Genomic DNA, 56986 nt, shown 5'->3' on the forward strand with positions numbered 1-56986 from the left:
AATTTATCTTTATCATTTTTATAGTTTTTTTAAAAAACTGACAGCGATATCTACAAAATTCTAAAATAATTCCGATCCATACAAAAAAGCCCCTTTTTATCAAATTTGATAAAAAAGGACTTTCTACAGTCTATTCCAATGTCATTCTACCTACCGTTAAAAACCAAATTAAAATCCCTTATGAAACTTAACCTAGCAAGAATTTTTACATCAAACTCTTCAATTCCACATCCGGATATTTGTCGGCAAACCAACGCATTGCAAATTGATTTTCAAACAAGAACAACGGCTGGTCAAAACGGTCTTTGGCAAGAATGTTACGGCTTGAGCTCATTTTTTCATCTAAATCTTTCGGGTCGATCCAGCGGGCAATTTTATGTCCCATTGGCGTCATGATCACTTCTGCATTGTACTCATTCAGCATCCGATATTGGAAGACTTCAAACTGCAATTGACCAACCGCACCGATAATATATTCGTCACTAAGATAGGTTTTATACAGTTGAATGGCACCTTCTTGTACTAACTGATAGATGCCCTTGTGGAAAGATTTTTGCTTCATGACATTTTTGGCTGTAACTTTCATGAAAAGCTCTGGTGTAAATGAAGGTAATTCTTCATAGGCAACTTTTAACTTTCCTTCATATAAGGTATCACCAATCTGATAATTTCCCGTATCATAAACCCCAATAATATCCCCGGCAACAGCTTGCTCGATATTTTCTCGCGTATCCGCCATGAATTGAGTGACATTACTTAATTTCATTTTTTTACCTGTCCGCTCAAGGGTCACATCCATTCCCCGTTCAAATGTTCCGGAACAGATGCGGACAAAGGCAATGCGGTCTCGGTGTGCGGGGTTCATATTGGCTTGGATCTTGAAGACGAAGCCAGATAGCTCTTGTTCGTAAGGACTGATTTCGTCACCAGCCATCGTTTTATGTCCATAAGGTGCTGGCGCATATTGTAAAAAAGTTTCCAAGAAAGTTTGCACACCAAAGTTAGTTAATGCAGAGCCAAAGAAGACAGGCGTTTGATCCCCGCGAGCGATTTTCTCTTCGTCAAAGGCATCTCCAGCTTCTTGCAGTAACTCCACTTCTTCTAACACTTGTTGGTAGACACCGTTTTGATTTAGGGGATGATCTTGAGGAATCTCGCCATTTTGATCAAAAGGAATCAACCGTTCGCCACCATGTGATTCTGGGCGGTAAATTTCAACTCGTTGGTTATGAATGTCATAGAGACCTTCAAGTCCTTTTCCCATTCCGATTGGCCAATTCATCGGGTAGGACTCGATTTGAAGCAACTCTTCCAACTCTTCTAAAAGTTCTAAAGGTTCACGACCATCACGGTCTAATTTATTGATAAAGGTAAAAATTGGGATTCCCCGTTTTTTCACGACTTGGAAAAGCTTTTTCGTTTGTGCTTCGATCCCTTTGGCGCTGTCAATAACCATCACGGCACTATCGACCGCCATCAATGTCCGATATGTATCTTCAGAGAAATCCTCATGTCCAGGCGTATCCAAGATGTTCACACGTTTTCCTTGATAATCAAATTGCATCACCGAACTAGTGACAGAAATTCCCCGTTGCTTTTCGATTTCCATCCAGTCTGATTTGGCAAAATTACCGGTTTTCTTTCCTTTAACAGTCCCTGCTTGACGAATGGCGCCACCGAACAAGAGTAATTGCTCCGTGATCGTTGTTTTCCCAGCATCCGGGTGAGAAATAATCGCAAAGGTGCGACGACTTTCAACTTGTTGTTTTAAATTTGGATTCTCCATGTTATGTAGTTACTCCATTCCTTGAAATTAGAACTCTTTGGATAGCTACCAAAGAATTTCTGACCAAATCAGTATATCATGTATCAAGAGCGGAAAAAAGAAAAATTGCAGACAAATACTCTCTAGCCTTCAGATTCAAAGGAAAGACTAGAGAGCAAACTAAGTGAAAACTCGAGTCTTTGTTGCTTCAAACGCAACAAAAGTGATTGAAACAACAAACTAGAAAGCCGGAAGCAATGTGTCGCTGTGCTCATTTTCCAAAAATTCTTTGACTTTATCGCTGGTCATCGCTTTGCGGAGGACTTTGATTTTTTCTGAGTCTTGGTTGTCTTTGCGAGCAACCAAAGAAATTGCAAATCGGTCATCAATCGTTTTTTCTAAAAACAAGGCATCGTCAGGCTTTAGACCAATTTTGGCGATGTAGGTTGGATAATTGTAGACAAGGGAAACATTGGGTTCATTGTAGGCTTCTGCAAGATTTAATAGATCCACAGACAGCCATTCAAAATTTTTAGGATTGGCTGTGATGTCTTTGATCGTTCCATTGACCCCTACGCCATCTTTTAATTCGATTAAACCTTGTTCAGCTAGAATGGCTAGTGCTCGTCCTTCATTGGAAACATCGTTTGGCAAAGCGACTTTGGTTCCATCAGGGATATCTTCAATTTTTTTGTACTCTTTTGAATAAAAACCAACTTTTGCATTATAAATTTTGTCCAGTGCCACTAGATTCGCTGATTTTTCTTCGTTATACCGCTGCATATAAGGCTCATGCTGTGCGAAGTTTGCGTCGACTTCTTTATTATTCAACAGCTCGTTGTATTGAATATTATCATTCACTTGGACCAATTCAATTTTCCAGCCATCTTCTACCGCATCGGCTGCTACTTTGACAACATCTGTCATCGGTGTCGTTTGAGAAGCGACTTTGATCACTTTATCCTCCGATTGCGACTGATTGCTCGTTCCACAAGCCCCAAGAAGTGTTGCTGCTAGTACAAATCCAAGAAATATTCCTTTTTTCATTCTTACTCCTACTTTCTTTTATCCATTTTTTTTGCTAACTTATTCCCTAATAATTGAAGGATAAAAACAGCTATGATCATCAGTATAATAGCAAAATACATGACACCATATTCATAGCGTTGATACCCATAACGAATGGCAAAATCACCGATTCCTCCTCCACCTACAATTCCCATAACAGTTGAATAGGAAACCATGCTGATAATCGTCGTAGTCAAAGACAAGATCAAACCGCTTCGTGCTTCCACCAGTAAAAATTCTTTAACATATTGATACGTCGAGACGCCTAATGAGCGTGCCAATAATCCGACATCTTCAGGAACATCCAGCAGTACCTGTTCAACTAATCGTGCGTAAACCACAATTGCCACGATGCTTAGTGGAATGCTGGCGGGGATTGGGCCAAAAGAACTGCCTAATAGAAACCGAGTGACGGGAATCATGGCGACGACAAATAATAAGTATGGAAATGATCGGACGATTGTAATCAATAAATTTAGCACTTGGTACAAAAAGGTGTTTCTGCCACCACTTTCGCGACTAATAAACAAAAGGATGCCTACTGGAAGGCCAATCAAAATAGCAGCAGAAATGGAAATACCCATCATAATCAAGGTTTCTTTCAAGGCCTGTACTAATTCCGGCGAATAGTACAAAATGCTTTCACTTAGAGTCATGATTCAAGCTCCTCTTCACGCGAGCTACATAATCTAGCGTTTCTTTTTGCATAAGATGAGGCGTATTAGGCAATTCTGCTACGATTTTCCCTTGCTCCATCACATAGACGCGCTCACAAATTTGGCGTACTGCTGATAATTCATGGCTAACAAATACGATGGCCGGATGGAATGTGCTATGAATTTTTTGCAACAATGCTAAAACATCGCCTTTTGTGTCTTCATCCAATGCACTTGTGGGTTCGTCACACAAAAGAATTTTTGGTTCTTTGACCAATGCTCGTGCAATGGCGACTCGTTGTTTCTCTCCTCCGCTTAGGGAAGCAGGATACATGGAGCCCTTGTCAGACATACCGACAAAATCTAAAAAGTCCATCACCGGTTGCTGCGATTTTCCGGCTAATTTTAACGGTAGACAAACATTTTCATACACCGTCAAATTATGGAGTAGATTAAATTGTTGGAAAATCATCGCAATATCCTGCTGAACTTTTCGCTTCATTTTCTTGGTCAATCCCCCGGTACTGACGCCATCAATCACAATTTCGCCTGCAGAAGGTGATTCAATCAGATTAAGCAGGCGCAGTAAGGTAGATTTACCAGAACCGCTTTTACCAACGATACCAACGATTTCGTTTTGAATGGTTAGTGATACCTGATCAAGGACGGTGGCTTGATAAACTTGCGAAACTTGTTTTACTTCAATCATGTACGTCACCTCACTTTCCTAGAATGTTGATTTAATTGAAAAGGAGTGACACAAATTGATCATTTGTCAGTTGATGGATGTATTTATCAACTTTCACACCTTGTAAATGATGTCGCAATGCTTCATTATAAGGAAGACCAATCAGCTCTTTTTCAAGACCATGGATGTCTTCTTCGCCAAAAAAATCCCCAGTGATTTGTGCTTCTGTGATTTTACCCTTGGAAACTGAAAAGCGCAGCTCAACGATGCCAACCTTGTCAAAACGTTTGCGCTTTGTCCATTGATAATTAGGGGCTTCACCATAAATCCATTGATCGTTAGCATAACGGCTTTGATACAACTGATCGATTGCCCGTTGGTCTTCAGCGGTTAAAACGATTTCTTTTTCATGAATTTCTTCAATATTCTCAACATTATATATATGACAGAGCAATTGATCACGAAATTCCATCGTCGACAACTGCTGATATTCCTCAGAAAGATAAGGCTTGATGTTGGTGACACTTTTACGAACGGATTTTGTTGCTTTTGAAGCAATTTTTTCTTGGGGCACGTTCAATACTTTTGTTAAAATACTTAAATCCACATCGAACATCAATGTACCGTGGGAATAACTTCGGCCATTTTTCGTATACATGGCATTGCCGGAGAATTTCTTTCCTTCAACAAATAAATCATTTCTCCCTCGAACTTCAACCCCTTTTGCCCCCATCTTTTGCAATGCTTTTAAAATCGGTTGTGTCGCACCATGGTAATCACCAAAATGAGTCGCATCTTTATCTGTGACAAAACTAAAACTCAAATTGCCTAGATCATCATAAACTGCTCCACCTCCGGAAGTTCTGCGGGTTAAAACGATGTCATTTTCTCGTAAATAGTCAAAATTTATTTCTTCATAAGCATTTTGATTTCTGCCAATTATAACACATGGTTTTTGTATGTATAACAGTAGGCACGGTTCTGAAATATCTACGTTATTCATTAAATATTCCTCCGTTGCCAGATTGATACGAATATCCTTATTTTGCATTCGATAAAATCTCATATTCCCACCTCATCGTGATTTCTGTTTGACGCATTCTAATCCTCTCGTTAATCATAAGAAAAAGCAAGAAATATGCTTAAAAACAAAAGTTTTTTTATTCCTCACCATTCTGTATCATTATTTCAAATACTGTGTTACATTATTTCTCCAACAAAAAAATGCTTGAAGCCAAAGCTTCAAGCATTTTATTAGCGACGAGGTTCGTCTTCTTCAAAATCTTTTTTGAAATAGCGTCTTTCTTCTTCAGGTTCAACGGCAGTTTCTTCAGGATCATGGAAAATAACCCGAATTTTTAATACGCGAGAACCTTCTATTTCTTCTGTGATCAATGTGACATTATCTACTTTAAAGGAGAGTTTCTCTCCTTCGTCAGGGATTACTCCTAATGCTGTGATTAAATACCCAGCCATCGTATCAACATCACTCATGTGCAAACTCATATCGAAGGCTTCATTGAAGTCGTCGATCAGCATACGTCCTTGGATGATGTACTCATGTTCAGATACTTGTTCATACAATTCTTCTACTTCATCCGACTCATCATCAATCTCACCAACGATTTCTTCTAAGAGGTCTTCCAACGTAACCAGACCAACGACACCGCCGTATTCGTCTAATAGAATAGCCATCTGGTTTTGTGTCTTTTTCAATTCATAGAGTAAGTCGTCAATAAAAACAGTTTCAGGTACAAATAATGGTTCTTGTAGGATTTGTTTGATATCTAATGTTTCAAATCCATTTTTATAGGCAAATTTCAGCAGGGTTTTGGTATGCAAAACACCTACGACTTTGTCCTTGTCCTCATTATATACTGGGATTCGAGAATAGTTTTCCGCTAAAATTTCAGTCAAAATTTCATCTACTGAATCATTGATATCGACCATAAATGCAGCAGTTCGCGGCACCATTACTTCACGAGCCACTTTAGTGTCTAAAGAAAAGATTCCTTGTAGCATTTCCAATTCATCTTCTTCAAAAACACCTTCTGTTTCTAACATATACCGCATTTCATCCCGGGTCATTTTCGTATCTTCATCATCAAAATCCATTGGTGTGATGCGAGCTAACAAACTGGTTGAAGCAGAAAGCAGCCACACAAAGGGTTTCGCGATCGTACCGATTACACGGATGACACTTGAAGTGAATTGAGCCACTTCTTCGGATTTGTTCATCGCAATTCGTTTTGGATACAATTCTCCAAATACGATCGAAACATAGGTCAAAATCGCCAATACGATGATGTTCGCCAAGCTTTTCGCTGCAGCTCCACCACCTAAGACTGGGGCTAATTCTGATGAAAGTGTATCTGCCAGTGAGGCCCCTGATAAGATGTTGACCAATGTAATCCCAACTTGGATCGTTGACAAGAAGTTGGTGGGATTGTCAATGATTTTTAATAATTTTTGTGATTTGACATTGCCTTCCTCAGCCTTTTGTTCGACACGGTTCTTATTAACTGAAACAACCGCGATTTCTGAAGCAGCCAAGAAAGCATTGATCAATGTCAAAACGATCAATAGTAAAATTTGCGCTAGTAGCGACTGACTCTCGGGGTCAGCATTCATAATAGCATTCTCTCCTTATTTTTTCATTTTCTAAAAAAAATCGTGGGTTAGACCCACGATAAAATCGTATCATAAAGCTTTTTTCTTTGCAATAAAAACCATCAGTTATCCATCTCAATCAATTTCTCTTGATTTTTCTTACTTTTATCGTCGCGAATCAAATGAACGATAAAAATCACGATGGTACGACAAATGGCATAGAAAGGTACGCCTAAGAAGATTCCTAACAGTCCGGCGATATTTCCTGCGACTAACAACACTAAAATGATGGTTAGCGGATGAATCGCCAGCGACTTGCCGATTACATTCGGGTAGATCACGTTTCCATCCAATTGTTGAACAACTAGGACAACCACACAGCAGAGCAATGCGCGAAACGGATCATCAAAGATCGTGACTAATACTGCCGGAACCAACCCTAAATATGGTCCTAAGTAAGGAATCAAGTTAGTGATCCCTGCAATGACACCAAATAAAAAGGCGTAATTAACACCTACCAACCAATAGCCGATAAAGGTAAAGGTGGCAACAAAAATACATTCAATCGCTTGTCCACTAATGTAATTAGACAATGTTTTATTCAAGTCACCCAGTAACTCGATGATTTGTTTTCGTCTTTTTTCAGGCAAAACCGACTGAATATTTGGCACAAGTTTCTCGCCATCTTTCAACATATAAAATAAGATGAATGGTACTGTAATAATGATCATCGTTGCAGAAGCAATCGTTCCTACGATGGATCCTAGGCTTGTAGATAGACCGCTCAAAAATTGCTGCAGCAATGATCCATAGGATAAATTAAGGTTTTCAAGCTGTTGCGCAAAGTCGATCTGTTTAAACATCGGATCATCTGCTAATTTAGAAATCCAGATTTCCATGTTTTTTGCAAAAGTAGGAATATTTTCTGCAAGTTGTGAAATTTGGTTAATCAGATTTGGAATCACACTCACGATTGTCAGGACTATAGCTGCTACCAATAAGAGCAAAACTAAAATCACTGCATAAATTCTTTTGATCTTGGTCGTTTTCATCAGAAAGACGACGATTGGATTTAGTAGATAATACAAAAATCCGGCAATCAAGACTGGCGCAAATAATGTTGAAAAAAATGTTCCTACCGGTGCAAATAAGAAATTGATCTTGCTTAGGACTAAAACCAGTGTTGCAAGAACTAAAATTTCTAAAGACCAGAAGAAAAGTTTTGATTGTTTGAATTTGTCGAACAAATGATTCCCTCCTTTTTTGACTATTATAGTGTATTTCCCCAAAAAAAGCTTGCGACTTTAGCCGCAAAAGACATTTTTCTTTTCAGAAAAATGGTATACTTAAAAAATAATTGAGTAAATGAATGAGGTGGTTGATTTGATGTATGTAGCACAAACCAAAGATACTTTGAGTGAGATTTATCTTGATTCACTGAAAATCCGTAATGATGTCTTCGTTAAGGAACAAGGCGTGCCCTTGAGTCTTGAGATTGACCAAGACGAAGCGAATGCGGTGCATTTTGTTCTCTATAATGAACAAAAAGAAGCAACTGCCACTTTGCGGCTACTGCCGATCGATGGTCAAACATTGAAACTGCAGCGTATGGCAGTTCCCGCTGCTCACCGTAAAAAGGGATTAGGTCGGATCTTGATTGAAGGAGCTGAAGACTTTGCTCGAAAACAAGGGTATCAAACGATTGTTTTAGGAGCACAACTTACTGCAAAAGGGTTTTATCTTTCACTGGGCTATCAGCCTGAAGGAGAAGTATTCCTAGATGCAGATATGCCTCATATCAAAATGAGTAAAAATTTGCAGGACTAAACAGTGTCACGCAAATCGGGCTGGCAGCAATATCCCCTCGATCCATCCAGTCCAAGTTACGGGGAAATGCACCAGTAAGCTATCAACGGGTTTCAATAGAAAAGCCCCTGTTGGAGTTTTTCCCAAAAAAAAGTGCCGTCATAACCAAAAGATTTTTTTCAAAAGGTCTATTCAAAGACCTTTAATTGATTGGAAGATACGAATAAGTTAAAAAAAGACTCGACTTTAAAAGTCGAGTCTTTTGCACAATGAAGTGATCCTTTACGACTACTCCTTGCTATTTCTGAGACAACTGCTTGTAGCGATCATACCAAATGTCCACATACCCCTCAGAAAATGGTCCTTTGCCATTATTGATCCAATCTACTAAAATTTTGACATTTTCTTTTAAAATAAAATCAATGTCCTGCGGATAGTGCATGATCTTACTATGAAGCTCATATTCATCCACGTCTAGTAAACGTTTCTCACCATCAGGAAATACTTTGATATCAAGGTCATAGTCGATATACTTCAATGCCTCTTCATCAAGCAAATACGGTGAAGCGAGATTACAATAATAGGAAACCCCCTTTTCTCGGATCATTGCGATTACATTAAACCAGTATTTTTTATGAAAATATACAATAGCTGGTTCACGGGTAACCCAGCGTCTTCCATCCGATTCAGTCACCAATGTATGATCATTGACGCCAATCATTGAGAATTCGCTTGTCTTTAAGACCATAGTATCCCGCCACGTTCGATGCAAATTGCCGTCATGTTTGTAGCTTTGGATGCTGACAAACTCTCCTTCTTTTGGAACTCGCATAGCAACCCTTCCCTCAGCAAGAAAACTTGCGTTTTGTTTGGGTGTTCATTACACCGATATCGTAAATATTATAGCAATAAAAGAACCCTTTGCCTAGAAATGTTTATCGACTTTATGATTTTTCTTCAATTGTTCGACTAATTTTAACTGTGGTTTTGGAAAGACGTACTGATCAAATTCCTCTGACGTAGCCCATTGACTGTGTTCTACCGAGAATTCTGCCCGTTTACGACCATAAAAAAGCAATACATGCCATTTTAAATGACTAAAGATATGGGTGATCTCTCCGAGGTGCCTTTTTTGCCAAACGACGGGAAATTCAGAGAAAATCGGAGCTGGTTCTTCTGCAACAGCATCCAATGTTAACTGTTGATCCTGCCAATAAGCCAATAATTGCGTATAGGTTGCCTGATCCACTTCCAAAAGCGGAAAATGCCACATTTTAGCTAACAATCCAGTTTCTGGACGCTGCACCAATAAAAAGCGCCCATCGTCTTCAATCGCACCAGCAATGTAATACACGTCTTTTGGTTTCGCTTTTTTTGATTTTACAGGAAAATCGGTCTGTGTTCCTTGCTGATAGGCTAAACAATAGGCTTGCAGTGGACACTCCTCGCACAATGGCGAAGTGGGGGTACAGATACTCGAGCCAAGATCCATCAAAGCTTGATTGAATTCTCCTGGCTCATCATGAGAAATAATTGTACGCATCGCTTCATCGAAGACACCACGAGAACTCGCTTTAGCTATATCTGCCTCAATACAAAACAAGCGACTAACTACACGCATCACATTACCATCGATTGCAGGTTCCGGTAACCCAAAAGCGATACTGCCGATCGCCCCGGCGGTGTAAGGACCAATTCCCTTCAAGGAACGAATATCAGCGATGGCCTGCGGCATCTTTCCATCAAATTCAGCCATGATTTGTTGAGCGGCAGCTTTTAAATTGCGGGCACGAGAGTAATAACCTAATCCTTCCCATGCCTTCAAAAGTTTTTGTTCTTCGGCATCAGCTAAATCTTTGATGGTCGGAAATTGTTCCATAAAGCGGTAATAATAGCCAATGACAGTGTCCACTCTTGTTTGCTGCAGCATGATTTCTGAGATCCAGATTGCATAAGGATCATTGGTTGCTCGCCAAGGGAGATTCCTTTTTTCATCGTGGTACCAGTTCAAAAACTTGTCTTGGAAGGAACGAATGTCCTCTTCTGACCACTTTTCCCACTGTTTATTCATCCATAACTTCCTCATCTAAAAATTGTTGGATCGCATCGATAGCGAAGCCTTTTTGGTAAAGACCTTGTTTGATTTTCATTTTTCTTTTATTCAAAGGCAACCGCTGATGTCTTCGTAACAGCCGTTGACTTTCCTTTTGCAGTGCGGCATTTTCTTCTTCGTCGTCTCTATCTGTCGGCAGTTCATCTAAAATTAATTGGATAACTGGCTGTCTAAACCCTTTTTGCATCAGATGCAATGATAATTTCTGCATCATCTCTTTGTGGCTTTTCCCTTGAAAACGACGCAGCGCTTTTTCGGCCGTATGATAGCCAACATCAAATTGCTGTTCTTGTGTATACAGCGGCATCACTTCTTGAATCACTTCTTCGGAGAGCCCTTTTTGTTTCAATTGCTGACTAATGACAGACGGTCCTTTATCTCCTAAACGGATTTGCGTTCGCAAATAGCTTTCTCCATAGGATCGGTCATCAAGCAAGTTCAGTTCTTTGAGTCGCGCCACTACTAAATGACGATCCTCTAAACTGATTTCTTTGTCTTTGAGATAGGTACGAACTTCTTTTTCGGAACGCAGTTGATAACTAATATAATTCATCGCTTGCTGTAATCCGACATCAAAACCGGAACTTTTCTTGATTTCAGCCAATTCTTCTGGCGTTATTTCTTTCCCTTTTAAAAGGCGGAAACGAACCAGAAGATCCTCAGAGACTCGCAAGGATTCGCCATTGGAACAGTCTACTTCATAAAAGGGACCTTTTCCCTTACTGATACGAGTGATCGTTATCATTTTCTTCACCTCACGAACATATATTCTAGTTTATCACATAAAAGAGGAAATTCCTTCAAAAGAGCTATAAAAAGTATGGTAAAATAGGGAGACAATTTATCAATAAGGAGCAATCATGGCAAACGTACAACTTAAAAACGGTCAAAAGCTACAACTGACGATCAAACGCTTAGGAATCAATGGAGAAGGAATCGGTTATTATAAAAAATTGATCGTCTTCGTTCCACGAGTCCTTCCCGGAGAACAAGTGATTGCAGAAGTGACCAAAGCAACTCCAAGATTTGCGGAAGCAAAAATGACCAAAATTATCAAAAAAAGCAGTGACCGCATTACCCCTCCCTGTAAATTTTACGATCGTTGCGGAGGCTGTCAACTACAGCATCTTGTATACGACAAGCAACTTGACTTTAAAAAAGACTTGCTCAAACAAGCATTAATCAAATTCAAGCCTAAAGGTTATCAGAATTATGTCTTAAAAGAGACGATCGGTATGAAAGAACCATGGCACTATCGCAACAAAGCGCAGTTTCAGCTTCGGTATGACGCCAAAGCAAAACGGATCGAAGCCGGGCTTTACGAAATGGACTCTCATCGTTTAGTGGCCATCGATGATTGCCTCGTTCAAGAAAAAGCCACCCAAGATGTGATCAATGGCCTGGTACAGTTGCTGAACAAATACCAGATCCCAATCTATGATGAAAGAAAAAACAGCGGGATTCTAAGGACTTTAATGGTTCGTGTGGGTAGAGCCACCGGGGAGGTCCAAGTGGTTTTCATTACGAATTCCATTAAACTGCCACAGAAAAATGCGTTGATTCGAGAAATCAATCAACGGATGCCCCAAGTGGTGTCCATCATGCAAAATGTCCAAAATAAAAAGACCTCGGTGATTATGGGAGATGAAACCCTTCATCTCTGGGGGAAAGAAGCGATCGAAGAACGGTTACAGGAATTGACATTTGATCTTTCTCCTCGCGCCTTCTTCCAACTGAACCCGCAACAAACAAGCGTCCTCTATGACGAAGCCATCAAAGCATTGGCTTTGTCAAAAAATGAAACTGTGGTTGATGCCTATTGTGGTGTTGGAACGATTGGTCTTAGTCTTGCAAAACATGCCAAAGAAGTCCGCGGGATGGATATCATTCCCCAAGCTATCGAGAATGCCAAAGAAAATGCCCGCCGAATCCAAGCAGACAATACCCATTATGAAACAGGAACTGCTGAAGAGTTACTTCCTAAGTGGTTTGCAGCTGGGTTTAGACCAGATGGTATTGTCGTTGATCCTCCTCGAACTGGATTAGACGATCACTTGCTGCAAGCATTGGTTGCTCAGCCACCCAAGAAAATGGTTTATATCTCCTGTAATGTTTCAACGTTGGCTCGAGACTTGGTCAAACTGGCTTCCGTCTTCAAAGTTGAGTATTTGCAGTCTGTCGATATGTTTCCACAAACTGCTCGTTGTGAAGTCGTCGTTAAATTAACGCGTATATAAAAAATAGCCCTAACAGGCTTCGTTTGCTCGAAGAGGTCTGTTAGGGTATTTTTAGGATTACTTGTTTCCGAATACTATTTAGTGATCAATGCATCGAGACTAGCTACCGCCAAACTCATTTTGGCGATCTTGTCCAATAACGCAAATCGATTGCGACGTATTGCCTCGTCATCTACCATGACCATTGTCTGATCAAAATAGGCTTCGATCAATGGTTTCAGTGACACTAAACTTTGGTAGTTTTCTTCCATCGTTTGTTGTGAAAACTTATCTTCAATGGCGATCACAGCCTCATAAAGGGCTTTTTCCGACTCGTTTTCAAACAACTCAGGATTGATTTGTTGGTGTTCAAGATCTGCTTTTTTCGCAAGATTAATGACCCGTGTCAAAGCTTCCATTGATGGTTTGAAATCAGAATCATTCAAATGGGCTCTTAGCATTTCAGCAGCTTCAAATAAAAGACTGATATCGCCTTGGCGCGAGTTGATCACCGCTTCGATCACATCGTGACGAATGTTTTTTGTTGCTAAAAATTGACGAAGACGTCCATCAACAAAATCCATGACCTGCTCTTGTCCATCACTTAACTCAATACCATAGATTGCTGGATGTTCATTGATTGCTGCACGAATTTTTTCTTGCAAGTGAGCAAATGGGAAGTACCAGCGTTTCTCCGTGATGATGCGGATGATACCATATGTTTGCCGGCGCAATGCGTAAGGATCATTTGATCCGCTTGGAATCATACCAACTGCAAAGAAAGCCATTAAACTGTCCAATTTATCAGCGATGGCCAAAACCGCACCAATGGTTGATTCCGGTAAAGCACCTTCTGCAGAAATCGGCATATAATGTTCACGAATGGCTTGAGCAACTTGTGGTGTTTCTCCCTGTAAGAGGGCATATTTTTCTCCCATCACACCTTGAAGTTCCGGAAACTCGCCAACCATATTTGTGACCAAATCAAATTTGTAGATTTCTGAAGCACGTTTCAGTTCTGTTTTTTCAGCTTCTGATAATCCGACAGTTTCGCCAATGATTTGGGCAATCGTTGCCACACGCTGCATTTTTTCATATAAGCTGCCGATTTTTTCGTGGAAAGTCACTTGCTTCAACTTTTCTACACATTGTTCGATGGTTAGCTTTTTATCTTCATTGTAAAAGAATTCAGCGTCTTCCAGACGTGCCGTCAATACTTTTTGATTCCCTTTGACAACATTATCGATTTTTACCCGATCGCCGTTTCTAGCTGAAATGAAATGAGGTAACAAAACGCCTTCCGGTGTACGCACATCAAAATAGCGCTGATGTTCCTTCATTGAAGTGACTAAAACTTCTTCAGGAACTGAAAGATATTTCTCATCAAAGTCACCGACAAAAGCAGTCGGGTATTCTACTAAGTTGTTGACTTCTTCTAAAAGGTCTTCATCAAGATCGATCCGCCAGTTGTTTTCTTTCGCAATGGTCTCAATCTGATCCACGATCAATTGGCGTCGTCTAGAAGGATCAGCAATGACAAATTGAGCATCCATTTGACTCAAATAGTCATCCGCCGTTTCAAAAGTAACTTCTTCGCCAAGGAAACGATGTCCCCGAGATTTCCGATCTGTTTTCACGTCTAGAATTGTAAATGGGACGACTTCAGCGCCAAACAATGCTACGATCCAGTGGATAGGTCGGATATATTCAAAGTCATAGTCTGCCCAATGCATCGTAACTGGGAAAGTCAGACTTGTAATGACTTCTTTTAAGCCGGTTAACACGTCAAGTGCTGGTTTACCTTGAGTATGTTTTGTAACATAAACATATTCTACGCCATTTAATTCTTTAAATGTGATCGCATCTGTGGTCAATCCTTGTCCTCGAACGAACCCTTGGGCTGCTTTTGTCCAATTGCCATCGGCATCCAACGCAATTTTCTTGGCAGGTCCTTTGACTTCTTCTTGAGAATCAGCTTGCTTTTCCGGAATCCCAGTCACATAGACAGCTAAACGTCGAGGCGTGGAATAAGCTTCGATCGAAGTAAATTGCAATGCATGATCCGTCAAAAACTCCGCCGTTTTTTGTTGCAGCTGTTTCATACTTGGCGTGACAACATGTGCGGGCATTTCCTCTAAACCGATTTCTAATAATAGGTTTTGTGCCATTTTATTTCCCTCCCGCAATCAATTTTTCCGCTTCTTCTGGCGCTAATAATGGATAACCTAGTTTTTCTCGTTCAGCGACAAATAACTTGGCAACTTGTCTTGCTAAATTACGGATACGAGCCAAATATCCAGCACGTTCGGTAACTGAAACAGCACCCCGAGCGTCTAACAGGTTGAAAGTATGGCTGCATTTTAAAATGTAATCATACGCAGGATGAACGAGGTTTTCATCGATACAGCGTTTTGCTTCTGCTTCGAATCGATCAAAATTGCTTAACAATAACTCTTGATCGCTGACTTCAAAGGAATATTTTGAATGTTCAAATTCAGGCTGACGGAAAATCTCACCGTATTTGACCCCTGCCGACCATTCCAAATCATAGACACTTTCAACTTCTTGAATATAAGAAGCCAAGCGTTCCAAGCCATAAGTGATCTCTGAAGTCACTGGTTTGCAGGCCAATCCTCCCACTTGTTGGAAGTAAGTAAATTGAGTGATCTCCATGCCGTCTAGCCAAACTTCCCATCCTAGACCGGCACAACCCATTGAAGGATTTTCCCAGTTATCTTCGACAAAACGAATATCATGTTCCAAAGGATCGATTCCCAACAAACGCAAACTTTCAAGGTATAATTCTTGGATATTTTCAGGAGAAGGTTTCATCACCACTTGAAATTGATGGTGTTGATACAAACGGTTAGGGTTTTCGCCATAACGACCATCCGCTGGACGACGAGAAGGTTCAACATAAGCGGCATTCCAAGGCTCCGGTCCAATCGCACGTAAAAAAGTATACGGACTCATGGTTCCTGCCCCTTTTTCTGTATCATACGCCTGCATCAGCATACAGCCGTTGTCAGACCAGAACTTTTGTAAAGTCAAGATCATTTCTTGAACGGTTAATTTACTCATCTTATTCTTCCTTTCTTACAACGCATTGACTACTGGGTAAAACTCAACCACATATCCTGGAATCAATTTGACTTCCACAATACAATCATCCGTTAAAACATCTGACAAATCATACAGCATTTGTTCTGGTGTGGTGGTTAATTCTTTGAGTACTTGATCATCTTCTTTAACCAAAATCTGCAATGGAATACTTGCTAAGACTTTTAATTTCTTTTCTTTGAATTCTGATGCAGCGATTGTCATATCAAATGGCATGACGGTTCCCTCCTTTTCTTGCTCATTGATTCTACCGCAAAAGGCTGCGATTTCCTTGTGAAACAAAAGAAGATAACCGGAGGCTGATTCAAAGCCTTTGTTTCTCCTCTTTTTTACGAAAATTCTGCCATTGCATTGAGAAGAATTTCATCCTCGCTTCACAACAAAAATCCCTATACCTATACTTGCGCATAGATATAGGGACGATATTCTCGCGGTTCCACCCTACTTCCGATTACTCGGCAGCTTCATTGACTTATACTCCCGGATGCCTGCGAAAAAAGGACTCAACTTGGCTTCCACTATCCCAAGTTCGCTGAATGACTCTGGCTTCTTTCTTTTTTCCGATCAACGTATTTATTTGATTATCCTTATCATAGTAGCTGTATAGGGGCTTTGTCAATCAAAAAAATACAAAAGCAATCAATTAGGGCCCAAGTCAGGCTGGTCGTGGAAAATGATCGTATCTGACACTTGACCGTCACTTTCAAAGATCACGACTTCGTTTTCTCCTTCTCGCAGATAAGGAGCCGGTACGTACAAGCGTTTTTGCGGTCCTTTCTCCCAGAACCGACCGATATTATGCCCATTGATTACTACAAATCCTTTGCCCCAGCCAGGAAGTTCCAAAAATGTATCCCCAGGCTGGTCAACTCGAAAGTTCACTTTGGAGAAACTAGGTTGACCCATTTGCCAGTTGCCGGAAAAATCGACTCGATCAAGATTATTCATTGGTAAACTGTAGATCTCCCATTCGCTTTGGAAAGCACCGTTGACGATCACCCCATCCTTGATGCCTTTATATTGATGATTCATATGGACAGAGTAATTGACCCGTCCCATATTCTCAACCAAGATCCCTAATTCATTTGATTCCGCTGTCAAGGTGAAGGTTTTCTTCTGTCCGATTTCCTGATCATATTGGATAAATTGCAGCTGATCATTGATAAACGTATGGGCACGATCTTGACAATGGATCAGTCGATAATCTTCAATCACACGAGGAGCACCAATCTGCGAACGGTAATAGACATAGCCGGTCCCTTGGTCTAATTGTTCCATCGTCAAGGGATAATTATTGTTGACTGGTTGACTGATGGCAGCTAATGTCTCAAAAAGAGAAACTCGCTGACTAACTTCCCAACTACCATAAGCCCGTTTCGTGATTTTTGTAGTCAATGGAAACTCGGGTAGCTCTGCTATTTCACCAATTATTTTTTGAAATGCCTGGTATTTAGGTGTCACATCGCCCCATTCCGTCAGCAACGCATCATAGTCATAGCTAGTCACATCAGGCGATAATTTCTCATAATAGTTGGCACCATTCATAAAGCCAAAGTTCGTGCCACCATGGAACATATAAATATTGACGGAGCCAGCTTCTAAGCAGTCCCGCAATTCATTAGCAGCGTCGGTTACCGATGTGGTATGGTGCTTGTCATCTCCCCATGCATCAAACCAGCCGATCCAAAATTCCATGACCATTAACGGTTGTTTCTTACCGTGAAATTCTCGCAGCTTCTTAAAATTCTCCTTGATACCTGAACCACAGTTAATGGTTGGCAACGCGATGTCCTTGATCGAACCGTTCTCTAACATATCCAGCCAAGGACCATCTGACGTAAATAGCGGCACTTCCACCCCATTTTTACGCATCAATGCAGCAGATTTACGCAAGTAATTCTTATCGTTGGCATAACTGCCATACTCATTTTCCACTTGCATCATCAAGATTGGTCCCCCTTGAGTGATCTGCAAATCAACTACTTGTGCAAAAAGCTGTTCAAAATAGCGGGCGATTTTTTCCATAAACGGCAGATAGTCAAAACGGATCTTCATGAAGGGATCTTTTAACAGCCAATAAGGTAGGCCCCCGAATTCCCATTCCGCACAAATATAAGGTGCTGGGCGAAGAATCACATAAAGCCCTACTTCCTGAGCAAGTTGAATAAAATGCCGCAAATCCAGCTGATCCTGAAAATCAAAGGTTCCTTCTTGCGGTTCATGCATATTCCAGGGCACATACGTTTCGACTGTATTACAACCCATCAAACGTAATTTTTCTAAGCGATCCTGCCAATATGCCGGTACGACCCGAAAATAATGAATCGAGCCAGAGATAATTTTCATGGGTTGTTCATCTAAATAAAATTCATCTTTGATCGCAAAAGAAGTCATGATTCAATTCCTTCCTTGATCACGTAGACACCGTACTGTTCTAAGATGGTATCTTCCGTCAATTGTTTACCAGACAATAGGTCTTGCTTTCCGACAAATTGTGTCGGTACCTTTTCTTCTTGTTCGCGGAAATTGATGATGAAAGAATAAACCGCATCTTCTGTATAGCGACAACTGATTTCCAAAGCAGTCTTTTCATCGATTACTGTCGAGTTGAGTTTATTGGCTGCTTCATCAAGAACCAGATCCAATAACTCTTTTTCAAGTTGGGTACCGATATAGTAAACTGATCCTGCTCCAAATTGATTTTTGGTCACTGCTGGAGAACCAGCATAAAAATTACTGGTGTATTCCGCTATTGCTTCAGCTGTTTCCAAATGGATGATTTCACTTACTAGATTGCTGTTTCCTTGAGGGCCATCCTTCAATTTAACCCCATTGGTCTGTTCGGGTGCTAGTGCATCGATTTCTTCTACCCAAACTCCCGCCAAATCTCGCAATGGTCCAGGGTATCCTCCTAAATGAACATTGTCAGATTGGTCAACGATGCCGCTCATATAAGTCGTAATCAATGTGCCCCCTTGTTTGACAAAATCTTCCAGCGCTGCTTGCATTCCTTCTTTTACCATATATAAGACTGGCGCGACTAACACCTTGTATTTACTAAAGTCTCCATCTACTGGCACAAGGTCCGTTGCGATATTTTTTTCATAGAAATAGCGATAATACTGATGGATCTGTTGCACATAGGTCAAATCCACCGTCGGACCGCTGGTATATTCCAAGGCCCAGTAATTGTCCCAGTCAAAGAGAACGCCAACCTCGGCTTTGTTCTCGCTGCCAATCACTTCACTCAAGCGGGTCAATTCTTCTCCAAGTGCTGCTGTTTCACGGAATACCCGAGTATCTTCATGTCCAACATGTTCAATCACCGCACCATGGAATTTCTCACAAGCACCAATAGAGCGGCGAAGTTGAAAGAACTGGATCGTGTCAGCACCATGGGCGATGGTCTGATAGCTTTGCGCGCGCATTTGGCCAGGTTTTTTCAATGAATTATAGGGTTGCCAGTTTTGCTGAGAAGGCGTTTGTTCCATCAACATAAAGGGGGCTTGCTTTAAGCCTCGCATCAAGTCATGGGTCATTGCAACAAAACTCCAAGGTGTATTATACGAAGGATAATTATCCCAAGAGACAAGATCCATTTCTTTTGCCCATTTGAAATAATCAAGACCTTTAAAAGTTCCCATCAAATTTGTGGTAATGGGTGTTTGACTATCAAACTGACGAATAGCGTCCCTTTCTAACTTAAAGTTTTCTAAAAGACTATCCGAATTGAACCGACGATAATCGATTGAAATTCCCGCAAATGCCGTTTTTTCAGTACCGATACCCTCAGAAAGTGCATTTGGCAGAACGATTTCATCCCATTCATAAATGGTATGTCCCCAAAATTCTAGGTTCCACGCTTTATTCAATGCGTCGATCGTTTGGTATTTATCTTTTAACCAAACGCGAAAAGCTTTCTCACAGTTTTCGCAGTAGCATTCTCCTCCATATTCATTGTTGACGTGCCAACACGTAACTTGTGGATTATCTCCATAACGCTGTGCCAATTTCCCAGCAAGCCGTTGGGCATATTTTTGATACACTAAGCTGTTAGGACAGGCATTGTGCCGCTGACCAAACTTATGATGGCGTCCTTCATAGTCTGTTCGGGCAACTTCTGGATAACGCTTGAACATCCATGCCGGTAACGCCGCCGTCGAGGTTGCTAACACAATGTCAACCCCTTCTTTACTCAGCATATCAATGATGTCGTCTAGTTCCTCAAAATAATACTCATGCTCCGAAGGCTGGATTTTGGCCCAAGAAAAGACATTAATCGTTGCACTATTGATATGGGCGTTTCTAAAAATCCGCATATCTTCTTGCCAGACTTCCTGCGGCCATTGATTAGGGTTATAATCCCCCCCAAATAAGAATCGATCAAAAACTTTTTTCATGATAGATGCTCCTTCTTCTAATTGATAGTTATTATTGTAAGGCTTTTCAAAAAAATGTAGTATAATAAGAATGCCACAATTCTATAATAATTCGAAACAAGGAGAAAGCTATGCCCATCTATTTTTATCAAAGCAATCCCCGACTACCCATCAGCATCGAAAGTATCGGGAATCAGTGGTCACAAGAAGAAGTCGTCCGACCAACTGGTTATCCCTACTACCATTGGCTCCAGACGACTGCTGGTCAAGGAACCGTTCTTTTTAATGATCAATCCTTTGTCTTAACTCCGGGAACCGGCATTTTGATTTTGCCATTCATCCCCCATCGTTACCATCCTCATGGTGACTGGCAGACGAATTTCGTGACGCTCCAAGGAGAGCTAGTGCAAGAATTACTGAAGCCATTTAGCGGAAACCGCTATTTGATTGGGCAAGATAGCCCGTTGTTTTCTTATAGCGAGTGGATCAATCAGCGAATCTGCGACGATCAAGAAAAGTCGTTAGATCCATTAAGTTCTTCCAGCAGCTGCTACCATTTTCTTTTGGCATTGATGCAGCAACAAAATGCGGATGCCAATGAAAAACATCATTTGTATCAACGCTATATCGCACCTGTACTACAAGAAATCGAAACCAACTATCCCCAACCGATAACAGTCACAGAACTAGCAGAAAAGATTTTTGTGACACCGCAGTATTTGTCGCGACTCTTTCAGCGTTTTTTAGGACAGTCCACCTCCCAATTTTTGCTGAATTATCGTTTGAATCGGGCCAAGGAGTTATTAGTAGGTGAACCTCATCTGGATATTCAAGAGGTGGCCTTTTCAGTAGGGATCCAAGACGCCAGTCACTTTACCGCACTTTTCAAAAAAAAAGTTGGCACCACTCCTAAGAAGTTTCGCCAACTTTATCGCTGATCTTTCGGTTTTAGAACGTCTTGCCATTGCCCCATTTGGTCAATGAATTTTTTGCTTTTCAGATTTAATCCTACGTATTCATCGTACAGTAGATCAATGACCTGTCGAATCCTTTGCTTGGTCTCTGGTTTTAATTTGATCGATGCAATCTGTTCATAGGAGATTTGGGCGAATAAACGAATAAAATGAATCGCTCTTGGATCTCCGTGATACCGGTGATCATCTAATGACCAATGCTTTTCACACAGCACACCATTATACTTTGATGAATAATCAAAGCGGCCTTCTGTTTGTCCGCAAACTGCACAATGGGTCCATATCGGTGAAACGCCAAATCGTTGCAACAGTTGGATCTCAAAAATATTGGTGATGATTTCTGCATCGTTGTCGGTATCCATCAACTGCAATGCTTCATGTAAAAAATGATAAAGATTTGGATCATAGACACGATCATCGATTGCTGCGTCAGCCAAATTCAATAAATAGGTCGCGTAGCCCGCGAGAAAAATATCTTCTTGAATTTTGCGAAAAGAGTGGATATCTTTGGCATTATTCAAAAAAGATAAGCCTTCTGAACGGATATTTCCAATATAAACAGCTTCCGTGTACGAGAGCAATGCTGGCGCTAAGGGATTGTTTTTGCGATGGGCGCCTTTTACATAAAACATCTGTTTTCCTGCGGATTCCGTGAATATTTTGACAAGCTTGTCTTTTTCTTTATGGTCTCGAGTAAATAACAAGATTCCTTTCGTTTCAACCAAATTCACAAACAACGCTCCTTTCTAAACAAGAAAGCTGAAGCAGCTCGATCATCTTCGCTTGCTCCAGCTTCTTTTTTATCATCAAAATTTACAGCTTTTTTAAACCGGCTTAGTAATCGTCATTCCGATAGCCGTAATCGGTCAAAAAGGTTTGTTTGTCTCGCCAGTCTTTTTGAACTTTGACCCACAATTCCAAGTATACTTTGTCATCTAACAAATGTTCGATATCTAATCGCGCTTTCGTACCGATTTGTTTCAGCATTTTACCACCTTTACCGATGATGATTCCTTTCTGACTATCCCGCTCAACGATAATCGTTGCTTGAATATGCACTTTGTCATTTTCATCCCGCTTCATTGAGTCGACAACCACAGCGACGGAATGAGGCACTTCATCTCTGGTCAATAACAAAACTTTTTCCCGCACCAATTCGGAAACAATGAAGTATTCTGGATGGTCTGTGATTTGATCTTCTGGAAAATACTGAGGTCCTTCCGGCATTTGATCAATCACTAGCTTCATCAATGTCTCGAAGTTGTTGCCTTCTGTGGCCGAAATTGGTACGATCTCAGCAAAATCCATTTGAGCCGCATAATCTTCGATGATTGCTAAAAGTTCATCTGGATGAACTTTATCGATTTTATTGATGACAAGATAGACCGGCGTTTCATTTTTACGCAGCCGTTCAATGATGAAGTCATCCCCTTTGCCCCGTTTTTGATCGGCACTGATCATAAACAATGTGACGTCCACTTCTCGCAAGGCACTATAGGCTGTTTCAACCATATAATCACCTAAACGATGTTTTGGTTTATGGATTCCTGGGGTATCAATAAAAACGATTTGGGCATCCGGTGTTGTATAAACACCTTGGATTTTGTTGCGAGTCGTTTGAGCTTTATCGCTCATGATAGCAATTTTTTGACCGACTACGCGATTAAGTAATGTTGATTTTCCAACGTTAGGACGGCCAACAATGGCTGCAAAACCTGATTTGTGTGTTGTCATAGGTGATCTCCTCTGTGTCTAACTGTTCTAAAAGAACTGTAAAATTTTGGGTATAAAAATGATTGCTGCAACGACTAAAGCAAAAACAGCGGTCATTAATACTGCTCCTGCTGCCATATCTTTGATCTTTTTGCCAATCGGATGGAAATGGAAGTCGGTAAACATATCAACAACATTTTCAAAAACAGTATTGGTAATCTCAACGATCCAAACCAAAAATACAGATAGCAACAACCAAAGCCATTCCATTTGATTCAGTTTAAAAATGAAGCCGACAATGATGGCAACAATTCCTAAAAGGACATGTTTGCGCATATTTCGTTCTTCATCAAAAACAGTTTTGATTCCGGTAAAGGCAAATTCGATCGATGTGATGAACTGCTTGTTTTTTTCAGTATTCTTATCTTTTGAGTCCATAGGCATCCAATATTTCCTTTTGCAATCCGAACATCTCTTTTTCATCTTCTGGGGTCATGTGGTCATAGCCGTTGATATGCAAAAACCCATGAAGTGCGAGAAAACCTAACTCGCGGTCATAGCTATGGCCGTATTCACTGGCTTGTTCTTTTGCTCGTTCCACTGAAATCATGATGTCCCCCAGATTACGGGGCATCGCAGGCATTTCTTCATCAAAAATGATCGGTAACTCTTCTTCAGTTTCTTCTTCTAATGCAAAACTGATGACATCAGTTGGTTGGTCTTTGTCCCGATAATCGCGATTAATGATTTGAATCGCCGCATTGTCCATAAAGGTCACCGACATTTCGGTATCCTCCGGCAATTTCAAATAATCAGCGGCATATTGCAGCAACTCATCGATCTCACTGATTTTTTCTTGACTCACTGTATTTGTTTCATCTAAAAAAGCAATTTCCATTACCGATCTCTTCTTTCTTGTTCTTCTTTCATTTTTTCCGCTTCTGACTTCATTTTCGGATATTTGATTCGTGAATGGAAGGTACTACATAAGCCATTGACGAGAGACTTTTCAATGACCCGAATCTCATGCAATGTCAATCCTGATTCGTCTAACTGTCCGTCGAGAATGCGATCATTGATCAAGTTTGAAACAAATTCTCTGATTTTTTGATCTGTAGGATTATCCATTGCTCTTACAGCCGCTTCACAACTATCCGCGATACTAACCACGCCAGCTTCGCGGGTTTGAGGTTTTGGTCCAGGATAGCGGAAATCCGCTTCTGTCACTTCTGGATCACGTTCTTTCGCTTTGACATAGAAATACCGCATCAATGTCGTCCCATGGTGTTGACGGCAAATATCCACCACCATTTGAGGCATTTTCTCATTCTCTAAAAGAATCGCCCCATCGATTACATGACCGAAAATGATCTGCTTACTATCCTCGGGTAGCAAAAAGTTATGGGGATTTTCGGCACCTGCCGGTAAATTTTCCACAAAGAAATTCGCATGTTTCAATTTACCGATATCATGATAGTAACAAGCCACTCGTGTCAGTAGGCTTTGACCACCAATCTCTGCGACGGCATTGGCACTTAGATTCGCCACCATCATACTATGGTGATAGGTGCCCGGCGCTTCTTCCAATAACTGCTTCAACAGCGGATGATTGGGATTACTTAACTCATTTAAAACGATCATACTATTGTCAGATACTAATAGTTCAATAAATTGATGCAATCCGATGGTCAGTAGATAACTAAGCAGTGAACCTGCCAACGCGCAAATGATCGTCGTCCAAGTATTGCCTTTGGCAAAGTCCATCCCTTGGAAAATCACTAGCATGACGCTTAATAGGAAAGGAAAGACAATGACCCACATGATAGCGGTTCGTCCTTGATCCGCGATTCGCTCTCTTTTGATCATCGTTCCCATCAATCCGGAGAACAGATAAGTCACTAGAACCGTGGTCAGCATATTGGTACCACTAGAATCAAAATAGATGAAAATCGCATTGATCACTTGAAACATCGCAGCTAAAATTCCAAGACGCCGACTGGAAAAGATATTCAAAATCAATGGCGTAAAGGCTGCTGGAAAGAACAGCGGGATAAAAGTGATCAGTTCCGATTGGAAGATTTGGAAAAACTTCATCAGCAAGATACTGAACAACATGGCAATGACGTAAAAGGTCACGGCATTCATCCGTTTGTCTTCATCTTTTGTTTGTCGTGTGTAATAAAAGAGCATCAGCATTTGTAATGCCGCTGTAAAGACTAATGCAATCAGCGGGAACACCGAGAAGGTTTGACTGGTCAAACCAAGCAGCTGCAGCTTTTCTAATGCGTTAGAATCAATCTGAGAGCCTTCTCGAACGATGATCTCCCCTTGATAAATCATAACTGGCTGAACAGCATCTTTGGCCGCTTGTCGTGCTTCTTCCGTGCGCTTCTCATTCGGAAAATCATTGATGACGATTCCTTGATTGACTAAAAAGCGTAACGCAGTAGCCATTTCCGAAGTGACATCTAAAAACTGAATTTTTTCTTCCGCTTCAGATCGAAAAGTGCTCAATTCAGATTGACGAATCTGCTTAGCCATTTGTTCGTCGACTAATTGTAGTGCATCTTTTTTCACAGTCTCCAGCTGGTCGCTAGTTAATGAAAATAAGATCGTCAAAAAATTGTTGGTCAATGCTTGATAAAAATCAAGCTCTTCATCACTCATTTTTTCAAACTCTTTTTTCAGAGTCGCAATGTATTCTTCCGTGTCTGGTTTAGGAACATTTTCATTTTCACTCGCTGCTTTGACCGCCGCTTCATATTTCGTATTGACCGTCTTGTTGACTGTATCGATCAATTCAAACAAATGATTGATCCGCTCATGCTGCACTTGCGCCAAATCGTCTTGATAGGTGTATTCCGGCGACACAGCTTCAGCAGCTAATGTTCGTTTTTGTTCAGTAGCCGTTGTGTTTTCAATCGTCTTGTTGGCACGGATATTTTCTTCCGCAACTTGTCCTTCACTGTAGTCGACATTGTTTTGTTTTACACTGGTAAACATGATGCCAATGGAAAAAACAAAGAAAAGCAACATCAGTAACGGTAGGTAGAGTCGGCCTAGTTTTTCTCGAAAATTCCGTAACGGTTGTATGATCATTTTACCCCTCCTGTCCGACAATCAACGTTTTTCTTTACTATCAGATTCCTCATAGGCACGTATAATGTCTGCAACAACTGGATGCCGAACGACATCTCCGGCTTCAAAATGTGCAAAAGCAATTTTAGGGATTGCTTCCAATGCTCGCTGGGCATGAACCAACCCACTCGTCGTTCCTTTTGGTAAGTCAATTTGACTCGTATCACCATTGACAATCATTTTTGAATTGAATCCCAATCGGGTTAAAAACATCTTCATTTGAGCAATGGTGGTGTTTTGAGCTTCATCAAGAATCACAAAGGCATCTTCCAATGTTCGTCCCCTCATATAAGCTAAAGGCGCAATCTCGATCACCCCGCGTTCCATCAAGCGATTGGTATGGTCCATACCAAAAATCTGATAAAGCGCATCATATACGGGACGTAAATAAGGATCAACCTTTTCTTTCAGATCACCGGGTAAAAAACCGAGATTTTCACCAGCTTCAACAGCAGGCCGGGTCAAAATGATTTTTTGAACTTGTCCTTTTTTCAATGCCGCAATGGCCATCACGACCGCGAGAAAGGTTTTCCCGGTTCCAGCTGGTCCGACACCAAAAACCACATCATGGGTTCGAATGGCTTCAATGTATTTTTTTTGTCCGGCATTTTTTGCTCGGATCGGTTTACCGTTGCGATCTTTGATGATCTCTTCTTCATACATATCAGTAAAGTAATCTAAATTTCCTTTATTCGCCATATTCAATGCCGTAATAACATCTGGTGTGCTGATATTGATCCCCCGCTTGATCAACTCCTGCAGGGCATGAATCACGGATTGGGCTTTTTCAGCGGCTACTTTTTCACCAGTAATCTGGATCATTTCTCCCCGCGTATGGATCGTTGTTTGTGTAGCATCTTCGATGACTTTGATATGTTTGTCATGGGAACCCAGCAATAAACTGATATCATCATTTTGCGTCAATTGGATTTCCAAAGAAATACGCTCTTCTGTCAAATAAGTTACAGCTCCTTTTTTAGGCATTCTAGTTAATAATACCACACAATCGCTAAAAGCAAAATTACTTGTAAGCGTCAAGAAACGTTTTGTCAGCGTTCTTTGCAATTTATTAATAGTTTGTTTTTCGGTCATTGATTCTTCTTAAAAATACTCACTAACAGAGAACAAAAAAGCCGCAAGCATCTTTACGATGCTTACGGCGTGTCCTTACATTTGCTCTAATAATTCCTTGACGATCGCATTCACTTGGTTGCCGTCTGCTTTGCCTTTTACTTGCGGCATTACAGCACCCATTACTTTTCCAAATTCTTTTGAAGAAGAAGCACCGGTTTTTTCGATCGCACCAGCAACGATTTTGCGGATTTCCGCTTCATCAAGTTGTGCTGGCAAATATTTTTCAACAATTGCAATTTCACCTTTGACTTTTTCAGCCAGATCCGTTCGGTCCGCTTTCTCAAATTCAGTCAAAGAGTCACGACGTTGTTTCATCTCGCGAGACAACACAGTCAATTCTTCATCTTCGTTCAAGTCAGCACCTTTTTTGATCTGTTCGTTTTGAATCGATGCTTTCAACATACGAATCACCTGCAACGTTTCCTTGTCTTTGGCTTTCATCGCTGTCTTCATGTCATCATTCAGTGTACTTAGTAGCGTCACACTACCAGCTCCAATTCTCAAAACAGTAGAAAATTAGAATTTTTTACGTTTTCTAGCTGCTTCAGATTTTTTCTTACGCTTTACACTTGGTTTTTCGTAAAATTCACGTTTACGAGATTCCTGTAAAGTACCCGCTTTTGACACGGAACGTTTGAAGCGACGAAGAGCATCGTCAAGTGATTCGTTTTTGCGAACGACTGTTTTTGACATGTAAATTCCCTCCCTCCGAGCTTAAAAAGTAACCGTATTTGTCATTGAAATAAAATCTCAAAAAACAAGACTGTCCTTTGAAAATTATAGCTAACCCCTGAAAAAGTGTCAAGGTATTCTACTAAAAAAGTCCACGAACTTCTTCATTCTGACGCAAAAACCGAATAATCAGCGGCAATCTTCACATCTACCTAAGATTTCAAAGCGATGGCCTTCAATACTACAACCCGGCAATTGTTCCTGAAAGAAATCCATTGGGCAAATATGCAGCTCTTTTGTTTTGCCACAAACCGTACAAATAAAATGATGATGATGATGATCTTCCAGTTCAACACAACAGTTGTAGCGGAATTTCATTTCTCCATTCAACTCTGTTTCTTCTAAGATGCCGATTTCGGAAAAATCATGAAGATTGCGATAAATAGTATCATAGCTTAAACCGGGGTATTCTTCTGACATAAACTCATGAATCTCTTTAGCCGGTAAATAACGGTTACGTTTCACTAAATAGGTAATAATCGCTTCTCTTTTTTTGGTATATTTATAGCCATGCTCTTTTAAAATCGACATCGCATGCTCGATCAATGGTTGATTCTTCATCCAATCCCTCCCGTAAATCAAAATCATTCCGATTTTTAACGATCGTAAGTATGGTATAATGAATTTATCAAAAATGCAAGAGAGGATTTTACTATGAACCCACAAGAAACGATTGTCACGATTTTTGTCTTGTCCGATTCTGCAGGAGAAACGGCCTCTAAATTAGCCCAAGCCACGATGGCGCAATACCCAAGCGTTGAATTCAACTTGTTTCGCCGCACCTTTATTCACACAAAAGAACATTTGATCCAAGCATTGACCGATGCGAAAAAACACAACGCCATCATTTTGCACACACTGATCAATGACGAGCTAGTCTCATTAACCAATCACTTTTGTGAAGAAGCTGACCTATATCATTTTGATGTACTGACGCCTCCTGTCACCGAAGTAGAAAAACGCACAGGTATCGCACCATCACGAGAACCCGGTGCATTGCATCATTTGAATAAAAATTATTTTAAACGCATCAAAGCAATGGAGTTTGCGGTTAAATATGATGACGGCAAAGATCCTCGTGGTTTTCTTGAGGCCGATGTCGTACTGCTAGGTGTTTCCCGAACTTCTAAGACACCACTGAGTCTCTTCTTAGCGAATAAAAACTTAAAAGTAGCCAACTTGCCTCTGGTACCACAAGCCCATATTCCAAAGCAGTTGTGGGAGATTGAACCAAGCAAAATCGTTGGCTTGACCAATGATCCCGATGTCCTTAACAGTATTCGCAAGGAACGGATGCGTTCTTATGGATTGAATCCCGACACAGCTTATTCAGACATTGAAAAGATTCGAGGAGAATTAGAATTTGCCAATGAACTGTATCAGAAGTTAGGCTGCATCGTCATTAATGTTGCCTCTCTTTCAATTGAAGAGACAGCTTCGATGATTTTGAATGCATTGAATCTAGAAGACCATAGTTACTATACATCGGAAACAGAAGAATAATCCTACTCCTTCTTTTTTCAGACAAAAAGATCCCCGGAATAAATGGCGCATTAGCTGTCCATTATTCTGGGGATCTTTGCTTGAGAAAAATTAAATCAGACTAAAACACTTGAACACCTTCACGATCGATCTGCAACCGTTCAATCGTTGCATTAGTCTCCAAAGCGTGCAGCAGGCGACTGATCTTGTCCGCCCTTTCAGAAGGGACTAGCGCTAATACTGTTGGGCCAGCACCGCTTAAAAAGCAGCCATAGCCCCCTTCTTCTTCACAGATTTGGCGGATCGTAGATAAATGTGGTATCAATTTTTCACGATAAGTCTCATGGAACCGGTCATTTTGCATCATTTTACCGGCGAGGGGAAGATTGCCTTTGATCACTGCTGCAATCATTACATTGGCGATGGCACTCGCTTCCACCGCCATTGAAAAGTCCATTTTCTTTGGCAGTACATTTCGACTAGCTTCCGTCAATAATTCTTCTTTTGGAATATAAGCAATGATCTCACATTCCGGAAAATGATGTTTAACGGCATAGGTTTGCTTGTGTTCATGATCAAAAGCAGTAATCAGGAAATCTCCGTAAACTGCTGGCGCCACATTGTCTGGATGTCCCTCAATAGCCGTTGCGATATCAACCTTTTGCGCATCCGTTAAATTCAAATGTCCTAAGCGATTAGCTAGCTCAATCCCCGCCACGATCACAGACGAACTGCTGCCTAATCCCCGGGCCAATGGAATATCTGAAGTCATGCGGATTTTACGAGGCACCATTGTCGGCGCTAACTTTAACGCAACCTGTAACAGCAAATTATGTTCGTCACTAGGAATTCCACTCCCTAATTCATGAATAATCTCCCATCGGTCACTTTCTTCCATAATTTCGATAAATAGATATTTTGAGAGAGCAATCCCGCAAGAATCAAAACCAGGTCCTAAATTTGCACTGGTTGCAGGAACGCGGATCTTCATAGTTGAGACACTCCTTTACGCAAGTGCTGACGCATTTCTTCTAAGTCACTCATTTTATGGATCGTCACTTCTGTTGCATTTATGGCTGTATCTGGATCTTTCAACCCATTTCCTGTAAAGACTGCCACGACCGTTTCACCAGGACGAATGTTGCCATTTTTCACGTGCTGGATCACACCAGCTAATGAAGCTGCCGAACCTGGTTCAATAAAGACACCGTCTTGTGCGGCTACTTTTCGATAAGCGTTCAAAATCTCGTCGTCGGTTACGGCATCGATAAATCCATTTGATTCGTCACGAGCGGCTTCTGCCAACTGCCAGCTTGCTGGATTGCCGATCCGAATCGCTGTGGCGATTGTTTCTGGTTCCTCGATCACTGCACCTTTTACGATAGCTGCGGCACCTTCTGCCTCAAAGCCATGCATTCTTGGAAGTGATGTTCCTTTTTTGTCATGCCATTCTTTGAATCCCTTCCAATAAGCAGAGATATTTCCGGCATTCCCTACAGGAATCGCAAGTACATCCGGTGCTTTTTCCAACTGTTCACAAATTTCGAATGCGGCGGTTTTTTGTCCTTCCAAACGATAAGGATTGACTGAATTGACAAGTGCCACAGCTTCGGTTTTGGCAATGTCTCTGACTGCTTTTAGGGCTTCATCAAAATTTCCCGGAATAGAAATGATATCTGCGCCATAAATGATGGCTTGAGCTAATTTCCCCATAGCGATCTTCCCATCTGGAATGACCACATAGGCTTTGATTCCTGCTCTTGTGGCGTAGGCCGCTGCAGCCGCACTAGTATTCCCCGTGGACGCACAAACGATGGCTTTGGCACCTTCTTCCACAGCTTTGGCCACGGCCATCACCATTCCGCGATCTTTGAAAGATCCAGTCGGATTTAACCCTTCATATTTTCCATAAAGAGTGATCCCAAGCTCTTTTGATAAGTTGTGCAGTGGAATCAATGGTGTGTTTCCTTCTGCCAATGAGATTAAAGGTGTGTTTTCTGTCACCGGCAAATACTCTTTGTATTGCTTCAATAGTCCTTCGTACATCTTCTACTCCTCCATTACTTTCATGATTTGGCTGATTTGACCATCTTCAAAAATCGACAACTCTGCCGTTAATTCCGATTGACTCAATGGTTTCGTCATAAAAGCTTTTTCCGCCATTGACTCTTGATTGATCCATTCCAGTTTCTGCTGGTTCGCTGCTAATGGTTGGTTCAATGCAATGTAATAACATTGCCGAAGCTCATTAGGTGCCGCTAGTTTCGTCGGTTGTTCAAAAGTCACAAATGGTTCGGTAATGCCGGCCACTTTATTTTTGGCGATCACAGTCAGATCTGCCAGCACACTCGTTGCGGTAGGCCGTGCTCCTGCGCCAGGTCCATATAACATAGAACGATCAATGCCCGTGCTTTCAATATACACGCCATTGAACTCATAGTTAATGGAAGCTAAAGGATGACTTTTCGGCACAAGAACCGGTCCAACTGAAACCGCAAGATGATGACTTGGCGTCTTTTGCGCGGTACCAATAAGTTTCACTTCATATCCTAGTTGTTGCGCATGAGCAATGTCTTCAATGGCTAAACCACGAATCCCAGTGATAGAAACATCTTTCATTTCAATCGTCATGCCAAAAGCAAATTTTGTCAATAGAACCATTTTGTAGGCTGCATCAATACCGTCCACATCATTGGATGGATCTGATTCTGCAAATCCTTTTGCCTGTGCTTCTGCCAGTACCGCTTCATAACTCAAGTTATCTGCCAACATTTTGGTCAGCATATAATTGGTCGTACCATTAACGATGCCAGAAATCGAAGTAATGGTGTCCGGTAAATAATGCGTACTTAATGTACGTAAAATAGGGATTCCCCCTCCTACACTGGCTTCATAATAAAGGGCTACTCCAGCCTGTTGAGCTGCAGCAGTCAATTCCGGTCCATGAGTGGCTAAGAGATCCTTATTCGCCGTGACAACGTGTTTTTTGTGCGCAAATGCGCCTAAGATAAAATCTTTCGCAGGATCGATCTTGCCAATCAATTCTACGATCACATCGATGGCATCATCCTGATAGATTTCTTGAATATCGCTAGTCAATTCAAACCCATACTTTTGGGCGATGGCGGTTTTATCGTCATAAGGAGAGGCCAATGCTTTTGTAATACAAATTTCGACACCGGTTCGGGCTGCGATGGCCTCTCTTTGCTCCGCTAATAATTGGCAAACACCAGTACCTACAACACCCATTCCTAGTAGTCCTATATTTAATCGCTCTTTCATATAGCCTCCTTACTGAAAACGTTATTAAAAAATCGTTCATCCATTTTTAATTTTCTACTAGCATACCAAAAAGCATAAGAAAAAACTAGGACTTTCGAGAAATTCTCGTCCTAGCTTTAACGGTGATGAATATGGGCAAATGTTTTTTGTAAAATGTCGACAACGTGTTTGTCATCTAAACTATATAAAATCGTCTTGCCTTGTCGCTCTGATTTTACGATCCGGTTATCTTTCAATAGCTTCAATTGATGAGAAACGGCAGATTGTTCCATCATTACTTGTTCAGCAATCGAGGTTACATTGCGCTCCCCCTCTTCCAAAGAAAGCAATATCTTCAAACGGGTAGGATCACCAAGCATTTTAAACATTTGAGTAACTTTTTGGATATCTTCTTGGTCTGGCTGAGTCATGCTGGACTTCCTTTCTGGATAAGTGAATAGAATTCTAGCTTGTAGAAGCATTCTTTGTCAAGACTTCTGGGTAAAAAAGACAAAAGAAATACGCCAGCCCTAAAAATACCTGAAAAAGGCGCAAATCCTTTTTCTTACAAAAAGACGGACTGAAAATCTGCGAGACTTTTCTGTTGCTTCTTTTTCAGGTATTAAATAAGGAACTGGCTTCAGCCTAAGAATTAAGCTTCTGTAATTTCGTTGATTGCCGCTTCAAGCGCTGCAATTTTCTTGTCGGCATCTGCTGAAGAATTTCCTTTGACGCCGATATAGAATTTGATTTTTGGTTCAGTTCCGGAAGGACGCACTGCGATCCAGCTTTCATCTTCGAGGGTATATTTCAGCACATCAGATGGTGGTGTAGTCATTTTGTGCATATGACCATCTAAGCCAACTCTCGTCAACGCTTTGAAGTCTTCTGTTTGAACGACTGGTGTACCTGCAAAAACCGATGGTGCTTTCTCACGGAATGTTTTCATTAGTGCTGTGATTTTCGCTGCACCTTCCATCCCACTCATCGTTACAGAAATCGTTTTTTCAGCATAGTAGCCATATTCTTCAAAGATGTCTTGCAACCCATCGTAAAGGGTCTTATCCGATTGTTTATAGAAAGCGGCCACCTCAGCTAACAAAACAAGCGCTTGAATCGCATCTTTGTCTCTTACAAAAGGTTTGACTAAGTAGCCATAACTTTCTTCAAATCCAAACATGAAGGTATGGGAATGATCTTTTTCATACTGTTGGATTTTTTCGGCAATAAATTTGAAGCCTGTTAAAACATTGATCATTTCCACATCATAGGATTGAGCGATGGCTGTTGGCAATTCGCTAGAAACGATCGATTTTAAGACTGCGGCATTTTCTGGTAGTGTGCCGGCACTCTTATGGGCTTCTAAAATATAGCGGATCATCAATGCGCCTAATTGATTGCCTGTCAATACTTGATAATCTCCATTAGGCATTCGGACTGCTGCACCTAAACGGTCTGCATCCGGATCGGTAGCAATCAGTAAATCTGCTCCTTCTTTTTCGCCTAAAGCGATGGCATATTCAAATGCAGAGTGTTCTTCTGGATTTGGTGATTTGACTGTACTAAAGTTCGGATCTGCAACTGCTTGGGAAGGCTCAATAATAAATTGCTCAAATCCAGCCTGTTTCAAAGCTTTTTCACCAAGCATCCGTCCTGTTCCATGCAATGGTGTATAGACTAATTTCAGATTTTTGCCTGTCGTGTCAATAAGCTGTTGATTGATCGTTACTGTTTTGACTTCTTTTAGATATGCTGTGTCAACTTCTTCTCCGATAATCGTGATCAAGCCGCTATTTTTTGCTTCTTCTTCGGATAAAACAGGAATTTCTAGCGGGTTTTCGATTTCTCGAACGAATGCAGTTAAAGCATCCGCATCAGCTGGAGGCATTTGTCCGCCGTCTTCACCATAAACTTTGTATCCATTGTAAGCAGCTGGATTGTGCGAAGCCGTAATCATGATTCCAGTAAAGGTATGCAGATAACGGACCGCAAAAGACAATTCTGGGGTTGGACGCAAGCTTTCAAAAACAAAGGCAGGTATATCGTGTTTGGCTAACGTTTTAGCAGCTTCCATCGCAAACTCTGGTGAAAAATGACGTGAATCATAGGCGATCGCGACACCGCGTCTTCTGGTTTCCGGATCTTGTGTATCCATGAAACGAGCCAATCCTTCCGTTGCTTGACGAACGGTATAGATATTCATGCGATTGATTCCAGGGCCTAAGATTCCCCGCATCCCAGCTGTACCAAATTCAAGGGGCATATAAAAAGCATCTTGCAGCATTTCTGGATCCTTTTCTAATTCTGTCAGCTGATCCTTTAGTCCTGCTTCTAACTGTTGATGATTTTTCCATTGCTCATAAATTTGTTCCCATCCCATTCAAAAACCACTCCTTCTAACATTAAAATGACTATAATTTTAGTATAACACTACTTCCCTTTTTCTCAAAGAATAACCCAACAAAAATACAAAGGCACTGCTATTAAAAACGAATAACGTTTTATAAATAACAGTGCTTGTAATAGTTATTTAACTAGTTGTTGATCTTTTTGCGTTTCGATAAAATCAAATACTTGTTGACCAGCGATACTGCCGTCCCCGACTGCTGTAGTGATTTGTCGTAATCCTTTTTCGCGAACATCCCCTACTGCATAGACGCCAGGCATTGAAGTTTGCATCAGTTCATTGGTTGGGATCCAACCACTATCGTTGGTTAAACCACTGGCTTTGAAAGGTTCGGTCAATGGATCCAGGCCAACATAGATAAAGACACCACCAGCAGCTTCTTCTGTGACCTCATCGGTTTTGACATTCCGGACTTGAACGCCCGTCACAACCATTTCATTACCTTTAATTTCTTCCACCACAGAATCCCAAATAAACGAAATCTTTTCATTAGCAAAAGCTCGTTCTTGAATGATCTTTTGGGCACGCAGTTCATCCCGACGGTGAACGATCGTTACTTCTGAAGCAAATTGCGTCAAATAGATCGCTTCTTCAACAGCTGAATCTCCTCCACCGACAACGATCAAGCGTTTGTTACGGAAAAAGGCGCCATCACAGACTGCACAATAAGAAACTCCCCGTCCAGCGAATTCTTCTTCGCCTTTGACTCCTAATTTTCTATGTACACAGCCTGTGGCAATGATCACTGTTTTTCCTTGGTAACTTTTGTCTTCAGTAGCGACTTCTTTGTAATCGCCATGATCCGTGATCCCTTGAACGATGCCATAAGCATTCTCAACGCCAAAGCGGATCGCACTTTCATACATTTTAAAAGCGAGTTCTGGGCCTAAAATCGAATCAAAGCCTGGGTAATTTTCAACCTCAGCGGTATTGTTCATTTGTCCCCCTGGAGCGCCCCGTTCAATCATTAGAACTGACAGGTTCGAGCGGGATGCGTACAGCGCAGCTGTCATGCCGGCAGGTCCAGCGCCGATAATAATTACATCATACATAATAGTTCCCTCCATTTTCGACTACCCATACTTTACTTTCAAAAAGAATTTCTGTCGAATGTTCTGCTTACAAAAAATAATAAGATATTCCTGCTTTTTTCTTTGAAAATTACATTGACTTTCTTTTCATATTTTGTAAAATTTTCACGATACATCTATTATATAGAAAACGAGGAGTCCTTACAATTGAATAAGAAAAAACTTTTAAAAAGATCTGACCGGGAATTACTGTTTCTCAGCTGGCCGATTTTCGTTGAGCTATTTTTGCGGGTGATTATTGGGAATGTCAATGTATGGATGATCTCTCATTATTCTGAACCAGCAGTCGCTGCAGTCAGTGCGGCCAATCAACTGCTGAATTTAACCGTCTTTATTTATGGCTTTATCACTGTCGGCACGCAAATCATTATTGCGCAGCTGATTGGGGCAAAACAACGCGATAAAATCCCGACGGTCATCAATACTGCACTTTTTGGTTCGTTATTTTTGGGTATTTTGATCAGCTTGATGTTTCTCTTCGGCTCGAATCAGTTGCTGCATTTTATGGGATTAGAAGAAGAGTTGATTGATTTAGGTCGTGGCTATTTGCAAGTCTATGGTGGCAGCTTGTTCGTTTCTTCTTTAACAGCTGTGATTATCGCTGTTATGCGTAGCCATAGCTTTACGAAACCTGCATTGCTCGTGCCAATGTTTGCCAGTATCTTAGCGGTTATCGGCAATTATTTTGTCCTTTATAGTCCATTCGGTTTACCTAATTTCGGGGTAACAGGACTGGCTTTCTCCAGTGTCTTTGGCAATACGATCGGTTTGATCATCGCTGCAGTCTTATTGAAAAAACACGTAGGCTTCTCTGTTCTTTCCGCCCGATTGAAGCATTTGTCTTGGGATGTGATGAAGAATATCTTGACGTACGGTCTGCCTTCTTCTGGAGAATCATTGTCTTATCAAGGAGCGCAAGTCGTCGTAACAATGATCGTGGCACAGCTAGGTTCCAGTGTACTGATCGCGAAATCCTACGTGACAGCAATCACCCAATTTGTCTATTTGATTGCTTCCGCATTAAGTCAAGGAAACCAAATCATGATTGGGCGTCATGTGGGAGCTGGCGAATTTGAGCGGGCAAAAAAACGCGGCATGCGCACGATGATCATTGGCGTCATTGCTTCCGTCACCATCTGTTTGCTAACCTATATCTTTATCGAACCAATCATGGGCATTTTCACCACCAATGCCGAAGTCATTGCCATCGCCAAAGGCGTATTTTTAGTTGAGATCGTCTTAGAAACAGCACGTGCGGTCAATATGATCTTAGTTGGTTCATTGAATGCTAGTGGCGATGTCAAGTTTCCATTGTTCTGTAGCTTGATCGTTCTTTGGATCATTAGCCTACCCTTCTCATACTCTTTGGCCATCGTCTTTAAATTTGGCTTGATCGGTGTCTGGATCGCCTACGCAATCGATGAAGCTTTGCGAAGTATTTTAATGATCTATCGTTGGCATTCCGGTGTCTGGAAAACCAAGTCGGTGATTCATGAAGTCAAAGCCGAAGTCGCTTCAGAAGTGTAACTCGCAAGCGCAACAGCCAAGGCTTACTCCTCTGGCAGCAAGTTTGCTGTAGGAAAACTGTAAAAAAAGATTGAAAAAAGCTGTGATTTTGGGCGTTGACCCAAATTCCAGCTTTTTTTGTAGGTCTGCGCCATAAAAATCAAATATTTTTGGCTTTTCCTGCCGATTGAACTATACTAGTTACAAGTTAAGAACTACGTCTCAATCAACGTTTCAAGCAATCAGAAAGATGGTCAACAATCGAAAGGAGCACAAAAATGTCTATTTATGAATTTCAAGCCACTCTAGAAAATGGCGAAACCTATTCATTAGAACGCTACCGCGGTCAAGCAATGGTTATTGTCAATACTGCCACCAAATGCGGATTAAGTCCGCAATTCAACGAGTTGGAAGAATTGTTCCAACAATATCGCGACCAAGGATTGATCGTCTTAGGATTTCCTTCCAATCAATTTAAGCAAGAAGTCAGCTCTGCTACGGAAGCCGCTGAAGCTTGCCGTACCACTTATGGCGTTGACTTTCCGATGCATCAATTGACAGTGATCAATGGAAAGGATGCCGATCCGCTTTTTCAATATTTGGAGGAACAAGCCCCAGGAACGATGGGAAAAGCCATCAAATGGAACTTTACTAAATTTCTGATCAATCGTGACGGAGAAGTGGTTGAACGATTCGCCCCACAGACTAACCCAACCAAAATGATTCCTAGTATCGAAAAGGTACTTGGCTAACGCACAATAGCTGAAGAGCAAAAAAACACCCCATCATTCATTGATTCGTAGCAACGAGAACCCTCTCGCTGTTTATCGAATTCTGAATGTGGGGCTTTTTTTAGAGCTGTTCTCCGTTTGAGGCGATCACTTCTTTATACCAATCAAAAGATTTTTTCTTTTTACGGGCCAATGTCCCATTTCCATGATCATCCATATCGACATAAATAAAGCCATAGCGTTTTTTCATCTCGCCAGTCCCCGCTGAAACAAGATCGATATATCCCCAAGGAGTATAGCCTATCAAGTCTACACCATCAAGGGTCACCGCATCCTTCATAGCAGCAATATGTTTCTTGAAATAATCGATTCGGTAATCGTCATTGATGGTACCGTCGTCTTCCACTTGATCGATGGCACCGAAGCCATTTTCTACCACGAATAACGGAAGATGATAACGATCAGACAGCTGACATAAGGAAATACGTAATCCTAATGGATCTACTGCCCACCCCCAATCCGATTCGGATAAATATGGATTTTTTACGGCTGGCATTTGATTGCCGCCAACATACTTAACTGTCTCCGGATTTGCGGAAGATGCCGTCGACATATAGTAACTAAAACCGATATAATCAACCGTGCCATTCGCGATGACCGCGTCATCATCAGCCGCTTTTTCAATTGTGATTCCTTCTCGTTCAAATTCTTTCAACTTATGTGCTGGATAGTAGCCATTTGCTTGAACATCAATGTAGAACTCCTGCTCCCGATTGAATTGCAAGGCAGCCAAAACATCCTCTGGATTCGCAGTCATCGGATAACTTGGAATATAGGCAACCATCATCCCAATCATGAATTCTGGGTTGATCTGGTGTCCCATCTCTACTGCTTTGGCGCTAGCCACAAATAAATGATGGGCAGCTTGATATTTATGTTGCTTGTCATTCTTATGGATACCAATTTGAGTCCAGCTTCTCAGAAAATTGATTTCATTGAAGGTCATCCAGTATTTCACTTTCTTTTGATAACGCGTGAAAATCGTTTCACAGAAAAACAAGAAATAGTCGATCACTTTGCGATTGGACCAACCATCGTATTCATCTGCCAAATACATAGGAATATCAAAGTGATTGATCGTCACCACTGGCTCAATGCCATGCTTCAGCAACTCATCGAAAACCGCATCATAAAAAGCCAAGCCTTCTTCGTTGATCTCATCGGTTCCTTTGGGACAAATCCGCGCCCAAGAAATAGACATCCGAAAACACTTAAAGCCCATCTCTGCAAACAAAGCAATGTCTTCCTGATAATGATGATAAAAGTCTGTTGCCACATGACTAGGATAATACTGCTCTGGATCGATGTATCCAACGGCACCTTCAGGTAATTCAGTATCCCGAGTAACTTTCTCGATCTGGCCCTCTTTTGTTTTATAGGTAATCATTCGCGGATGATCCATACTGCCACCTGTAATGGCATCGAGGGTACTTAACCCTTTTCCGCCAGAAAGATACCCGCCTTCATATTGATTCGCGGCTGTTGCGCCACCCCATAGAAAATTTTTTGGAAATCCCATATTGTCCCTCCATCGTAAATACTATTAGCGGCTTTCTTCTTAGAATTCATCCAAGAAGAAGCCGCAAGCCTGATTATTTGTTTGTTAAGTCTTCGCCATTTGAAGCAATGACTTGTTTGTACCAGTCGAAGGATTTTTTCTTCGTCCGTTTCAACGTGCCGTTGCCCTCGTTGTCACGATCTACGTAGATAAAGCCGTAGCGTTTTTTCATTTCACCCGTTCCAGCGGAAACGAGATCAATACAACCCCATGTCGTATACCCTAACAAGTCAACCCCATCCTGTTCAACCGCATCTTTCATGGCTTGAATATGGGCCGCAAGATACTCGATTCGGTAATCGTCTTCCACATAGCCATCAGCATCTGGTGTATCCACAGCACCCAACCCGTTTTCGACAATGAACAATGGTTTTTGATAACGATCATAAAGGTCATTCATAGTGATTCGCAACCCTAGTGGGTCAATTTGCCAACCCCATTCACTGGCATCCAGATAAGGATTTTTTACAGAAGCAAAGATGTTTCCTGAAGTTTGTTCCAATAATTCCGCATCTGTCGTTGATACTCGTGAAGAATAGTAAGAGAATGAGATGAAATCAACCGTATGAGCTTTCAATAACTCGGCATCCCCCTCTTCCATTTTGATCTCAATCCCGTTACGAGCCATTTCTTTCAATGCATATTGCGGATACTCTCCACGAGATTGTACATCAATGAAGAAATAGTTTTCACGATCTGATTTTCTTGATGCCCAGACATCTTCCGGTTTACTGGTGTAAGGATAGTAGGCACCTGCTGCCAACATACAGCCAACTTTGTTTTCTGGATCTACTTCATGCGCGATTTTTGTCGCAATCGCAGATGCCAACAACTCATGGTGCGCTGCTTGGTATTTGACTTGCTCAACATTGTCGCCTTCTTCAAAGTAAAGTCCGGCACCCATGAATGGCGCATGCAAGATCATATTGATTTCATTAAAAGTCAACCAGTATTTAACTAATCCTTTGTAACGATTGAAAATAACCCGGCATAGATTTTCATAAAAACCGACTAATTCTCGTGAGCGCCAAGCGCCATATTTTTCGACTAAGTGCATTGGACAATCAAAATGAGTGATGGTGACCAATGGTTCAATGCCATATTTATGACATTCTTTAAAGAGATCTTCATAGAATTTCAAGCCATCTTCATTCGGTTCTTGCTCGTCCCCTTTTGGAAAGATTCGACTCCAAGCAATAGACAAACGATAGGTTTTAAAGCCCATTTCTCCAAACAAAGCAATATCTTCTTTGTAACGATGGTACATATCGATGGCTTCTTTGGCAGGATAAAAATGTTCGTCATCAAAATCAAACATCTTCATTTGTCCAGTGATTACTGGAAAACGGTCTTTACCGATCGGTACGACATCAACGTTAGCTAATCCTCTTCCGTCTTCGTTGTATCCTCCTTCACATTGATTCGCAGCAGTAGCGCCGCCCCATAAAAAGTCTTTTCTAAATCCCATTCTTTCATTCCTACTTTCTTGATGTTTTGATTAATTAAGTGATTTTGCCAGTTCGTCTTGAACTTCGATTCCTTCTTTTTCCAATCGTTCAATCGTTGCTTTAAAGTTTGGCAGATACGCTTTGTGGGCAATAAACAACTCATCCATTACGCGTTTAGCTGTTTCTCCTGATGGCACCAATGGGTTAATGGTAAAAGCTTGTAATGCGGTATTGTAATCGCCAGTAACCGCTGCTTCGATCGTTAAGAGTTCCATTGCTTTCATCACTTGCAGCCAGCCTTTTTCTGCTGTCGGCAACTCGCCAAATGCAACATTGCGGGCACCTTGACCACCAACGTAAGCTGTGACTTCCACCACGCAGTCTGCCGGCAGATCAGGAACTGCTCCTTCGTTTCTGGTTGAGACCACGATTTGCGTATTTTTGTTTGCATAAATCGATGCGATCGTTTCGCAGGCAGCATCGGAATAATAAGCCCCACCACGTTGTTGCAGTTGTTCAGGTTTATGATCCAATTCTGGATCTTTATAAAGTTCAAACAATTCTGCCTCTGTTTGTTTCACTTGCTGTGCTCTGGTTCCAACAGTTTGATATTCTTCCAGCGCATGTTTCAGCATTTCTTCTTGACGATAATAGTAACGGTGATACCCACAAGGGATCATTTTCATTTGTTCCAATTGCTCACGATAAAACGGTACATCAAAAATATTTTTCGGTAAGCCGTTGTCTTCTTCATACATTTTATCGATAATATCCATGGTTACATCGTTGCCATGGGCATCTGTGACTTTATGCCAATGGAAATGATTCAATCCAGCAAATTTATAGATTAATTCATCCGGCTCTTTACCGATCAATGCAGGTTCGATCATGGTTGCCATCACAGGCACATTACAAAGACCGATCACTTTGTCCCATTTTCCATAACGAACAACCGCTTCTGTGACCATGCCGCTTGGATTCGCAAAGTTGATCAACCAGGCATTCGGACATAGACGTTTCATATCTTCTACGATATCTAGAATGATCGGCACGGTCCGAAATGCTTTGAATATCCCTCCTGGGCCATTGGTTTCTTGACCGATCATGCCATAATAAGCAGGGATCCGTTCATCTTTTATACGAGCATTTAATAATCCGACACGAAATTGAGTAGTCACAAAATCAGCATCTTTCAATGCTTCTTCTCGATCCAGTGTCATATGGATTTTCACATCATAAGGAGAAGCATCCCACATTCGTTGGGCCATGGCACCAACGATTGCTAATTTTTCTTTTCCTGCTTCGATATCCACTAACCAAATTTCTCGAATCGGTAGTTCTTCATAGCGTTTGATAAAGCCTTCCATCAACTCCGGAGTGTAGCTGCTGCCACCACCAATGGTAGCGATTTTGATTCCTTTTGTCATTGTACTGCTCCTTTGCTATTTATTTACAAATTAATTATCTGATACGTGAATAGATAACACAATGGTTCCCAGTTATTTGGAAAAAGCGTTTGCATTTTTTTTGCTTTTTTCAGCCTGATTTGTAAATATCATTTACAGAATTCATTAGCGATACCGATGAATATTGCTTTTACATCGAATAAATGCTATATTTCAGTCAAAACATCGTAAAAATTGTATTTACAATTAGTAACCAAATTTTGTAAAAGGAGAAAGTATGTTATTACAAGAAAAAATGCGGCAAATCAAATTAGCTCCCTCTGAGCGTACACTCGTTGACTACCTCTTAGAACACCCGAGAGCAATGGCGGAGCAAACTATCAAAGAGCTTTCTGATAAAACTTATGTCCATCCATCTACCTTTATTCGCATCTCCAAAAAATTAGGATTCAATGGTTGGGTAGAACTGAAGAATGCGTTTATAGAAGAGCAGACCTATATCAATAGTCACTTTACAAATGTGGATGCCAATTTTCCTTTTACTTCTCACGATGGAATTATGACGATTGCCAAAAAGTTAGCAAATCTGGAACAAACCACCATTGAAGACACTTTGTCACTGATCCATCATGACCAACTGCAAGCAGCAAAGCAATCGCTCTTGAATGCAAAAGTCATCAAGATTTTTGCCAGTAATGCCAATACGCTTATTTCACAAGATTTTGTTTTGAAAATGCGCCGGATCAAAAAAAATATTTTGGTTTGCAACACCGTGGGTGAGAGTGCCTATGAAGCCGCAAATTGTGATTCCTCCACCTGTGCAATCCTAATTTCCTATACTGGAGAAAATCAGATGATTTTACAAACAGCTGAAATCCTCACAAAAAATCACGTACCAATGATTGGCATCACAAGTATCGGTGAAAACAAGTTGTCAGAAATCGCCGATTGCGTCTTGAATATCACAACGAGAGAACGTCTTTACTCAAAAATTGCCAATTTTACCATCAATACGTCGATCTGTTACTTATTAGACTTGCTTTATGCAGTAGTATTCTCCGAGCATTATGAAAAGAATCTCCAGCAACTAATCGAGATCGGCACGAAATTTGATAAGCGTCCTACGACATCCGCCATCATTGCTGAACCCGTTTACGATGAGCATCTGGCCTACAAAGACGCATTATTTCCAAATTGAAAAAGCATCGGAAAATTGGATCAATCGATTTTCCGATGCTTTTTTATTAGACAAGCGCTGTGATCAAATCGTCTGAAAAAGCAACTTCATTTTTATCTGACTCAATGATATCTAAATAATCAGCTGAGTTGGTTACCAAAACAGGTGTTTCAATATTGAATCCTGCTTCCACCAATGCATCCTTATCAAACGTGATCAATTTCTGACCTCGCGTCACTTTATCCCCTTGTTTTACATAGGCTTCAAAATGTTTTCCATTAAGTTGAACAGTGTCTAAACCTATATGGATCAATAATTCTAAGCCATTATCGGAAATCAAACCAATTGCATGTTTCGTTGGGAACAATGTCATTACTGTTCCATCAAAAGGAGCAACCACTTCCCCTTTTGTAGGGTGGATCAAAATTCCTTTGCCTAAAATGCCTTGCGCAAATGCATCATCTTTGGCACTGCTTAATGGTGCGATACTTCCTTCAACAGGAGCAGTGATGACCTCTTTGCGAACAGAGATGGTTGGTTGACCTTCAGCAACTTCTTCCACTTCTGTATTATCTTTCCAGAAGAGCATTGTCAATCCGAAACCAATGGCTGCTGAAATAACAATTGCAATCAGCGAAGTCCACATGCCGCTAGCGTCTCCTTCTGGAGTGATGAAGTTGAAGATACCGAAAATACCAAGTCCGCCCATCGTGTAGCCAGTTACACCATTGACCATCAAGAACAAGCCGCCGACAGCCCCACCGACCATTGAAAAAACAAAAGGCGTCTTTTTAGGAAGCGTGATCCCATAAATAGCTGGTTCAGTCACACCAAAGATACCGGAAATGATTGCTGGCGGGCACAATGCTTTCATTTTCTTGTCTCTTAATTTGAAATACATCGCAACAACAACTGCTGTTTGAGCAAAGCTAGCCCCGAATGATCCTGTCAATACTTGACTGAATCCTTGTTGAGTAACTTGCATGATTGCTAGTGGTACAACAGACCAATGCAAGCCAAAGATAACCAATACTTGCCAGAAGAACCCTAAGATCAACCCATATACGGCTGGTGAGAAGTCCATTAGCGCTTGGAAACCAGCACTCAATAGATCTGTCAACATGCTGATGATTGGACCAATGACCAAAAATCCAACCGGTAAAGCAATTAGCAAAACGAAAAATGGCACCAAGAATGTTTGGACAACACTTGGAATCACTTTTTTAGCAAGTTTTTGAATTTGTGCAGCAAATGCAATGATGAAAATAACTGGTACAACACTACTTGTGTAAGTCGCTCCTACCCACGGAATACCTAAGAAGGTTTGGTAAGCCGATTGCCCAAGCAAGCCATAAGGTGCGGCTGCTCCTTCACCAGCAACTGCAGTAAAGGCTTCTTGTAACGCAGTGCCTTGAATCGTCGGATAGCATAGTGCAGCACCGATAACGATACCGACCATCGGATTCAAACGGAACTTCTTCGCGGAGGTATACCCTAAAATAACCGGCATGAACATAAATATTGCATCACCGATCGCATTCAACATCACATACGTGCCAGAGGCTGCTGTATAGTTGAACCAACCCAGTGTGCCTAAAAATACTAATAATGCATTAAATCCTTTGATCATACCGGCAGCTGCTAATGCCCCTAAGAAAGGCTGGAAACAACCGCTAAGGATGTCGATCAGGCGATTGAAGATGTTCCCGTCGGAACCGCCTTCCTCACTGCCTTCACCGATTCCGGCAACATCCACTACTTCTGCGTAAACATCCGGCACGTGATTCCCAATAACTACTTGGTATTGACCACCACTTTTCATCACCGTTACGACACCATCCATGTTTTTCAAGATGTCATCATTTGCGATTTTCTCGTCTTTCAATTTAAAACGCAGCCGAGTGATACAGTGGGTCAAACTATTGATATTTTCTTTCCCGCCGACATTTGCAACAATTTTTTCTGCTAACTCATGATATTTTCCCATTTTTGTTTCCTCCAATTTTTTAGTTGATTGAAGGTTTAGCCAACTGAATGTCACTATCCAAAAAATGCTTTACTTTTCCCAGTTTTTTCTGGGGAACCTCCTTTCTTTTTTAGTTTAGCGATTCTTTTGCACCAATCGGGCAATATGAATCGTTAAGTACAAACTTTCATCATTTGACATCTCGTAACGATAATTCGTTATCAGAAACGCTTTGATCTTCTGCACACATTGATAGGCATTGTGATATTTCATCTTTACCATCTCAAGCAGCTCATCATCTGTTTCCTCCGCAGGGGTAGAATGACTTTGCATCCGAGATACGAAAAAACGCAGATGAGTCGTAAATCGATAGAAGTAAACAGATTCTTCATCGAAAGTGGTTTTGAAGTAATATTTAACGATATTGATGATATCTTGCATCGTTTTCGTTAATTCATAAAGATTGTTCTGATCGGTATTTTCCGCTTGCGCATTTATTAAATGAAGGGCAATGAAGCCTGCTTCATCTTCAGGTAAATCGATACCATAATGCTCACTGATTTTTTCAATTGTTCTTTTGCCGATTTTGTATTCATCTGGAAAAAAGCGTTTGATATCCCAGAGAAGAACATTTTTGACAACGATGCCCTTTTCGGCACGTTCGATTGCACTATGTAAATGATCAGGTAAAGAGATATAAATTGAATCATTGATCAGCGCGGACAACTCTTCTCTAGCGTATTCAATGACTTGATTTGAAAGTTCAAGATATTCTAATGGCAAATCAGCCAATAGTTCTTGAAATTGGGATGCAATCGTTTGATTTTCCAAACGATAAACTTTGTCGATGGTTTGATCACTGATATCGTCACCGACCTTTTTCTTAAAGGCAATTCCTCTCCCCATCACAATTATTTCATTTTGTTTTTCATCAGTAGTTATCACGACATTATTGTTTAACACTTTACTGATTTTCATGTTTTACCCCCAATGGACCATTGATGTACGAATCTAACTTTATACAAGATAGCCATTCAACGCATTGCCCGACTCCTTTTTGTCCAGAAAAAAAACCTAATGAGAGCAGTCTAAATAGCCTTGCTTTCATCAGGTTTAGCTTGTTTTTCAACAATCACTATCCATACGAATGATTAACTTGTCTTTATAATAACAAACAGAGAAAACGCTGTCAACAGGTTGATGAAAAAAATAAATTTTGTTATCTTATGCATTTTCTTTTGGTCGCTCTCATTTTTTCAAAAAAAGATCTTACATATGAGCAGTCATCCCTGTGTTACTGATGATTGCAGCATTTGATGTAAGATCCTTTTGCTCTTTTTAAACACTTATAAAAAGACTTATTTTAAACTTCACTGGATTGTAATTTATACATATCGGTATAAAGCCCTTGCTGTTTCAATAACGAATCATGATTTCCTCGTTCAACGATTCGTCCTTTATCTAAAACCAAAATCAACTCTGCGTCCCGGATCGTGGATAGGCGATGGGCGATAGCGATCGTCGTTCTTCCTTGACGCATATTCGCTAACCCTTCTTGGATCAGTCCCTCTGTTTCAGTATCGATATTTGCAGTGGCTTCATCTAAGACTAAGATTTTTGGATCAGTCACCATCGTTCTAGCAAATGAAATCAGTTGCCGTTGCCCACTGGAGTAGCTAGCGCCCCGTTCAATTACTTTGGCATGATAGCTGCCATCTAGTTTTTCGATAAACTTATCTGCTTGAACAAATTTTGCCGCTGCTTCAATCTGTTCTTCACTGATTTCTGGATTTAACAAACGAATATTGTCGGAGATATCTCCATAAAACATGAAGGCATCCTGCAAAACTAAGCCAACTTTTTTCCGCAATTCTTCAATCGTAAAATCACGAATATCATGATCGTCAATCAAGATTTGTCCTTCCCCAAATTCGTAAAAGCGCATCAACACATTAATGATCGAGCTTTTTCCGCTACCGGTATGTCCCACCAAGGCGACAGTTTCTCCTGGATAAGCTGTAAAGGAAATGTTTTTCAAGACGTCATTTTCGCCATCATAAGAGAAACTGACATTACGAAATTCAATCTTTCCTTGTTCAATGCTTTGATTCGCATCTGGATTTTGCTGCGGGGTGTATTCTTCATTGTCCATGATTTTAAGGATACGGCTGCCAGCTACCATACCATCGGTAAAAACGCTGAGAAAGTCCATCATCTGTGTCATAGGATTGAAGAAGCCTTGGACATAGGTGGTAAAAGCATAGATCAACCCAACTTCAATAGGCGAATGCAAGGCATCAAACCCAAATAATGTTAAGGACATAGCGATTGCAATCGCATAGAGAAAATTGATGATCGGTGACAATAATAATGAATTGGTTCGGATCATCGCATATCTCGTCTTCAAGTACTCATCATTTGTTGCCTCGAATTCGCGGTTTAATCGTGCTTCTTGTCGAAACTGTTGAATGATCTGCATTCCAGAAATCGATTCATTTAGTTTCGTATTCAATTGACTTAACTTCTCGCGCATTTGGCGATAGATTCTTGAACTAAATTTTTGATAATACCAGATAACGATCATCAAAATTGGTAAGAAAATCAGATTCAACAAAGCAATTTTTACGTTGATCTGAAACATTGCAGCAAAAGAAGAAAGGACAGCAAAAATTCCCGTCAAAACCATCAAAAACACATACCAAAATTCATACAGTGTTTCGGTATCATTGCTGACTCGCGACACAATTGAACCTGCTGGCGTTTGATCAAAGTACCGCATACCTAAGCTATGCAGTTTTTCAAAGAGTTTGGTTCGCACGTATTGATAGGTATGCAAAGACGCCATCGAATATAAAAACCATTGAAAGAACCAAATAACTGCTTTGACGACTACTCCAAAAAAATAAAGCCCGGCAAAAAAGTAAATGATTTGATTCGTTGCAGACTGTTGTGTCAGATAGTTATCCATAAATGTCTGCAAAATCCTCGGTAAGAGAATATTGACGATCGATAAGAGGAATGCAAAAAAGATCGCTGCAAAAAAAGTTTTTTTGAAAGGTTTTGCAAATTGCAACATCCGTTTGATGATCAGTTTTTGTTCTTTTAAGGGAATGGATTTTGACCATTCAGATTCTTGACGTTCCATTATGCTTCACTCCCTTCAATTTTGGCTTCTAGCTGTTGCTTGTCCCACATTTTTTTGTACCAGCCATTTTTGGCTAACAGGGCTTCGTGGGTCCCCCGCTCGATGATTTTTCCTTCATCAATGACGATGATCTCTTCGGCATGTTTGACACTACTCAAACGATGCGCAGAAATGATCGTTGTTTTGTCTTTTCGGTACTCCCGCAATTTGTGCAAAATAGCTTCTTCTGTTTTGGCATCGACTGCTGATAATGCGTCGTCTAAAATCAGCAACTCCGGATCCACGATCAAAGCCCGAGCGATGGACAATCGCTGTTTCTGCCCACCAGATAATGAGACCCCACGTTCACCGACCATTGTTTCGTACCCATCTGGCAACGCCTTGATATCTTCATCGATGGCAGCCAAATCAGCGGCTGTTTCGACTGCTTCTTGCGACGCTTGCGGGACAGCAAAACGGATATTGTCTCGGATCGTCATGGAAAAAAGAAAATGATCTTGGGGAACATAGCCAATAGACCCCAGTAATGCATTTAAAGAATAGGCTTTGATACTATGCCCGCCAAAAAGAATTTCACCCTCATAATGGTCGTATTCCCGCATCAATAACTTCAGAATGGAGGTTTTCCCTGCTCCTGTTTTGCCTACGATTCCTAACGTTTGTCCTTCATGTAGGGTAAACGCTATTTGTTGCAGCGTGATCTCTTCGGCATCATGATAGCGAAAAGTATCTAGTGCTACTTCGATTTTACCTTGCGCCGGCTCTTGGATCGCCTCTTTTTTTTCAACGATATGGGTTCTTTCCCCCAACAATTCAGAGACCCGATCATAACTGGCATTGCCTCGCTCTAATACATTAAACAGACGACCAATGGCAAACATCGGCCACACCAACATTCCAATGTAACTGATAAATGAAACCAATTGACCAATCGATATTTCCCCTGACATAACAAACCGGCCACCAACGATAATCGTTAAGACATATGACACACCAATAATCAATGTAATGAAAGGATCGAAGAGTGCATCTAAAAAATTGACTTTGCGGTTTTTGATGATCGCGTCATCAATTTTGGCTTGAAAATCTTGGATATCTTCTTTCTCTTGTCCGAAGGTTTTGATGACTTTCATTCCAGTAATACTTTCTTGCGCTTTATCATTGATCGCTGAAAAAGCTTCTTGGGAGTCGCGGAATGCATCATGGAGCTTGCTGCCCAGCACTCTCGCCATGACAGCCAGAAAAGGCAAGGGAATCAGCGCAATTAGTGTCAAACGCCAATCAACAAAAAAGATCATCGCTATAATCGTCGCTCCTCCAGAGATGAATGAATCTGCAAAAGTTAAAATCCCTGCCCCTGCTACATTTTGAATCGCATTTAAGTCATTAGTGGCATGGGCCATCAAATCTCCCGTTCGATGCTTCTGATAGAAAAGATGATCCATCTTTGTAAAGTGGTCAAACAATTGGCGACGCATACTTTTCTCCAATCGAGCCGCACTTCCCCAGATATTTGTCCGCCATACAAAACGGAAAATGTACTGTGCCAATGCAGCAGCGATCAAAACCCCAATCCAAAACAGAATCTTTTCTATCGAAATTTCTTTGTTAGCGATCTCATCAATAATGATCCCGATCACTTTAGGTGGTGCTAACTGAACAAGAGCTACCATGACTAAAGCGGCTACCCCAATGTAATAATGCTTTCTTTCTTGCCGAAAAAACCAACCTAACTTTCTAAAAATCGACATAACACCCTCCTATTATTCACTCCTACAGACTTCAAATCATTTGAATCATCTAAATTTTCGGACTATTTATTCAAGAATACTTTTGATGAAGCAATCAAGATGAACCGTTTGAGTGCCCCTTTCCATGGCGTTTTTACTCCATAAAGCCTTCGCTGGCGCGATCAGTCGCAGTGACTCGCAACACCCGGTATTCCTCCTCATCTGCTCTGCCTCGCTAGCGCGGCCAGTCGCAGTGACTCGCAACACCGAGTAGGTATTCCTCCTCATCTGCTCTGTCTCGCTAGCGCGGCCAGTCGCAGTGACTCGCAACAAAAAGCGAGCTGATGGGATCAGCCCGCTTTTGCGATAAAAAACCTATTTTTGGTTTTTCATTTGTTGCATCATTTGACGAATCTTCTTTTCAGAAGGTTTTTGACCCATTGACATCATCATCGAACGCAACATATCCTCATTAACGGGAGGATTTTTCTTCAGATAATCTTGCATATATTTACGCGCCAAAAAGAAACCACCGATAGCGCCTAATAATAACGCGATAACAGCGATCACGATTACAATTCCTACATTAACAGTCATTGGAAATCTCTCCTTTCTCTTGTACTCTCAATGAATCATTTTACTAGAAAAAAATATAAAAGGAAAGAGAGAAAGCAGGATTTCTCCAAAAACTTTCTCTCTTAAAAATCAGCTTAGTGCTACATCTCGCTTATTGAACAACCAATTTGTCAAAAAGTAGATCAACAAGCTATAAAGTAAGATTCCAATCGTCATTTCCCAGTAAGTCAAACCAGGACTAACCATCATATCTTGCATATTTGTATTTTGCAGTAACTCAGGAATGCTATTCTTGATATTCATGAAATTAAAGGGATTCCACTTTAACCAATCGTATTTTTCGATTGCAAACAGCATGATCGAATTGATGATACTACTACCGAACAACATAGAGACCCCTAATCCAACGGCCAGACTTTGCGACCGAATCACGGCTGAAATGAACAAAGTCAATGCGATATAAAATAGGATTAGCAACATATTTGTTGCCGCATAGACTAGTGCTACCGTTATTGCAGGCAGTTGATTAAAATCAGTTGCAGCAAAAGGCGATTCGCCAACCAAAAATAAATTACTAGCAAGAAAACTGCTGATAAATAAAACCAGTGTGCCAAGTAGAGCGAACAACAACGTATTGATCGCTTTCGCGGCTAATATCTGACTTCTTGAAAAAGGACGTATCAAAAGAAATTTGATGGTTCCTCGACTAAATTCTTCTGCTACTGCTGAGGCAGCAATGATGACCACAAATAAATTTAAAAATGATGTCATTTCACTTAAAGACATAAAAAGCTCATTGGCTTTGGTAGTTGGTGCGCCTAAGCGGACAATATAAGTAATCCCAAAGGTGAAAATCACCAAGAGCGCCAGCATGATCCATGTCGACATTTTTTTCGTGACTTTGATCCATTCGTTTTTTACTAGTGTCAACATCTTAAAGCCCTCCTTCTTCAGTCCACGCCAAAAACGTTTCTTCTAACGAGGATTGCTGCACTTTCATTTCTTTTAAACCAATGCCCGCGTTTACTAGAGTAGCAGCGATTTCTGAACGATTATCTGTTTCAAGTGAAATCTGCAATTCATCCGACAGACGAAGAACATCGAGGTGGAAGTTCGCTTTTAAAACATTCAACGCTTCATCATCATTATCCGTCTTAATAATCAGAACATTTTTTCCTGACTTTAAGCTTGCCATCGTCACTTGGTGTGTAACTTTCCCTTTTTGCACAACAATCAAGTGATCAGCTATCTGTTCGATATCGCTTAATTGGTGGCTTGAAACTAAAACAGAAACACCCTGTTCTCTTAGCATGAGAATCATTTCCCGAAACTCTCTCATGCCTTTTGGGTCAAGACCATTCATTGGTTCATCAAGCACTAAAAGTTTCGGACGGTGAATCAACGCTTGCGCCACACCTAAACGCTGACGCATTCCTAATGAATAAGTTTTGACTTTTTGATTGATGTGACCTTCTAAATGAACTTGATGAATCAAGTCATCCATCTCAGTGGCTGTCATTTTTGTTTTCGCCATACGTTGGTACTGCATCAGATTTTCATATCCGGTCAGATAATTGTAAAATTCTGGATTTTCTACAATTGCCCCAACAGAGGCAATCGCTGCTTTAAAAGAGGTTTCAAGCGGATTTCCCATAATGGTGATCGATCCTTTGTTGTGTTTCATTAAACCAACGATCATCCGAATAATTGTTGTCTTCCCCGCACCATTCGGTCCTAATAAACCGACGACTTGCCCTTGCTCTACTGTGAAAGAAGCATTTTCAATGATCTGCTTGTTTCCAATCAGCTTTGATACATTTTGAAGTGATATTACTTCCGTCATTTCATCCCTACTTTCTACCAACTATTTTTTCACTATCATAATAATAGTTCTTATTACCATCTCATTAGTACAAATAAAAGTCAATAAGAAAAAAGCGCCGATTGGCATCCGAGGCTATTCGTTGTGTGAAAACACAAGAATTAACCACCAAATGCACCAATAGCGCTTCTATCATCTGATTTTTATCCTATCGAGAACTTGATTTTTGCGAAATGGCTGCAAAATAATTAACTTGAAATTCCGCACCCTAGAAACTATTCTCATTTCTCAAGAATTGATTGCAGTCGTAAAACTGAGGCGCTCAAATACCCGCTTATGTTTTTCACTTCTGATGGCATAGATGATGTCTTCCAAGCGTTCCCAATCATTTCCTGTAGGCTGTCCATTCCAATAAAAAACCTTGATCTGTTGGTCAACCTCTAGATGAATTGGGTAATCACTGATTAGAATATCTGGCTTCTCCACCATAGGAATATGTTCGATCGCACGATGGGTTGTGTGCAGCAATCGATTTTTGATCCACAGTTCTTGCGTTTTACCAAATTTTGATTGGATGGAAAAAGTTACTGGTTGTTCATATTTGATAAAGACGGTTCTCGCTAACATACAGTATTGAAAAATAAGCCGGTCATTCTTCTTGATAAAATTCAGTAGTTCGGGAATCTCCGTTTTCAATGCCAGCAAAAATCGCTTCATGGTCGGATACATCACTGGAAAGTAACCTTGTAACTCGTTTTCCTTCGTTTGCTTGCCAAAGCCATCGATTTTGTGAACTGTTCCAAATACCAATGAGTAGGCATGAATCATTGCTAGATTAACCAGCAAATAATTCTTTTCTGCATCGGTAAAGGATAGATCAAAATATTCACCTAGTTTTAGGATGATCGTTTCTTCAGCTAAATGTCCCTGGTCTAGCCACTCTCTGGGAATTTTAATAAGATCATCTTCCAAATATGTATTCATGACAGCAAACATAAAATAGAGAAAACTGATTTCTTCCTCAGGAAGACCTTGTACCGAGTAAATATTGGCTTGAAAAAAAGGCACTAGAAAATATTCCGTAAATTCCTTTTTAGAAATCAATGGGTGTTGGAAAGTTTTGATTTCAGCGGGAATCTCTAGGATTGGATGTTGCTGCTTGATTCGTTGAAAGGAAATCGCCAATAAACAGAGAAATTTATCACTATCAATTTTACGCATATAAGGAGCATGGCACTGAAATTGTGTAACGAGCGATTCTTTTCCTCTGACCATTGATAATAATTCTGAATCCATTTCATCAAAAACTTGCCAATACATGACATGATAAAAATAACGGATATAGTATTCTTTTCCTTCAAGAGGATTAGCTTTTTTTAGACTATAGGACAAATGATAATTGGCTAAGACGTTATTTAATTCACTGAGTTTCCGTTGAATCGTTCGCAAGCTACGATAAGTTTCTTGGCTGAGTTGTTCCAATGACTGATACTTCCCCTTAAAGAATGAATCAAGCAATGTAAAGCCAATCGATTTTGTTAATAAGACCGCATGTACTTTACTGATTAGAAATCGTTGGGAAAATTCAATTTTTATGGACTTTGATTCGAAGGGATACGTCAAAGAAAATTCAGAATATTGCTCTTGAAATAATTCTACTTGATGAATAACGGTTAATATCTTACTGGGTTTATAGTTAAATACAGCCATCAATTCTTTGATAGAAAAAATTGTTCGGTTCTCTTCGTAGCAATAGGTAAGAAACTGATTGATTTGTTTTTCCGTTGTATCTAATAATACGCTAAACACTGTATGATCCTCGCTTAAATAAAGTAAACTTCGGAAAAAAGTTCTTCCCAAAAGTTGTTAAATGTTTTGCGATCATACCACTTCAAAAGAGCGATTGTCAATGGGCGATGATTTTCTGCTCTACCGAAGTGTCAGAAGCTGTGATCATTAGGGAATTATCCGAAAGAGATGAACGCTTCTTATTTCCTTTGTGACAAGGAGCAGCCTCATTTCTTTCGAATATTCCACTTAATAGATTTCTCTATAGGTTTCACTATAGATTTCGCTGAGTCATCCAAGGCATAACCTTTGAAGAATCAGAAAACTGGACTGTTCTTTTTGGGGAAGAAATTTCCAATCATTGTGCTTAGAACTCACTATCCTTTTTCGCATGGATAAGACAATGAGCAATGAATTTTTTTATTTGTTGTTTGCGATCTCTTTGGGGAGAAATCATTTTGACTGTCATTTTTATTACTGTTCAACGAATTGATTGTGCTTAATTTTTTTACTTTGTGAATTTCTACCATCGGTTGTCAGTCGGTAGATAGACTACTTTTGAGAACTAGTTTTCTTATCAGATTTTACGAGTTGCAAAATGCTAATATATAAGTGAATAAGCGATAAGATAAGCGGTTTTCAGTGCTGATTCTTCCATTTAATTCTTCATAGCTCTTCTCATGGCACTACTAATTTCATGAAAAACTGGATCTAAAGAATTTTGAAACTGAATCAAGGAAATGAAAAAGCCCTTTTTATCGTTTCACATACGAATGAAAAAACTCTTGGACTCAGCTGTCTTTTAATCTTTTGGCAGATCAACTAAGACCCAACGATTTGGCTGCAAGTTTTCTGTAATAGCTATTTCACCGTCATAGATAATAACTAAATCCACTTTAGTTTTGTTTTTGATTTCATTAAACGTTAAATCTGTCTGGATTCTTAGGAAATTTTCCATGCCTAAGACCCAGTCAATATTTGTTAGAATCCGTTCACCAATGATATTCGCCTCACTGCCAGTGCCATCCCAACCATAAGTTAGTACCGCGCGCGCACTAGTCGCTGACATTGTTTGATTTGGACGAATTGGAATCATGATCAATTGATGCCGCTCATCAAAAATGATCCGTTTTGTTCGAACAGTAAACAATAGATTTCCTGCTTTATGCTCACTTGCCAATCCTTCTAGCTTGAAGAAAATAATCAATAACAAAATGAGCAACGGGATTATTGGTGGGATTTTATTCATCTTCCTCACTTCCTACGATAATTTCAGGTTAACTTGATAGTGAAATTATAGTAAAACTTTTAAGAAATCATGCGCCAAAAAAAAGCGAAATCTGCGAAAAAATGGCATTTTTAAAAAGAAAAAAAGACTGAGCTTTTGGCCGATCCACTTGATTGCTAAAAGAGTGGTGGTGTAGCCCCGCTTTTAGCAATGCGTATCACGGCTTTTTTTGTTCAGTCATTAAAACCTCTTTCATCCTAGACGGATAAAAAGTATTTATCTTATTTCTTTGGCTTTGATTACTTATTTTCGTTTATAGATGACAAAAGAAATCAGTAGCATGCCCCCCAAGATCATCCATTTATCGGAAGTCATTCCTGTTTGGGGCAATTGTTGTTTCTGTCCACCGGTTGACGAACCACTACTCCTACCTAAAGCCGATGGCGAGGATGCGCTCTCACTGCTGGATCTGCTTGATGTCGTACTCTCACT

50 protein-coding genes are annotated in these 56986 nt (G+C 40.7%); 7 read left to right on the forward strand and 43 right to left on the reverse strand.

Annotation, left to right across the window (positions count from 1 at the left end; all coding sequences use genetic code 11):
* Positions 1–205: 205 nt before the first annotated feature.
* From Q0A12_RS04525 to Q0A12_RS04555, 7 genes are all read right to left on the reverse strand, one after another.
* Positions 206–1786 carry a peptide chain release factor 3 gene (locus Q0A12_RS04525; RefSeq protein WP_291291480.1) on the reverse strand — a complete coding sequence of 527 codons (1581 nt, stop codon included), beginning with the start codon at positions 1784–1786 and terminating at the stop codon, positions 206–208.
* A gap of 219 nt (positions 1787–2005) precedes the next feature.
* Complete coding sequence (locus tag Q0A12_RS04530) at positions 2006–2812, reverse strand: MetQ/NlpA family ABC transporter substrate-binding protein (protein WP_291291481.1); 807 nt, start codon at positions 2810–2812, stop codon at positions 2006–2008.
* A gap of 8 nt (positions 2813–2820) precedes the next feature.
* Positions 2821–3489 (reverse strand): methionine ABC transporter permease, encoded by a 669-nt coding sequence (locus Q0A12_RS04535; RefSeq protein ID WP_291291482.1) that lies wholly within the window; start codon positions 3487–3489, stop codon positions 2821–2823.
* Entirely contained in the window at positions 3476–4198 is a 723-nt protein-coding gene (locus Q0A12_RS04540; protein ID WP_291291483.1) for an ATP-binding cassette domain-containing protein, read from the reverse strand. Before Q0A12_RS04540 ends, Q0A12_RS04535 begins: the two co-directional genes overlap by 14 nt.
* Before the next feature lie 31 nt (positions 4199–4229).
* A complete protein-coding gene (locus Q0A12_RS04545; RefSeq protein ID WP_291291484.1) occupies positions 4230–5243 on the reverse strand; it encodes a lipoate--protein ligase in 1014 nt (337 codons plus the stop codon).
* A gap of 188 nt (positions 5244–5431) precedes the next feature.
* Positions 5432–6808: a hemolysin family protein gene (locus tag Q0A12_RS04550; protein ID WP_291291485.1), complete on the reverse strand. Its 1377-nt coding sequence runs from the start codon at positions 6806–6808 to the stop codon at positions 5432–5434.
* 101 nt (positions 6809–6909) lie between these two features.
* Positions 6910–8034, reverse strand: a complete 1125-nt coding sequence (locus Q0A12_RS04555; RefSeq protein WP_291291486.1) for an AI-2E family transporter — start codon at positions 8032–8034, stop codon at positions 6910–6912.
* A 139-nt stretch (positions 8035–8173) separates the two neighbouring features.
* On the opposite strand from Q0A12_RS04555, the gene Q0A12_RS04560 reads away from it, so the two are divergent.
* Positions 8174–8614: a GNAT family N-acetyltransferase gene (locus Q0A12_RS04560; RefSeq protein ID WP_291291487.1), complete on the forward strand. Its 441-nt coding sequence runs from the start codon at positions 8174–8176 to the stop codon at positions 8612–8614.
* 277 nt (positions 8615–8891) lie between these two features.
* Here the strand turns inward: Q0A12_RS04560 and Q0A12_RS04565 are convergent, their stop codons facing one another.
* The 3 genes from Q0A12_RS04565 to recX all read right to left on the reverse strand — a co-directional run bounded on the left by Q0A12_RS04565 (position 8892) and on the right by recX (position 11451).
* Complete coding sequence (locus tag Q0A12_RS04565; RefSeq protein ID WP_003126316.1) at positions 8892–9425, reverse strand: DUF402 domain-containing protein; 534 nt, start codon at positions 9423–9425, stop codon at positions 8892–8894.
* 93 nt (positions 9426–9518) lie between these two features.
* On the reverse strand, positions 9519–10664 hold the full coding sequence (gene mutY, locus Q0A12_RS04570) for an A/G-specific adenine glycosylase (RefSeq protein WP_291291488.1): 1146 nt from the start codon (positions 10662–10664) through the stop codon (positions 9519–9521).
* Positions 10657–11451, reverse strand: coding sequence for a recombination regulator RecX (gene recX, locus Q0A12_RS04575; protein ID WP_291291489.1), 795 nt, complete (start codon positions 11449–11451; stop codon positions 10657–10659). Before recX ends, mutY begins: the two co-directional genes overlap by 8 nt.
* A 115-nt stretch (positions 11452–11566) precedes the next feature.
* Here recX and rlmD point away from each other — a divergent pair, with 115 nt between their 5' ends.
* Positions 11567–12943, forward strand: a complete 1377-nt coding sequence (gene rlmD, locus Q0A12_RS04580; RefSeq protein ID WP_291291490.1) for a 23S rRNA (uracil(1939)-C(5))-methyltransferase RlmD — start codon at positions 11567–11569, stop codon at positions 12941–12943.
* Positions 12944–13017: 74 nt separating this feature from the next.
* Here rlmD and glyS read toward each other — a convergent pair whose 3' ends face one another.
* From glyS to Q0A12_RS04605, 5 genes are all read right to left on the reverse strand, one after another.
* On the reverse strand, positions 13018–15090 hold the full coding sequence (gene glyS / locus Q0A12_RS04585) for a glycine--tRNA ligase subunit beta (protein ID WP_291291491.1): 2073 nt from the start codon (positions 15088–15090) through the stop codon (positions 13018–13020).
* A gap of 1 nt (position 15091) precedes the next feature.
* Positions 15092–16003: a glycine--tRNA ligase subunit alpha gene (gene glyQ / locus Q0A12_RS04590; RefSeq protein WP_291291492.1), complete on the reverse strand. Its 912-nt coding sequence runs from the start codon at positions 16001–16003 to the stop codon at positions 15092–15094.
* Between the two features lie 15 nt (positions 16004–16018).
* Positions 16019–16258: a hypothetical protein gene (locus tag Q0A12_RS04595; RefSeq protein ID WP_291291493.1), complete on the reverse strand. Its 240-nt coding sequence runs from the start codon at positions 16256–16258 to the stop codon at positions 16019–16021.
* Between the two features lie 423 nt (positions 16259–16681).
* The gene (locus Q0A12_RS04600; protein ID WP_291291494.1) at positions 16682–18436 is read right to left on the reverse strand and encodes a beta-galactosidase family protein; all 1755 of its coding nucleotides are present in this window, start codon (positions 18434–18436) and stop codon (positions 16682–16684) included.
* Positions 18433–20442: a beta-galactosidase gene (locus tag Q0A12_RS04605; RefSeq protein WP_291291495.1), complete on the reverse strand. Its 2010-nt coding sequence runs from the start codon at positions 20440–20442 to the stop codon at positions 18433–18435. Before Q0A12_RS04605 ends, Q0A12_RS04600 begins: the two co-directional genes overlap by 4 nt.
* A 110-nt stretch (positions 20443–20552) precedes the next feature.
* Here Q0A12_RS04605 and Q0A12_RS04610 point away from each other — a divergent pair, with 110 nt between their 5' ends.
* Positions 20553–21359 (forward strand): AraC family transcriptional regulator, encoded by an 807-nt coding sequence (locus Q0A12_RS04610; RefSeq protein ID WP_291291496.1) that lies wholly within the window; start codon positions 20553–20555, stop codon positions 21357–21359.
* Here Q0A12_RS04610 and recO read toward each other — a convergent pair.
* From recO to Q0A12_RS04655, 9 genes are all read right to left on the reverse strand, one after another.
* Complete coding sequence (gene recO / locus Q0A12_RS04615; protein WP_291291497.1) at positions 21350–22126, reverse strand: DNA repair protein RecO; 777 nt, start codon at positions 22124–22126, stop codon at positions 21350–21352. The genes Q0A12_RS04610 and recO overlap by 10 nt on opposite strands.
* A gap of 103 nt (positions 22127–22229) precedes the next feature.
* Positions 22230–23129: a GTPase Era gene (era, locus tag Q0A12_RS04620; protein WP_291291498.1), complete on the reverse strand. Its 900-nt coding sequence runs from the start codon at positions 23127–23129 to the stop codon at positions 22230–22232.
* Between the two features lie 27 nt (positions 23130–23156).
* Complete coding sequence (locus tag Q0A12_RS04625) at positions 23157–23546, reverse strand: diacylglycerol kinase family protein (protein ID WP_291291525.1); 390 nt, start codon at positions 23544–23546, stop codon at positions 23157–23159.
* The gene (ybeY, locus tag Q0A12_RS04630) at positions 23530–24006 is read right to left on the reverse strand and encodes an rRNA maturation RNase YbeY (RefSeq protein ID WP_291291499.1); all 477 of its coding nucleotides are present in this window, start codon (positions 24004–24006) and stop codon (positions 23530–23532) included. The genes Q0A12_RS04625 and ybeY overlap by 17 nt, the downstream gene beginning before the upstream one ends.
* Entirely contained in the window at positions 24006–26207 is a 2202-nt protein-coding gene (locus Q0A12_RS04635) for an HDIG domain-containing metalloprotein (protein WP_291291500.1), read from the reverse strand. Before Q0A12_RS04635 ends, ybeY begins: the two co-directional genes overlap by 1 nt.
* Before the next feature lie 21 nt (positions 26208–26228).
* On the reverse strand, positions 26229–27203 hold the full coding sequence (locus tag Q0A12_RS04640) for a PhoH family protein (protein ID WP_291291526.1): 975 nt from the start codon (positions 27201–27203) through the stop codon (positions 26229–26231).
* 210 nt (positions 27204–27413) lie between these two features.
* Positions 27414–27863 (reverse strand): GatB/YqeY domain-containing protein, encoded by a 450-nt coding sequence (locus Q0A12_RS04645; RefSeq protein ID WP_291291501.1) that lies wholly within the window; start codon positions 27861–27863, stop codon positions 27414–27416.
* Positions 27864–27896: 33 nt separating this feature from the next.
* Positions 27897–28073 carry a 30S ribosomal protein S21 gene (gene rpsU / locus Q0A12_RS04650; RefSeq protein ID WP_002356740.1) on the reverse strand — a complete coding sequence of 59 codons (177 nt, stop codon included), beginning with the start codon at positions 28071–28073 and terminating at the stop codon, positions 27897–27899.
* Positions 28074–28241: 168 nt separating this feature from the next.
* Positions 28242–28673, reverse strand: a complete 432-nt coding sequence (locus Q0A12_RS04655; RefSeq protein ID WP_291291502.1) for a Fur family transcriptional regulator — start codon at positions 28671–28673, stop codon at positions 28242–28244.
* 93 nt (positions 28674–28766) lie between these two features.
* Between Q0A12_RS04655 and Q0A12_RS04660 the strand changes: the two genes are divergently transcribed.
* A complete protein-coding gene (locus Q0A12_RS04660) occupies positions 28767–29615 on the forward strand; it encodes a pyruvate, water dikinase regulatory protein (RefSeq protein ID WP_291291503.1) in 849 nt (282 codons plus the stop codon).
* Positions 29616–29715: 100 nt separating this feature from the next.
* Here Q0A12_RS04660 and thrB read toward each other — a convergent pair whose 3' ends face one another.
* The 6 genes from thrB to trxB form a co-directional block, all read right to left on the reverse strand.
* A complete protein-coding gene (gene thrB, locus Q0A12_RS04665) occupies positions 29716–30585 on the reverse strand; it encodes a homoserine kinase (RefSeq protein ID WP_291291504.1) in 870 nt (289 codons plus the stop codon).
* Positions 30582–31640 carry a threonine synthase gene (gene thrC, locus Q0A12_RS04670; RefSeq protein ID WP_291291505.1) on the reverse strand — a complete coding sequence of 353 codons (1059 nt, stop codon included), beginning with the start codon at positions 31638–31640 and terminating at the stop codon, positions 30582–30584. The genes thrB and thrC overlap by 4 nt, the downstream gene beginning before the upstream one ends.
* Positions 31641–31643: 3 nt before the next feature.
* The gene (locus tag Q0A12_RS04675; RefSeq protein ID WP_291291506.1) at positions 31644–32876 is read right to left on the reverse strand and encodes a homoserine dehydrogenase; all 1233 of its coding nucleotides are present in this window, start codon (positions 32874–32876) and stop codon (positions 31644–31646) included.
* 116 nt (positions 32877–32992) lie between these two features.
* Positions 32993–33286, reverse strand: coding sequence for a metalloregulator ArsR/SmtB family transcription factor (locus Q0A12_RS04680; RefSeq protein ID WP_291291507.1), 294 nt, complete (start codon positions 33284–33286; stop codon positions 32993–32995).
* Positions 33287–33507: 221 nt separating this feature from the next.
* Positions 33508–35235, reverse strand: a complete 1728-nt coding sequence (locus Q0A12_RS04685; protein ID WP_291291508.1) for a phospho-sugar mutase — start codon at positions 35233–35235, stop codon at positions 33508–33510.
* Positions 35236–35381: 146 nt separating this feature from the next.
* Positions 35382–36314, reverse strand: a complete 933-nt coding sequence (gene trxB / locus Q0A12_RS04690; protein WP_291291509.1) for a thioredoxin-disulfide reductase — start codon at positions 36312–36314, stop codon at positions 35382–35384.
* Between the two features lie 186 nt (positions 36315–36500).
* On the opposite strand from trxB, the gene Q0A12_RS04695 reads away from it, so the two are divergent.
* Both Q0A12_RS04695 and Q0A12_RS04700 read left to right on the forward strand, forming a co-directional pair.
* Complete coding sequence (locus Q0A12_RS04695; RefSeq protein ID WP_291291510.1) at positions 36501–37880, forward strand: MATE family efflux transporter; 1380 nt, start codon at positions 36501–36503, stop codon at positions 37878–37880.
* Positions 37881–38137: 257 nt separating this feature from the next.
* Entirely contained in the window at positions 38138–38611 is a 474-nt protein-coding gene (locus tag Q0A12_RS04700) for a glutathione peroxidase (RefSeq protein ID WP_291291511.1), read from the forward strand.
* Between the two features lie 100 nt (positions 38612–38711).
* Here the strand turns inward: Q0A12_RS04700 and Q0A12_RS04705 are convergent, their stop codons facing one another.
* The 3 genes from Q0A12_RS04705 to Q0A12_RS04715 all read right to left on the reverse strand — a co-directional run bounded on the left by Q0A12_RS04705 (position 38712) and on the right by Q0A12_RS04715 (position 43083).
* Positions 38712–40169, reverse strand: a complete 1458-nt coding sequence (locus Q0A12_RS04705) for a family 1 glycosylhydrolase (RefSeq protein ID WP_291291512.1) — start codon at positions 40167–40169, stop codon at positions 38712–38714.
* Between the two features lie 73 nt (positions 40170–40242).
* The gene (locus Q0A12_RS04710; protein ID WP_291291513.1) at positions 40243–41676 is read right to left on the reverse strand and encodes a 6-phospho-beta-glucosidase; all 1434 of its coding nucleotides are present in this window, start codon (positions 41674–41676) and stop codon (positions 40243–40245) included.
* 30 nt (positions 41677–41706) lie between these two features.
* A complete protein-coding gene (locus Q0A12_RS04715; protein ID WP_291291514.1) occupies positions 41707–43083 on the reverse strand; it encodes a 6-phospho-beta-glucosidase in 1377 nt (458 codons plus the stop codon).
* A 256-nt stretch (positions 43084–43339) separates the two neighbouring features.
* Here Q0A12_RS04715 and Q0A12_RS04720 point away from each other — a divergent pair, with 256 nt between their 5' ends.
* Positions 43340–44260, forward strand: coding sequence for a MurR/RpiR family transcriptional regulator (locus tag Q0A12_RS04720; RefSeq protein WP_291291515.1), 921 nt, complete (start codon positions 43340–43342; stop codon positions 44258–44260).
* A 46-nt stretch (positions 44261–44306) separates the two neighbouring features.
* Here Q0A12_RS04720 and Q0A12_RS04725 read toward each other — a convergent pair whose 3' ends face one another.
* From Q0A12_RS04725 to Q0A12_RS04770, 10 genes are all read right to left on the reverse strand, one after another.
* Positions 44307–46226, reverse strand: a complete 1920-nt coding sequence (locus Q0A12_RS04725; protein WP_291291516.1) for a beta-glucoside-specific PTS transporter subunit IIABC — start codon at positions 46224–46226, stop codon at positions 44307–44309.
* Positions 46227–46340: 114 nt separating this feature from the next.
* The gene (licT, locus tag Q0A12_RS04730; RefSeq protein ID WP_291291517.1) at positions 46341–47183 is read right to left on the reverse strand and encodes a BglG family transcription antiterminator LicT; all 843 of its coding nucleotides are present in this window, start codon (positions 47181–47183) and stop codon (positions 46341–46343) included.
* Between the two features lie 385 nt (positions 47184–47568).
* Entirely contained in the window at positions 47569–49353 is a 1785-nt protein-coding gene (locus Q0A12_RS04735) for an ABC transporter ATP-binding protein (RefSeq protein WP_291291527.1), read from the reverse strand.
* Positions 49350–51101, reverse strand: coding sequence for an ABC transporter transmembrane domain-containing protein (locus tag Q0A12_RS04740; RefSeq protein WP_291291518.1), 1752 nt, complete (start codon positions 51099–51101; stop codon positions 49350–49352). The genes Q0A12_RS04735 and Q0A12_RS04740 overlap by 4 nt, the downstream gene beginning before the upstream one ends.
* A gap of 354 nt (positions 51102–51455) precedes the next feature.
* Positions 51456–51677, reverse strand: coding sequence for a YneF family protein (locus tag Q0A12_RS04745; protein ID WP_291291519.1), 222 nt, complete (start codon positions 51675–51677; stop codon positions 51456–51458).
* Positions 51678–51785: 108 nt separating this feature from the next.
* Entirely contained in the window at positions 51786–52589 is an 804-nt protein-coding gene (locus Q0A12_RS04750; protein WP_291291520.1) for an ABC transporter permease subunit, read from the reverse strand.
* Between the two features lies 1 nt (position 52590).
* On the reverse strand, positions 52591–53499 hold the full coding sequence (locus tag Q0A12_RS04755; protein ID WP_291291521.1) for an ABC transporter ATP-binding protein: 909 nt from the start codon (positions 53497–53499) through the stop codon (positions 52591–52593).
* Positions 53500–53766: 267 nt separating this feature from the next.
* Positions 53767–55287, reverse strand: a complete 1521-nt coding sequence (locus tag Q0A12_RS04760; protein WP_291291522.1) for a helix-turn-helix domain-containing protein — start codon at positions 55285–55287, stop codon at positions 53767–53769.
* 781 nt (positions 55288–56068) lie between these two features.
* A complete protein-coding gene (locus tag Q0A12_RS04765) occupies positions 56069–56515 on the reverse strand; it encodes an adhesin (protein WP_291291523.1) in 447 nt (148 codons plus the stop codon).
* Positions 56516–56797: 282 nt separating this feature from the next.
* Positions 56798–56986, reverse strand: a 189-nt coding sequence (locus Q0A12_RS04770; protein WP_291291524.1) for an LPXTG cell wall anchor domain-containing protein, incomplete at its 5' end; no start/stop codon positions are given.

Source organism: Enterococcus sp., assembly GCF_022711995.1.
In the GTDB taxonomy this organism is placed as follows: domain Bacteria; phylum Bacillota; class Bacilli; order Lactobacillales; family Enterococcaceae; genus Enterococcus_D.

Excerpts from the sequence above, each read along its gene's own strand:
- Q0A12_RS04525 (WP_291291480.1), bottom strand. The coding sequence starts at position 1,786 with ATGGAGAATCCAAATTTAAAACAACAAGTTGAAAGTCGTCGCACCTTT.
- Q0A12_RS04530 (WP_291291481.1), bottom strand. The coding sequence starts at position 2,812 with ATGAAAAAAGGAATATTTCTTGGATTTGTACTAGCAGCAACACTTCTT.
- Q0A12_RS04535 (WP_291291482.1), bottom strand. The coding sequence starts at position 3,489 with ATGACTCTAAGTGAAAGCATTTTGTACTATTCGCCGGAATTAGTACAG.
- Q0A12_RS04540 (WP_291291483.1), bottom strand. The coding sequence starts at position 4,198 with ATGATTGAAGTAAAACAAGTTTCGCAAGTTTATCAAGCCACCGTCCTT.
- Q0A12_RS04545 (WP_291291484.1), bottom strand. The coding sequence starts at position 5,243 with ATGAGATTTTATCGAATGCAAAATAAGGATATTCGTATCAATCTGGCA.
- Q0A12_RS04550 (WP_291291485.1), bottom strand. The coding sequence starts at position 6,808 with ATGAATGCTGACCCCGAGAGTCAGTCGCTACTAGCGCAAATTTTACTA.
- Q0A12_RS04560 (WP_291291487.1), top strand. The coding sequence starts at position 8,174 with ATGTATGTAGCACAAACCAAAGATACTTTGAGTGAGATTTATCTTGAT.
- Q0A12_RS04565 (WP_003126316.1), bottom strand. The coding sequence starts at position 9,425 with ATGCGAGTTCCAAAAGAAGGAGAGTTTGTCAGCATCCAAAGCTACAAA.
- mutY (WP_291291488.1), bottom strand. The coding sequence starts at position 10,664 with ATGAATAAACAGTGGGAAAAGTGGTCAGAAGAGGACATTCGTTCCTTC.
- recX (WP_291291489.1), bottom strand. The coding sequence starts at position 11,451 with ATGATAACGATCACTCGTATCAGTAAGGGAAAAGGTCCCTTTTATGAA.
- rlmD (WP_291291490.1), top strand. The coding sequence starts at position 11,567 with ATGGCAAACGTACAACTTAAAAACGGTCAAAAGCTACAACTGACGATC.
- glyS (WP_291291491.1), bottom strand. The coding sequence starts at position 15,090 with ATGGCACAAAACCTATTATTAGAAATCGGTTTAGAGGAAATGCCCGCA.
- glyQ (WP_291291492.1), bottom strand. The coding sequence starts at position 16,003 with ATGAGTAAATTAACCGTTCAAGAAATGATCTTGACTTTACAAAAGTTC.
- Q0A12_RS04595 (WP_291291493.1), bottom strand. The coding sequence starts at position 16,258 with ATGCCATTTGATATGACAATCGCTGCATCAGAATTCAAAGAAAAGAAA.
- Q0A12_RS04600 (WP_291291494.1), bottom strand. The coding sequence starts at position 18,436 with ATGACTTCTTTTGCGATCAAAGATGAATTTTATTTAGATGAACAACCC.
- Q0A12_RS04605 (WP_291291495.1), bottom strand. The coding sequence starts at position 20,442 with ATGAAAAAAGTTTTTGATCGATTCTTATTTGGGGGGGATTATAACCCT.
- Q0A12_RS04610 (WP_291291496.1), top strand. The coding sequence starts at position 20,553 with ATGCCCATCTATTTTTATCAAAGCAATCCCCGACTACCCATCAGCATC.
- era (WP_291291498.1), bottom strand. The coding sequence starts at position 23,129 with ATGACAACACACAAATCAGGTTTTGCAGCCATTGTTGGCCGTCCTAAC.
- Q0A12_RS04625 (WP_291291525.1), bottom strand. The coding sequence starts at position 23,546 with ATGGACTCAAAAGATAAGAATACTGAAAAAAACAAGCAGTTCATCACA.
- ybeY (WP_291291499.1), bottom strand. The coding sequence starts at position 24,006 with ATGGAAATTGCTTTTTTAGATGAAACAAATACAGTGAGTCAAGAAAAA.
- Q0A12_RS04635 (WP_291291500.1), bottom strand. The coding sequence starts at position 26,207 with ATGATCATACAACCGTTACGGAATTTTCGAGAAAAACTAGGCCGACTC.
- rpsU (WP_002356740.1), bottom strand. The coding sequence starts at position 28,073 with ATGTCAAAAACAGTCGTTCGCAAAAACGAATCACTTGACGATGCTCTT.
- Q0A12_RS04655 (WP_291291502.1), bottom strand. The coding sequence starts at position 28,673 with ATGAAGAATCAACCATTGATCGAGCATGCGATGTCGATTTTAAAAGAG.
- Q0A12_RS04660 (WP_291291503.1), top strand. The coding sequence starts at position 28,767 with ATGAACCCACAAGAAACGATTGTCACGATTTTTGTCTTGTCCGATTCT.
- thrB (WP_291291504.1), bottom strand. The coding sequence starts at position 30,585 with ATGAAGATCCGCGTTCCTGCAACCAGTGCAAATTTAGGACCTGGTTTT.
- thrC (WP_291291505.1), bottom strand. The coding sequence starts at position 31,640 with ATGTACGAAGGACTATTGAAGCAATACAAAGAGTATTTGCCGGTGACA.
- Q0A12_RS04675 (WP_291291506.1), bottom strand. The coding sequence starts at position 32,876 with ATGAAAGAGCGATTAAATATAGGACTACTAGGAATGGGTGTTGTAGGT.
- Q0A12_RS04680 (WP_291291507.1), bottom strand. The coding sequence starts at position 33,286 with ATGACTCAGCCAGACCAAGAAGATATCCAAAAAGTTACTCAAATGTTT.
- Q0A12_RS04685 (WP_291291508.1), bottom strand. The coding sequence starts at position 35,235 with ATGGGATGGGAACAAATTTATGAGCAATGGAAAAATCATCAACAGTTA.
- trxB (WP_291291509.1), bottom strand. The coding sequence starts at position 36,314 with ATGTATGATGTAATTATTATCGGCGCTGGACCTGCCGGCATGACAGCT.
- Q0A12_RS04700 (WP_291291511.1), top strand. The coding sequence starts at position 38,138 with ATGTCTATTTATGAATTTCAAGCCACTCTAGAAAATGGCGAAACCTAT.
- Q0A12_RS04705 (WP_291291512.1), bottom strand. The coding sequence starts at position 40,169 with ATGGGATTTCCAAAAAATTTTCTATGGGGTGGCGCAACAGCCGCGAAT.
- Q0A12_RS04710 (WP_291291513.1), bottom strand. The coding sequence starts at position 41,676 with ATGGGATTTAGAAAAGACTTTTTATGGGGCGGCGCTACTGCTGCGAAT.
- Q0A12_RS04715 (WP_291291514.1), bottom strand. The coding sequence starts at position 43,083 with ATGACAAAAGGAATCAAAATCGCTACCATTGGTGGTGGCAGCAGCTAC.
- Q0A12_RS04720 (WP_291291515.1), top strand. The coding sequence starts at position 43,340 with ATGTTATTACAAGAAAAAATGCGGCAAATCAAATTAGCTCCCTCTGAG.
- Q0A12_RS04725 (WP_291291516.1), bottom strand. The coding sequence starts at position 46,226 with ATGGGAAAATATCATGAGTTAGCAGAAAAAATTGTTGCAAATGTCGGC.
- licT (WP_291291517.1), bottom strand. The coding sequence starts at position 47,183 with ATGAAAATCAGTAAAGTGTTAAACAATAATGTCGTGATAACTACTGAT.
- Q0A12_RS04740 (WP_291291518.1), bottom strand. The coding sequence starts at position 51,101 with ATGTCGATTTTTAGAAAGTTAGGTTGGTTTTTTCGGCAAGAAAGAAAG.
- Q0A12_RS04745 (WP_291291519.1), bottom strand. The coding sequence starts at position 51,677 with ATGACTGTTAATGTAGGAATTGTAATCGTGATCGCTGTTATCGCGTTA.
- Q0A12_RS04750 (WP_291291520.1), bottom strand. The coding sequence starts at position 52,589 with ATGTTGACACTAGTAAAAAACGAATGGATCAAAGTCACGAAAAAAATG.
- Q0A12_RS04755 (WP_291291521.1), bottom strand. The coding sequence starts at position 53,499 with ATGACGGAAGTAATATCACTTCAAAATGTATCAAAGCTGATTGGAAAC.
- Q0A12_RS04765 (WP_291291523.1), bottom strand. The coding sequence starts at position 56,515 with ATGAATAAAATCCCACCAATAATCCCGTTGCTCATTTTGTTATTGATT.